Genomic DNA, 55968 nt, shown 5'->3' with positions numbered 1-55968 from the left:
CCAAGTCTTGCATCCGCGCCGGGCTGAACACCTACGGCGTCGATCTTAACCCGCAGGCGCTGAAGACGCTGCAACAAGCCGGGGCTAAACAGGCCGCCACCAGCGCCGACGCGTTTGCCGCCGAGCTGGATGCCGTGCTGCTATTGGTGGTGAATGCCGCACAGGTAAAACAAATCCTGTTCGGCGAAAACGGACTGGCGCCCCGCCTGAAGCCCGCCACGGCAGTCATGGTGTCGTCCACCATTTCCGCCGCCGATGCCAAAGATATTGAGCGCCAACTGCAAGCGCTGGGGCTGAACATGCTGGACGCCCCGGTTTCGGGCGGTGCGGCCAAAGCCGCCGAAGGCCAGATGACGGTGATGGCGGCCGGCGCGGAAGCCACCTTCGCGCAATTGCAGCCGGTGCTGGATGCGGTGGCCGGCAAGGTTTACCGCATTGGCGCGGAAATCGGCCTGGGCGCCACGGTGAAAATCATCCACCAGTTGCTGGCCGGGGTGCATATCGCCGCCGGGGCGGAAGCGATGGCGCTGGCGGCACGCGCCGGCATTCCGCTGGACGTGATGTATGACGTCGTCACCAACGCCGCCGGCAACTCCTGGATGTTTGAAAACCGCATGCGCCACGTGGTGGAAGGCGATTACGCGCCCAAATCCGCCGTCGATATCTTCGTTAAGGATCTGGGGCTGGTGGCGGACACCGCCAAAACGCTGCACTTCCCGCTGCCGCTGGCTTCCACGGCGTTCAATATGTTTACTGCGGCCAGCAACGCCGGCTACGGTAAAGAGGATGACAGCGCAGTGATCAAAATTTTCGCCGGCATCGAACTGCCGTCTAACCAGGAGAATAGCTAATGTTGCTTGGCGTTATCGCGGACGATTTTACCGGTGCCACCGACATCGCCAGCTTCCTGGTGAACAATGGCCTGCCGACGGTGCAGCTCAACGGCGTGCCGCAAGGCAGCGCGCCGGCCGGCGCCCAGGCGGTGGTTATCAGCCTGAAAACCCGCTCCTGCCCGGCGCCGCAGGCCGTTGAGCAGTCACTTCAGGCGCTGGCCTGGCTACAGCGCCAGGGTTGTCGCCAGTTTTACTTCAAATACTGCTCCACCTTCGACAGCACCGCCCAGGGCAATATCGGCCCGGTGACCGATGCGCTGCTCGAGGCATTGGGCGAAAACCTGACGGTAATATCCCCGGCGCTGCCGGTTAACGGCCGCACCGTTTATCAGGGGTATCTGTTCGTGATGGAGCAGTTGCTGTCGGAATCCGGCATGCGCCACCACCCGGTAACGCCGATGACCAACAGCAACCTGCTGCAATTAATGGAAGCGCAAGCCAGCAGCCGCTGCGGGCTGGTGAACGCGGCGGTGATGGATCGCGGTGCGGCGGCGGTGCAGGAAAAGCTGCAGCTTTTAGCAGGCGAAGGGGTGCGCTATGCGGTGCTGGATACCCTGAATGAACAGCACCTGCTGGCCCAGGGGGAAGCGCTGAAAGGGATGAAGCTGGTCACCGGCGGTTCCGGCCTGGCTATCGGCCTGGCGCGGCAATGGGCCGATGCCGGGCAGGATCAACGCCTGGCGCAGGCCGCCGGCGCGCCACAAGGGAAAAAGGCCGTGGTGCTCTCCGGCTCCTGCTCTACCATGACCAACAAACAGGTGGCGCATTACCGCCAACAGGCCGCGGCGCAAGCCATCGACGTGGCGCGCTGCATCAACGCCGCCGAGCGCCATGATTATTCACGCCAGCTCGGCGATTGGCTGCAACAGCATGCGGCGGATACGCTGGCGCCGATGCTCTATGCCACCGCCGAACCAGAAACGCTGCGCCAGATCCAACAACAATACGGGGCCGATGCCGCCAGCCACGCCGTGGAAGCACTGTTTGCCGAAACCGTGCAACTGCTGCAGCAGGCCGGTTTCAACCGCTTTATCGTCGCCGGGGGCGAAACCGCCGGCGTGGTCACCCAGGCGCTCGGGATCGGCGGTTTCCATATCGGCCCGAGCATCTCACCCGGCGTGCCGTGGGTGCGCGCGATCGAACAGCCTGTCTCACTGGCCCTGAAATCGGGCAATTTTGGCGATGAAAACTTTTTCGCCAGGGCGCAAACGGAGTTCCCGGTATGACATTTTCGCAAAAATCCGCGCCATCCGATGAGCAGTTGGCGCGTGAAGAGATGGTGCGCCTTGGCGCTTCTTTCTTTGCACGCGGCTATGCCACCGGTTCCGCGGGCAACCTTTCGCTGCTGCTGCCCGACGGCACGCTATTGGCGACGCCAACCGGCTCCTGCCTGGGGGAATTACAGGCCGGGCGCTTATCAAAAGTCAGCCTGGACGGCGAGTGGATCTCCGGCGACAAACCGTCGAAAGAGATCAGCTTCCACCGGGCGCTGTACCTGAACAACCCGCAGTGCAAAGCCGTGGTGCACTTACACTGCACCTACCTGACGGCCCTTTCCTGCCTTCAGGGGATAGATCCACAAAACGTGATCAAGCCTTTTACCCCCTACGTGGTGATGCGGGTGGGCGAGATACCGCTGGTGCCTTATTACCGCCCCGGCGATGAACGCCTGGCGCGCGATCTGGCCGCACTGGCGCCCCGGTATCGCGCATTTCTGTTGGCCAACCACGGGCCGGTGGTCACCGGATCAAGCCTGCGGGCGGCGGCCGACAATACTGAAGAGATGGAAGACGCGGCAAAACTGATTTTCACTCTCGGTGACCGCCCAATCCGTTATTTAACCGACGATGAAATTGCCGAGTTACGGAGCTGATTATGCCTAAATTTGCTGCCAACTTATCGATGATGTTCAATGAACTGCCGTTTCTGGATCGCTTTGCCGCAGCGGCGGCGGCCGGCTTCACAGCGGTGGAGTTCCTGTTCCCCTATGACTACCCGCCGGCGCTGCTGGCGCAAAAGCTGCAGGAAAACGGCCTGCAACAAGTGCTGTTTAATACCGCGCCCGGCGATATCCACGCCGGCGAATGGGGGCTGGCGGCGCTGCCCGGCCGTGAACGGGATGCGCAAGCCGATATCGATCAGGCGCTGGAATATGCCATCGCCCTGCAATGCCCGAATGTGCACGTGATGGCCGGAGTGGTGCCGCCAGGTGAAGAGTGGGCGCGCTACCGCGATAGTTTTATCAGCAATATCCGCTATGCCGCCGATCGCTTTGCCGGCCACGGCATCAAGGTGCTGATTGAAGCCCTGAGCCCGCAAGTAAAACCCAACTATCTGTTCAGCAGCCAGCACCAGGCCGCCCAATTGCAGCAAGACATCGATCGCCCGAACGTGTTTATTCAGTTCGATTTCTTTCACGCCCAGTTGGTGGACGGCAATATCAGCGGGCTAATTGAAACCCTGGCCGGGCGCTATGCCCACATCCAGATTGCTTCAGTACCGGCGCGCAATGAACCTGACGACGGCGAGTTGAACTATCCCTGGTTGTTTGAGCTGCTGGATCGCAGCGGCTACCCGGGGTGGATCGGCTGTGAGTACAAACCGCGCGGCGCAACCACCGCCGGCCTGGGCTGGGTTCAACCTTATCTGTAACCGCCCCGAATAATCTAATTAGACACTAAACATTTTTCCGTATCGCCCTTAACGGGCGATCGCGGTACCGAACTCTTACCCGATTAAAGGCAATGCTATGTCTACCTCAATGCTACTGTTAATCGCCATCGCTGGTGTAGCACTGCTACTGCTGATGGTCATCAAAGCCCGAATACAGCCGTTTGTCGCGCTGCTGTTGGTCAGCCTGCTGGTGGCGTTGGCCAGCGGTATCCCCACCGGCGAGGTAATGAAAGTCATGACCGCCGGCATGGGCGGCGTGCTCGGCTCCGTGACGATCATCATCGGCCTGGGCGCCATGCTGGGCCGGATGATCGAGCAATCCGGCGGCGCAGAATCACTGGCGCAGCGTTTCAGCCAAATCATGGGGCCGAAACATACCGTTGCCGCACTGACCATCGCTGCGTTTATCCTCGGCATCCCGGTGTTCTTTGACGTCGGCTTTATCATTCTGGCGCCGATCATCTATGGCTTTGCCAAAGTCGCGAAAGTGTCGCCGGTAAAATTCGGCCTACCGATGGCCGGTGTGATGCTGGCGGTGCACGTGGCGCTGCCGCCGCACCCCGGCCCGGTCGCCGCGGCCGGGATCCTGAATGCGGACGTTGGCTGGCTGACCATCATCGGCACGGCGGTTTGTATACCGGTTGGCGTGATTGGCTACTACGTTGCCAAATACATGAACCGCACCCAGTACCCGTTATCCGTCGAGGTGCTGGAACAGCTGCAGTTGGCGGCGCCGGAACCGACGCCGCAGGGTGCGCCGCCCATCAGCGATCGCATCAACCCGCCGGGTGCCGGCCTGGTCTCTGCGCTGATCGTCATCCCTATCGCCATTATCATGCTGGGCACCCTGTCGTCCACGCTGCTGGCGGCCGGCTCCCCGCTGCGTGATACGTTGTCCCTGCTCGGCTCCCCTGCCGTTGCGCTGCTGATCGCCCTGGCGCTGGCGTTTTACTTCCTGGCAATCCGCCGCGGCTGGAGCCTGCAACATACCAGCGACGTGATGGGCGCCGCGCTACCGGCGGCGGCCGTAGTGATTCTGGTGACCGGCGCCGGCGGGGTTTTCGGCAAGGTGCTGGTGGAATCCGGGGTGGGGAAAGCGCTGGCTGATGTGCTGAGCACGCTCGGCCTGCCGTTGATCCCGGCGGCGTTTATTATTTCGCTGGCGCTGCGGGCGTCGCAAGGCTCGGCCACGGTGGCGATCCTCACCACCGGCGGGCTGCTGTCTGAAGCCGTGATTGGGCTGAACCCGATTCAGCTGGTGTTGATTACGCTGTCTATTTGTTTTGGCGGGCTGGGGCTTTCACACGTCAACGATTCAGGCTTTTGGATTGTGACCAAATATCTGGGGCTTTCGGTGGCGGATGGGTTGAAGACCTGGACGGTGCTGACCACGGTGCTTGGGCTGTGTGGGTTTGTCTTTACCTGGTTGCTGTGGCTGGTGGTGTAGCAAAACGCCCCCATCCGGCCGTTATAACGAAAAAATGCCAGTCAGCGTAACTGACTGGCATTAATATTCTCTGGAATCCCGTGGCCCAACGCCAGGGAACCGGAACTTAGAAGCGGTAACCTACGCCTACGTTCCAGGTGCCTACGTCAACGCTACGGATACGGCTTTGTTCATAGCCAACATCCAGCGCCACGTCCTGAATTGGGTTGAATTGCATACCAGCGCCATAGCTGAAGCCATAGTCGCTGTTGCCAGCACGGTCAGAACCATCCTGCGCGTTGTTTACGTTTTTGCCGTAACCAACACCGATCACACCATAGATACTCGCCCAGTCGTTGAAGCGGTAAGCCGGGCCGGCAGTGATCGAATCATATTGTGATTTTTTGTATTGGCCGAATTCGGAACGGTCTTTTTCCAGGTGGGTGAAGGAACCAATCACGCCAACCGGGCTGTTGTCGAATTCATAACGGTATTTCAGGTTGAAGCCGTTAGCTTTGTTGGCTACGCCCTGAAAATCGCCTTGCGCATAACCGGCAGATACGGTGCTTTCGCCAGCAAAGGCACTGCCTGCGCTCATTGCTAATACACATGCTGCTACTGCGGAAAGACATGCAATTTTTTTCATAACCACCTCAAACTCGTTTTTTTATTTAATACAACCTTGTAACTTCAGTTGAAAATATAACAAAAAACAGAGCGAAACTCCGCCAATAATTAAGTGTCTAACACTTAATATCGTGTAACAGGAGGTTTCAAGAATAGTGTATCTCTCTATTTTTGCTTGATTTCCATGCGGATTGTAGAAGCTTTCATGACGAAAATCACGGTTTTAATATCCAGATAAATCCGAATAAGCTGTGCTTTTTTTATGCTAAATGGCGGAAACCCCCGTCAGTTCTGCTTCTTCACGGACTTTTCACAGCGATATATCTCCGAACATTTACACTGGCATACACTTATTTACGAATTGCTTTCCTGAAGCCGGGATGATACGAAAGACGCTAAATAAGGATAAAAGGGATGCCATCCTCCGTGAGTACCAACACCCCCGCCACAATGTTACCCATATGCGGTTTACTGATTGCCATTGTATCCACCCAGGTGGGCGCCTCACTGGCGAAAAGCCTGTTTCCGCTGGTCGGCGCTGAAGGGATCACTACCCTGCGCCTGAGTATCGGCACGCTGATCATGTTTATCATCTTCCGCCCCTGGCGCATGCGGCTAAGCGTGGGCAACCGCCTGCCACTGCTGATTTATGGCCTGTCGTTGGGGGCGATGAACTATCTGTTTTACCTTTCGCTACGCACGGTGCCGCTGGGGATCGCCGTCGCGCTGGAATTCACCGGCCCGCTGACGCTGGCCATGTGCTCATCCCGCCGCCCGGTCGATTTTATCTGGGTAATACTGGCCGTTACCGGGTTGGGGTTTCTGCTGCCGCTGGGCCATAACGTGGGCGCTATCGATCCGTTAGGCGCCGCCTGCGCCCTGGGTGCCGGCACCTGTTGGGCGATATACATTATTTCCGGCCAAAAGGCCGGCGGGAACCATGGGCCGGGAACGGCAGCCATCGGCTCGCTGATCGCCGCCGCCGTATTTTGCCCTATTGGGGCCTGGCATGCCGGCGGTGCGCTGCTGAACGTGGATATTCTTCCGCTGGCGATTGCGGTCGCCGTGCTGTCCACGGCATTGCCCTATTCATTGGAAATCATCGCCTTGCCCAAAATCCCGGCGCGCACATTCGGCACCCTGATGAGCCTGGAACCGGCGCTGGCGGCGTTGTCCGGCATGGTGTTCCTGAACGAACACCTGACGCCGGTGCAATGGGCCGCGCTGGCGGCGATTATCATCGCCTCCATTGGCGCCACCCTGACGCTCAAAACGCAAACGCGGATTGAGCCGCTTTCCTAGTAAAAGAAATGCCGGCAAAAGCCGGCATTGCCATCACATCACGCGGCGAAGCGCAGGGTTATTCAACGGCGATCGGCGTTTCCACCAGTTTCACGTCTTGATCGCCCTGCAGCGCTTTTACTTTTTGCTGATACTGTTTCACCTGTTCAGCATCTTTCAGCAGGGTGTAGGTCAGCTCAAAATCGGTGCTTTGCCCCGGCTGCAGTTGTTTAATACGCCCCTGCTCACGTTCGATTTTCACCGGATAGGCGTAGCTGGTGCCGGGTTCAATCCCAGTGACGTAGCCCTGGCGTTCAGTATCGGTGTTTTTCCACTGCGTCAGCACTGGCAGTTGATGGGTATCAAAGCCAATCGCCACGCCGCGATCGCCTTGCTTGTTATTCAGCATCGCCAGCGTTTTCCCCTGTGCATCGGCCAACGGCACGATATTGAACACCATCTCATCAAAGTCTTTGGTCGGCCCCTGATAGGTATGCCAGCCTTTCAGCCCGGCTTTGGCATAGTCGTTGAAAGGCGAGATCTGCTTAATCGGCGCGCTGAAGGTCGCCCCCTCGCCGAGGATCGGCGTGCCAAAGTTGCTGTGGTAGATAATCTGGTAATCGCGCGGGTAGTCAGCGCGGTTGGTCAGGCGATCATGAAGGGTGAATGACTGCGCGCCCGGCACGTACCGCAGCTCAGTCCAGGTTTCCAGATTGCTTTTCTTGAAGGTGTTCTCTTTCAGCAAACCGCGGATACGGACTTCATACGGCGCCTTTTCCGAAATTTCCACCACCACCTTCGATGCCGGCGTATTGCCGGCCCGGCCGTGCAACGTATACAGCGTCCCGTTTTCTACGCCGGGGTGACCGGTCCATTCGTATCCGCAACGTACCACCATTTCATTGAAACCATCCAGCCAGCCCAGGCCGCCGCGGCTTTCCAGGTTGATGTAGGCCGGGTTGACCACATCCGTCACCGGTGAATCCCAACCCAAACGCACACCAGAGCCGTTAACGTGCAGCAGATCCATACCGCGTGTCGGGCTAAGCGCAATGGTCAGCCCCGGACTGGTCAGCGTGATCACTTTCGAGCCTTCCTGCTTGCCGCCGTGCAGCACCTTCTGTTCAATGCTGAAGCGGGCGCCGGGGATGTTCAGCTTTTGGCTATCAATCTGCCAATTGCCCTGTTCAATACCATTTTCGTTATCTGTCAATACGATAGTTTCAGCACTGGCATAACCGGAAACCAGCGAGAGCGCGATTGAGACTGCAAGAAACGTTTTCATTGATGATTCCTTATCTGTTTAAGCTGAATGGTTTTAGCTTTGTCCTCGATAAAGGTAGGTTTTCGCGCTAAATGAAAATGCGAGGCGGGTCACTTTTCTGCGACATCGATTAACGGAAAAATATTTACGTGATACGGATCATACTTATCGATGCAAATTTGCCGAGGCAAGCATGAAAATAGACGTCCGATCGCCATTAATTGAATTGCTGAAATAGCTGAAGCTGCTTCAGCAAAACGATGCCGTCAGCAAAAACGATGCCGTCATATTTGCGTAACGGATATTTAAGGCAGCGTCCGCAGCCAGGCAGCCGTCTGGCGCGGGGAACGCAAATGGATAAAGCGGATGTGGCTGTAGCGCGCATCCTGCATATCGGCCAGGTATTTGGCACGGTTTTTACGGTAGGTTTTTAACGTCCAGAGGATGATGGAATCACGGCTGAAAAAAGACCGGCGAAAGTTTTCCCGGTTGCCGGTGTGCGGCCACAGTTCGGTATGGCGCCATGACCTCTGCAGCGCACGGCGTATCGCCTGCCAGAGGGTGCGGCAGAAACCGTAATCCACCCATACCACCCATTGCACCTCGCGCCATTTGATCGGCTTCGTCCGGGTGTAGTTACCATCCAACACCCAGCCCATCGGCGCCGCAGCGAGCGTTTGCTCAACCTTGAGCAGAAATTCCTCGTCCGGCGTGCCCTGCCATGCCGGGCGCCAAAACAGCAGATCCATCTCGATATAGGGCACGGCAAACTTCTGCGCCAACTGGCGCGCCACGGTGCTTTTACCGCTGCCGCTGGTTCCGACGACGTTGATTTTCATTTTTCAGCCAGGCCATTCACAGGAGGGAGCACATTTTATAAGGGCAAAGATGCGCTATCAATATGAATTATCTGCGAATAAACCAGAAAATAATGTAATGAATAAAAATGGCTGTACGCGGCGGCATTTTCAGGCGAATATCATTAGCCGAAATGATATTAAGAATAATTACCAACCTCAAACAGGCAAATAGATAGCTCTTTAATAATCAGCAAGGTTTACAATTTCGAGAAAAATTACCCCTGGCAATAAAAATAATCAACCTGTTCCTGCCTATTTATCCGATAGCCACACTCCGCCGGCAAAAAAAATTATCGCTGCTATACTTAAATCCGTAGCGAAATATGACAACAATTAATCAAGAGGATATCAGATATGAGTACCGCTAAACTGGTGAAAACGAAATCTTCTGATCTACTGTTCACGCGCAATGATGTGGATGAGAAAACCAAACAGGCCACCATTAAAGCTCTGAATGAACAGGTTATCCAGTTCATCGATCTGTCGTTGATCACCAAACAGGCGCACTGGAACATGCGTGGCGCAAACTTCATCGGTGTCCATGAAATGCTGGATGGTTTCAGAACCGCCATTACCAATCATCAGGACATCTTCGCAGAACGCGTTGTGCAACTGGGTGGCGTCGCGCTGGGTACCGTACAGGTTGTTAATGATAAAACGCCGCTGAAAAGCTACCCAACCAACATCCATACGGTTCAGGAGCACCTGAAGGCGCTGGCCGATCGCTACGGTGCCGTGGCCAACGACATCCGTAAAGCCATTACCGAAGTGGAAGATGAAGATACCGCAGACATGTTTACCGCCGCTTCGCGCGATCTGGACAAATTCCTGTGGTTCATTGAGTCTAATATTGAATAAAAGTGCGCGGCCTTAAAACAGGCAGCCCACGGGCAACAGTGAGCATGTTGTGTGTAAACAGGCCGGGGGTGTAACCTCGGCCTGTTTTTTTGCGTCAATGACTATTGAATTGTACAAAAAAAAACCCATAGTAATCCGTGTCACAGCAACAAAGAGAGGTCACTATGGCAAGCGGATGGGCAGCTGACGGTGCGGTGCAAGATCAAATAGATTCCACCGTAGAAGATGCGGTTGAGCGCGCGCGCCATGCCCTTGGGCAGGGTGAAAGCGAGCATTATTGCCAGGAATGTGGGGAAGAAATTCCACTCGCGCGGCGCCAGGCGCTAAAAGGCGTGCGCTTTTGCCTGGCCTGTCAAAGTGAGAAAGACAAAAAGCAGGCGGCGGCCAGCCTGTACAACCGCCGCGGCAGCAAAGACAGCCAATTGCGCTAACCCCGCATTCACTCCCCGCCAAGCGCCGCCAACGCTTGGCGTTTCTTTTTTCCTGGCCGCGCATACGGCTGCACTTGCACCAAATGCAACATTTTTTCGCCAGAAAAGTTAGCGTTAGTTGTCTGTATTACGGCAACATGGTTAATTATCGGTTGTTTTCCCGCCATTATTCAGTTAATCATAATTATTATGCACCACCATGGATTGTTGCACTATTTTGGTGATTACAAACAGTGCAATCGCGGAAAAATTCACGGTTATTGCACCATGCCGTATTCCAACCCATTGTTTTAATAAAACATTAAAACATGGCACGAATCTTTCATGGCAATGGCTGCAATATAAAAAATGGGTCACCCACAACCTGTACAGGAAATACCGCTCATGAAGTCAATTTTTAAAGTTACTCTCGCCACACTTTCCCTGGCTTTCGCCATAAACCTCCACGCAGCAGAAAAACTGGTTGTCGCAACCGACACCGCCTTCGTTCCCTTTGAATTCAAGCAGGGCGACAAATACGTCGGCTTTGATATTGACCTGTGGGCCGCTATCGCCAAAGAGCTGAAGCTGGATTACACCCTCAAACCCATGGATTTCAGCGGTATCATCCCAGCGCTGCAAACCAAGAACGTTGACCTGGCGCTGGCCGGCATCACCATCACCGACGAGCGCAAAAAGGCCATCGACTTCTCCGATGGTTATTACAAAAGCGGTCTGCTGATCATGGTGAACGCCAGCAATGACAGCATTAAAAGCATTGACGATCTGAACGGCAAAGTGGTTGCGGTGAAAAGCGGCACGGGCTCCGTGGATTACGCCAAACAACACATTAAGACCAAGGACCTGCGCCAGTTCCCGAATATCGATAACGCCTACATGGAACTGGGCACCCGCCGTGCGGATGCCGTGCTGCACGATACGCCGAACATCCTGTATTTCATCAAGACCGCCGGCGCCGGCAAATTCAAACCGGTTGGCGAATCGCTGGAAGCGCAACAGTACGGCATCGCTTTCCCGAAAGGCAGCGATGCATTGCGCGACAAGGTGAATGCCGCGCTGAAAACCCTGCGTGAAAACGGCACCTACAACGAAATCTACAAAAAATGGTTTGGCGTTGAGCCGAAATAACGGCTAACGCGCGCTTGCACGCATAAGCGTGCATCCGTAGATTTTGCAAACAGTCACACCAACGCCATCCGGCAGGTGCCCCCAGGGGCCCCTTCGGGTGGCAAATCTGTTGGGCGCGGCGGCAAACACGGCCGCCCCGGCAGCGTGAAGGTGCCATATACGGCCTGTTGTTACGCGTACAGCTCTGTTCGCGGCCAACTGATTTAACCACGACACGTTTTGTCGTACCTGATTCCCTTTGGGAACACTGGGAGAAAACACCATGCAGTTCGACTGGAGCGCCATTTGGCCTGCCATCCCCATCCTGTTAGAAGGCGCCAAAATGACCCTGTGGATTTCTGTCCTCGGTCTGGTTGGCGGCCTTATCATCGGCCTTATCGCCGGCTTTGCACGCACCTACGGCGGCTGGATCAGCAACCATATCGCGTTGGTCTTCATTGAAGTTATCCGCGGCACGCCGATTGTGGTGCAGGTGATGTTTATCTACTTCGCCCTGCCGATGGCGTTTACGGATTTGCGTATCGATCCTTTCAGCGCGGCGGTGGTCACCATCATGATCAACTCCGGCGCCTATATTGCCGAAATCACCCGCGGTGCCGTGCTGTCTATCCATAAAGGCTTTCGCGAAGCCGGGCTGGCGCTCGGCCTGTCGCGCCGCGAAACCATTCGCTATGTGATTATGCCGCTGGCGCTGCGCCGCATGTTGCCGCCGCTGGGTAACCAGTGGATCATCAGCATTAAAGACACCTCGCTGTTTATCGTGATCGGCGTGGCTGAACTGACCCGCCAGGGGCAGGAGATTATTGCCGGTAACTTCCGCGCTCTGGAAATCTGGAGCGCCGTGGCGGTTATCTATCTGATTATTACCCTGGTGCTGAGCTTTATTCTGCGCCGCCTGGAAAGAAGGATGAAAATCCTGTGATCGAATTTAAAAACGTCTCTAAACATTTTGGTCAAACCAAAGTGCTGCATGATATCGACCTGAAAATCAACCAGGGCGAAGTCGTCGTCATCATCGGGCCTTCGGGTTCGGGAAAATCCACCCTGCTGCGCTGCATCAACAAGCTCGAAGAGATCACCAGCGGCGATCTGATCGTCGATGGGCTGAAAGTGAACGATCCGAAAGTGGATGAGCGCCTGATCCGCCAGGAAGCCGGGATGGTGTTCCAGCAGTTTTACCTGTTCCCGCACCTGACCGCGCTGGAAAACGTCGCCTTTGGCCCTATCCGCGTGCGCGGCATCAAAAAGGCCGAAGCGGAGAAGCAGGCGCGCGAGCTGCTGGCAAAAGTCGGGCTGGAGGAACGGGCTCACCACTACCCTGGCGAGCTTTCCGGCGGCCAGCAACAGCGCGTGGCCATCGCCCGCGCGCTGGCGGTAAAACCGAAGATGATGCTGTTCGATGAGCCCACCTCCGCCCTCGATCCGGAACTGCGCCATGAGGTGCTGAAGGTGATGCAGGATCTGGCGGAAGAAGGCATGACCATGGTGATCGTCACCCATGAAGTCGGTTTTGCCGAAAAGGTGGCTTCGCGCCTGATCTTTATTGATAAGGGCCGCATTGCACAAGACGGGGAACCGCATGCCCTGATCAACAATCCGCCCAGCCCGCGCCTGCGCGAATTCCTGCAGCACGTTTCCTGATCGCTTCTGCTCTGGCGGGCGCCCTGCGCCCGCTATCTTGATTCCCACGTACCGCTTGGTCAATTCCCTACTATAATGGGTGTTTTTTGCTTTACCCCGTTTCCCGGGCACGACAAAGAGAGGAACAATGCCGCCAAACGCATACGCCCGATTAGCCACCTGTTTGCGCCAATGCCGCTTCCTGTTATTACTGCCGCTGTTGTTTTGGTTCACCCCTCCTACCTTCGCCGCCGCTGCGGCAGACCAGCAGAAAGCGTCTTATGCCACGTTGGCCCACCTGCTGGAAGACGATCAGGCGCGGGCCAACCTGATTGCCCAGCTAAAGCAAGCGGCGGGTGAAGCCCCCGCGCAACAACAAACCGCCCCGCCGCCGCAGGCAGCCTTGAGTGATGGCCTTGGCGATCTGGTGCAAAGCGCGTTTGATAGCGTTAACCACAAACTGGCAACGCTGCAAAAAACCATTGATTCCGGCCCGAAGCGCGCGTTCCACCGCGACAATTTTCTGCGCGCGCTGGGCTATTTCCTGCTCACCGCGGCGGTGACGTTTGCCTTTTTCCATCTGATCCGGCGCCTGGTCAGCCCGCTGTACCGGCGGATGGGCGACTGGGGCCACCATGTTAAGCACCGCCAGCAGGGGCCGTGGTACAAGCTCCCGGCGGCGATTATCGGCGCGTTTGTGATTGACCTGCTGATTCTGCTGATGGCGCTGGCCGCAGGCAATCTGTTCGCCCAGCATGTGAATGCCGGCAGCGCCGTGATCACCCGTCAACAAACGCTGTTTCTTAACGCCTTCGCGGTGATTGAGTTCTTCAAAGCCATGCTGCGGCTGATTTTTTCTCCGCGTTTCAGCTACCTGCGCCCATTCCCGTTCAGCGATGAGACGGCAGGTTACTGGAACACGCGGCTGGCCTGGCTAAGCGGCCTGATCGGCTATGGGCTGATGGTGGTGGTGCCGATTATCGCCACCCAGATAAGCTACGCGGCGGCAGCGCTCACCAACCTGGCCATCATGCTCACGCTAACGCTGTATGCGTTTGGCCTGATCCTGCATAACCGCAAGCCTATACAGCACCAAATCAACCTGCTGGCGGAACGTTCGATGACCTTCTTCAGCGTGTTTCTGCGTGGGCTGGGGCACGTCTGGCATTTGCTGGCCATGGCCTATTTCCTGGTGCTGTTCGTGCTGTCGCAGTTTGATCTTGGCAACAGCCTGCGCTTTATGATGACCGCCACGGTGAAAAGCCTGCTGGTGATCGGCGCGGGGGCGCTGCTTTCCGGTATGCTGACCCGTTGGATTTTCCGCCGCATCGCGTTGCCCGATGATGTTAACCGCCGTTACCCGATGCTGGAACGGCGCATCAATGCCTATATTCCCAATGGGTTGAAAATTTTGCGGGTAATGGTGGTGGCCGCAGTGACGCTGTTTTTGCTTGATGCCTGGCATATTCTCAATCTGTACCAGTGGGCCGGCAGCGACATCGGCGGGCGCATGATTGGCGGGCTGCTGCATATCTTACTGATCGTAGCCATCGCCGTTGTCAGTTGGACCCTGATGGCCAGCGTTATCGAGCACCGTCTGGCGCTGGAGGTGAGCAACAGCGTGCACCCAAGCGCGCGCGAACGTACTTTGCTGACGCTGTTTCGCAATGTCCTGGCCATCGTAATCAGCACCATCACCATCATGATCGTGTTGTCGCAGGTGGGCATCAACATCGCGCCATTGCTCGCCGGGGCCGGGGCGCTTGGCCTGGCCATCAGTTTCGGCGCGCAAACGCTGGTGAAAGATGTGATCACCGGCGTGTTTATTCAGTTTGAGAACGGCATGAACAGCGGTGAGTACGTGACCGTCAGCGGGATCACCGGCACGGTGGAGCGCATGACCATCCGTTCCATTGGGCTGCGTGATGACTATGGCGTGTACCATATCGTGCCCTACTCTTCGATCACCACGCTGGCAAACTACGCGCGCGAGTTCGGCATTTACCGCGCCGAATACACAGTAAGCCGCGATGAAGATATTGACCACGTTACCGCAGTGCTGCAGCAGGCGGTTACGGCGCTGCAACACGACGACGGCGTGCGGGCCTTCCTGATCGGCGAACCGGCCTTCAGCGGCGTGGTAGCCTTGGCTGACCGTTCATTTACCATTCGGATCACCGTACGTACCCAGGCGCTGAAGCAATGGGCAGTGCAATATGCACTGGACAGGCTGGTGAAGATTCATTTTGAACAAGCCGGCATTGCCATGCCGCAGCAGGCAGTGCAGCTTTCCTACGCTTCGCAGAAAGATGCCGCGGCGGGAGAGCGGCCGGAAGAGGATGATAAGCAAGAACCACAAAAGAGATAGGGTGTAGGCGCCGGCAGCCGGTGTTTAACGCCATTGCGTTCACGCTGCCGCCGCCGTATTAAAGCACGCTTATGCCGCCGCCCAACGCGCAGCGGCCCACTCGGCCTGCTGTTGGGGCGACAGGAAGGTCCAGGCCACAAAACGGCTGATCTTCTGCCCCTGCGCCATTTCAACGGTGCGCACCTCAACCGCCCCGGCCTGCTGCAACGCTTGATAAATCAGCGGCAACGTGGTGCTTTTTGAAACCAGCGAAGTAAACCACAGACAGTTGCCCGCTCTGGCCACGCTTTCCGCCACCATCTGGCAAACGAAAGCCGCTTCACCGCCTTCACACCACAGCTCATTATTTTTGCCGCCGAAATTCTGCACCGGTGTTTCGCCCACTTCGCCTTTGCCCAACTTATGCAGTTTGCGGCGGGTGCTGGCCGTGGCCTCCTGCGCCGAGCTGTGGAACGGCGGGTTGCACAGCGTGGCATCAAAGCGCTCCGCCACGCCGATAATGCCCTGGAAGATCGCCGCCGGCTGTTTCTGCTGGCGCAGGCGCACGCTGTTACGCAAGGTCGGGTTCATGGTAACGATCATTTTGGCCGCGTTTAATGATACCGGGTCGATCTCCGAACCGGTAAAACGCCAGCCATAATCGTGCTGGCCGATGATCGGGTAAATACAGTTGGCCCCCACGCCAATGTCCAGGATCGCCACGTTTTTGCCACGCGGGATCGCACCACCGTTAGCGCTGGCCAACAGATCAGCCAAATGGTGCAGGTAATCCGCGCGGCCAGGGATCGGCGGGCACAGGTAGCCTGCCGGGATATCCCAATGCGCAATGTCGTAAAAATGCTGCAGCAACGCCCGGTTAAGCATTTTCACCGCCGCCGGATCGGCAAAATCCACCGATTCATCTCCCCAGACGTTGGGCGCGACAAACGGCGCCAACGCCGGGCAACTGGCAATCAGGGCAGGAAAATCATAGCGGGAGCGATGGCGGTTGCGCGGATGCAGGCCGCTTTTTTGCTGTGGGAAGGTCTTTTTCTTTTGCACCGTGGCGGGCTCTCTGATAACCATTTCTGCGGCGTAAGATAACATAAAGCACGCGGCAACTTGCACAATGCGGCGCATCAGCCAGAATTATAGCCTGGTTTCCCCCGTTATCAGGCCGCTTATGAACAGTGAATCCCGTTACTATTATGAACCCGCGCAGGGCCACGGCCTGCCGCACGATCCGCTGAACGCCATTATCGGCCCACGCCCGATCGGCTGGATATCGTCCGTCAGCGCCGCCGGCCAGCGCAACCTGGCCCCTTACAGTTTCTTTAACTGTTTCAACTATCACCCGCCTATCATCGGTTTTGCCAGCTGCGGCTGGAAAGACAGCGTGGCCAATATTCATGAAACCGGCGAGTTTATCTGGAACCTGGCAACGCGCCCGCTGGCCGAAGCGATGAACAACAGTTCCGCCAGCCTGCCGCGCGATCGCGACGAGTTCACCTTTGCTGGCCTGACACCATTGCCGGGGCGCAAAGTGCGGGTAGACCGCGTAGCGGAAAGCCCGGTCAATTTCGAATGCCGGCTGACGCAGTGCATCCAGTTGCAAACGGCGACGGGCGAGAACGTGGACACCTGGCTGGTGTTGGGAGAAGTGGTTGCCGTGCATATCGCCGGCAACCTGCTGGATGAACAGGGTATTTACCAGACGGCGGCGGCGCAGCCGATTCTGCGCGCCGGCGGCCCAACGGCCTATTACGGCATTTCCGAGCAACAACGCTTCGATCTGGTGCGCCCGGACGCGCGCGGATAATACGCCCTGGTGGGGCTTGGGCTTGGCCGTGCCCCGCCACAGGCCGCCTGCATTTACAGGCGGGCTTCAATCGCCGCGGCGAAATCACGGCACATCTGCTCGTCGCCGTTAGCGTTATCGGCCAAAACTGCATCGCCATCCACAACGCGAATATGCGCCGCCAGATCAAAGTCGGCCGGCGGTTGCGGCCGCTGAGCCGCAGCGGCAATCGCCTGCTGCGCATCGTGCCAGGCCTGCTCTACCGTTTGGTTACAGGCTTCGGCCAGGTAATCCGGATTAAAGCCTTCGCCGGTCAGGCTGCGCAACGTATCGTCATGGCTGACGCTGTTGCCTGGCAGCCAGTAATGCCGGGCCAGATCGGGGCCAATCGCCGGGTTATCGGTCAGGTAACCGTCACGTTGAAGGAAGAACTGCCGGGTTTGCTCTACCGCCATCAGCGCCAACAGATACCCCTGATAGGAACAGGCGGATTCCAGCGACAACAGGTGCGGGATCGCCAGCGTCGGGCGCGGGCTGCCGCTGATGCCCAAAATCTTCTGCTCGATATCGCGCGCCAGTTGGCTAATCGCCGCCGACGTGCGCTGCTCATCGTCCCACTGGTAAAGCGCCCATTCAAAATACGGCACCAGCAGGATATGGCGTTCGTTAAACGCGCGCATCGGTTGGCGGGCGGCAATGCTGGCCTTGATCAACGCATCCGGCACCGGTTCACCGGCGGCGTTTTTCGCATAGCGCTTCAGCCAGTCGGCATCATCCAGCAGACTATCGCAGAACATCGACTGGGTTTCGGCATAGGCCATGGAGGTCGGCGGGAACTCCTGGGAGAAACACGGCGCATTCTGGCAAATGTTGGCAAAGTGCGCCGCGTGCCCGCCCTCATGGAACAAGGTGTTCAAGCCGTTGGCGCCGCTGCCCACCTGCCCCGGCTGCGCCAGGCTAGTGAAATTGATCTGCGCCGGCTGCCATTTGCCCTGCTGGATAAACGCCGGCACCGGGCTGTGCATAAAGCCATTTTCATATTTGCCTTTGCGCACCAACAGATCGAGGTTCAACTGCGCGCCGCGAAAGCCAATATGCAGCCTTTTGAAGCTGTTCACCCAGCGCGCCAGCGACTGTGCGAACGGGAAGTAGGGATCGAGCTGGCGCGTCACGTCGCCGGCGCTGGCAAAGCGCAGGTTCCATGGTGCCAGCGCCTGCTCACCCTTACTGGCGGCCAGTTGCTGCAGGCTGCGCGCATTGGCAGCGCGCGTTTGCTGTTCGAACCGGTCCAAAATAGCGAACAGTTGCTCCGGCGACATCCGTTCGGTTTTGTTCACCTTGTAATCAAAATAGTTGCGGTAACCCAGTTGGCGGGCAAAACGGTTACGCAAACCGATCAGTTCCGGCAGGCCGTTATGCAGCAGCCATTGCTCCAGATCGCGCAGCGCGGTTTGCGAACTGCGCCGATATTCTTCATTTTCGTTGGTGGCCTGATTGGTGAGCAGCTCACCGAGGGAAGCCGGCACCCGCTCCCCCTTGGCGTTCAGGTGCTCCACCGGGTAGTCTTTACGGCGGTTATACAGATCGGCTTCGGCGGCGATGATTTGGTCCAGCAGCGCCTGCGCCTGTGGATCTTCAATCGCGTTACAGTCAAAAAAGCGCAGCCAACCGTTCAGGCCGTGCAACAGCGCCTCTTTTTCCGGGCTGTTGGGCTGGGCTTCGAGCCCGGCCAGCATTTGGCGAATCTCCGGCAGGCGGCGCGGCTCGGCGATAAAACGTTTATAGGCGCTTTCCGCCGCGGCAAAGCGTGCCGACACATCCTTACCGCCGGTGCCCATATAGTTTTGCCAGAATAATTCTTCTTTGTTGCGGTGAACGTTGAGGTAATCCTGGTTCAATTGATTGAAATACTCGAGAGCCTGTTGCATAACCATCCTCTAAGAAAATACGCCGGTTTTTTCAGTATACATACCCAAAATAATTCGAGTTGCAGGACAAAAACGCGAAAGCGTTTTTGAACAGCGCTAGCGCTGGCCCCGTAGGGGTGAGGCCGAATGGCTGAATTACGCGGCAACGCAGCTGCCCCATCGGGGCGAGGCCCAGGGATGGGCCGAGTAATAAAGCCAACACACCTGCAGCTTGAAGTATGAAGGGTATACCCAATAAATTCCGCGTTGCACAATGAATTAACACATCGCAAATTCAGGGTTATGGCAGGCAGACGTCACACAAACGCGCCAGCCCATCTTCCAGCGTCGTCGCCACACCGACCGCGACCAGGCAACAGGCGATTTGGCGCTGGATCGCCGGCGGGATGGGCACATCCCCGGCCAGGCAGCGCTCCGTCCAGCGCGCCGTGCTGAGCGCATCCTTCTCCGCTGGCAGTTGCGCACTTTCATCTTGCGATGGCCGTTCCATCAGCACCTGCTGCTCGCCGCCCACGATGTAATGGATCTGCGGGCAACGCTGCGGGTTAGCGTAGGCTTCGCCTTCCGTACCGTGCATCAGTAACCCGCGCCCGCCAATCTGGCGGAAGAACGAACCGACGCGCTCCACATATTCCGGGTGAGAAACGCTGGCGATGCGCAGCACATCGGCGGCGCCAAACGGCGTGGCCAATTTTGCCAGCGTATGCGCACTGTTGCGCACCCCCATACGCCAACGCAGGCCAAGTTGGCGCTCCAAAGGCGCAGACAGTGCGCTCACCGGAATAAACACCGGTTCGCCCGCATCCAGCCGCTGCTGGGCATGGGCCGCGTCTTCCGACCAGGGCATGCCCAGCGCCTGGAAAATTTCCGCACTGGTCACCCGGGTGCGATCGTCTATCACCCCGTGCACCACCACCGGCAGGCCGACTTTGGCCAACAGCAATGCCAGCAGCGGCGTAAGGTTCGCCTGCCTGCGCGCGCCGTTGTAGCTCGGCAATACCACCGGCATCGGTTTGCCCTGCGGCAAAGAAAGCTGCATCACCTGCTGCTGCATGGCGTGATAAAAGCCGAGCATCTCGGCTTCCGCTTCGCCTTTGATACGCAGCGCGATCAACACGCCGCCCAGTTCCAGCGGCGGCACATCGCCGGCCAGGATCGCCTGATAAAGCTGGAAAGCGGTTTCCTGATCCAAATCGCGCGCATGATTCTTGCCACGGCCGATTTCTTTGATAATTTTGGTGTAATCCATGGCGGGGTTCCCCTGGTATGCCTGCGGCAAGCAGGCCTTATTCATGTATTTGCGCACAATTATGAGTTACCCGCTGCACAGTTGTACATGGCAATCATCAGCGCCGCCGCCGCCGAGCAAAAGGGCTGCCGGGCTTTTTCTCTTTTTTCGCCGCCGCCGCTGCAGATTTCAGCGCCGCCAGGTGCGCTTTGTCGGCCTCTGGCACCGCGCGCTGTTCGATCGGGAACACCGGCAATGCGGCAAGCAGGCGGGCGCCGTAATTTTTGGTCAACAGGCGGCGATCATAAATCACGATCTCGCCGCGGCACTGCAAACTGCGGATAAGGCGCCCCACCTGCTGGATCAGATTAAAAGACGCACTGGGCAAGCTTTGCACCTCGAACGGATAGCGCTTAAGCGATTTCAGCCACTCCCCTTCGGTGAGGATCACCGGGCTGTCGATCGGCGGGAAAGCAATCTTGTGAATATGTACCTGGGTCAGTAATTCGCCTTTCAAATCCAGCCCTTCGGCAAAAGACTGCAGGCCAACCAGTACGCTGGCGCTGCCGCTCGCCACCCGTTTGCAGTGCTCCTCCACCAGCCGGTAACGCGGCTGATCCCCCTGCACCAGCAGCATCAGGCGCAAATCGGCGACATAGCTGAGAAAGGTTTGCATCGCGCGGTTACTGCTAAACAGCACCAGCATACCTTTATGCTGCCCACCAGCCACCTCGGCGCGAAAACAACGGGCCATCTCTTCCAGGTGCTCCGCCTCATGAGCTAACACCGGTTCAACACGCATTTGCGGGATAACGATTTTCCCCTGCTCAATGTGATTGAACGGCGAAGCCAGGACTTCGAAGCGATCGCCGGCCTTTTCATTCAACCCGCTCATTTCCTGCAGGCGGGCAAAACTGTTCAGGGAACGCAGCGTGGCCGACGTGACCACGACATGCGGCACATTGCGCCACAGCAGTTTTTCCAGTTGATCGCTCACGCGGATGCCGACGCAGTGCAGATACAGGTGGGTGACGTTATCGCGCTGTTCGCGCGTTACCCATTTGGTGATCGGCGCGTTAGAGGATTTTTCCAGCGCCGCCAGGCGCCACAGTTTGGTCATCGCGTCCAGATAGCCAGAGGTGCGGTTCATCTGCAAAATGGCCCGGTGCAGGCGCATGATGTCATGCTTGCCGCTTTGTTCGGTCAGATCGTTGAGGATGAATTCCGCCAGGCCGCGCAGCGCATCGGTCAGTTTGAATAAACGGCTGCAGATCTCGATCATCTCCGGCGGCAACTGGCCCATTTCAAAGCGATGCTCGGCGGCAACGCTGTCGCCTGGCAGGTAAGCGCTCACCTGGCGCTCAAAGGTCTGCACCAGTTCACGCATCTCTTCGCAATGGTTTTTCAACCGCTCGGGGTTGGATAATCCCGGCGGGTTCTTTGGCCGGTACTGCGTGATGCATTGCTCCACTTGGCGCACGATCAGATCAAGCTGCAAATTGGTGGCCAGCGCGGTGATTTCACCTTCGATTTCCAACGCATCGCGCGCCACTTCCGGCAAGTGGTGGCCTTCATCCAGCACCAGCAGCAACTCTTTCGGGTTCGGCAACACCGATTCGCTTTCCAGCGCCGCCATCACCAGCGCATGGTTGGCGACCACCACATCGGCGCTCTCTATTTCCTTGCGCGCAATATAAAACGGGCACTCGCGAATATAGTGGCAGTTGCGCCCCAGGCAGTTGGCCCTATCCGTGCTCAATTTGCCCCACAGCGCATCGTTAATGCTTTGGGCATAATGATCGCGCAGCCCGTCCCACTCGTGGCGGCTGAGGGCCTTGGCCAGCTTTTGACATTGCGCCTGTTCTTCACCGCTGGACGGCGCCAACTCATCCTCATCCAGATACAGCATCAGATCGCCCTGCTCCGCCGCGTCGGTGCTCATTGCCGCCAGGTTACGCGGGCAAACATAGCGCCCGCGGCCAAACGCGCCGGTGAATTTCAGATCGGGGATGATTTTTTTCAACAGCGGCAGATCTTTACTGTAGATCTGGTCTTGCAGCGCCACATTGGCGGTGCTGACCACCAGCGGTTTGCCTTCGTCCCGCCCGACGGCGATGCCCGGGATCAGGTATGACAGCGTTTTGCCGACGCCGGTCGGCGCTTCGATCGCCAAATGGCGTGGATAGTCGCCAGCCAGGGTTTTCGCCACTTCAGCGATCATCTGGCGCTGCGGTGCGCGGGAAATAAAATCCGGTATTTGCTGCTGCAGGGCTTTGTACCACTGGCCTATTTGATTTTTTACTGAGGTGGTGAGCGCCATTCAACTCTTATCTAAACGAAATGATGGCGCTATTGTCCCACAGACCACCCGCGGCGTCAGCCCGAGTTACGGCTGGCCCGGCAACATTGCGATGCGCCCCGCGCTAAAGGACCATGCATCGGCCTCCGTGCAGGCAATGATCACCATCACATCTTCTGGCCGCAATTGCAGGTTCTGCGCCAGCAACGCAGTAAGGCGCTGATAAAAACGCTGTTTGGTGGTCGTGCTGCGCGGGCGGCCGCTGGTAATATAAAACAATATATACTCTGTAGAACGCGGCCCGCCGAGATAATCACGATCGTATATCAGTTCGCCCGGTGAGTACTGATCGATCGCCTGGAATTTATCCGCCGCGGGCACGTCAAACGCATCTACCAGCGCCTGGTGCAACGTCTCGGACAGGGTATGCAGATAGTCGCTCGATTTGCCCCGTTGCAGGGCGATACGGGTGAAAGGCATGGTTTACTCCCCCAGATCGCGCAGGCGCGCGATTGCCGAGGCCGCTGCCGGCCAACCAGCATAAAACGCCAGGTGAGTGATCGCCTCTGCCAGTTGCACCACATTCACGCCATTGCGCTGCGCCAGTTGCAGGTGGAAAGGCAATTGCTCCACGCCGTTCAGAGCCACCAGTGCGGCAACGGTGATTAAGCTGCGTTCGCGGCGGGTCAGTTCTGGCCTTTGCCAGACATCGTCAAATAAAACGCGATCGCTCAGCTCGGCCAGCTTCGGGGCGATATCACCGAAAGCCTGTTGCCCGGCGGTGTGTTTGCTATGCATGATAATCCTCCTGTTGTGTGCAATAGCAATTACCCTACCCGCCGGGTACAGTGGTGAATATCGGGATTTTTTGCATTGATGGTTTATAAAAACAGGATTATAAACCTACCGCCTGCTCAGCCCCGGCCGGCTGCGGCCGCTTTATCAATTAGCGCAGGTTTTCCCCGCCGGCGTAATCAAAAAACTGCCTTTTAACGTGGCATTACTTTGGCTAAAGGTTGTGCCCTTCGCCAGGTAAACGCCTTGCAGCGTCAGCGCAATCGGGTTAGCGCTGCTGATGCCGCGCAGTAGCACCGCCCCCGAGGTTACGCTGGTCACATTGGCCAACGTGATATCCCGGAAGGTTGGCACCCGGTTGCCCGCGGTATTGTTCTCATACTGGGTATCCATGACGATCGGGTTTTTCACGTTTTGCATGCATACCTGGTTGTATTTCACGCCGGAAACCACGCCGCCACGGGTGCGATCGCTTTTGATCCGCAGCCCGCTGGTGGTGCCGTTTAACGTCAGGTTGCTCACATCAACGCCGCTGACGCCGCCGTTGGTTTCACTGCCGATCGACATGCCGTGCCCTACGCCAAACTTATTGTTCACAATAGAGATATTGCGCGTTGGGCCGTTATTGCCGGCTTTTATCGCCACGTTGTCATCCCCGGTGCTGATGCTGCTGTTGATGAGCGTCACGTTCTGCGAGGAGATCGGATCAAACCCATCGGTATTTCGGGCGGTTCCCGGCGTATTGATGGTGATCCCCCAGGCGGTTAAGCCGTCCACCCGATCGCTAACCACGTGAAAGTTAGGTGAGTTTTTCAGCGTGATCTGGTAGAGCTTAATATCCCTGGAACTGTTGATTTGGATAAGACGCGGCGCATTCTGGCTCAGCTTCTTGGTTTTGGCCTCCGTCGCCAGCTGCCACCAGCTTTGATTTTTCCCTTCCATAACCACGCCGCCCTGGCCGTCGATGATGCCTTTGCCATAAATCCCACTGCCGGTGGCACCGCTGACGGTGATAAACGCCCAGCAGCCCTTGCCGGATTTATCCAGCGTGCCGCATGTCTTACCGACGTTATCAAACGCCGTTGGAGAAGCCTTGGCCAGCAGCGTGACGCCCTGATCAACCCAGAGCCCCACCCCGGAAGGCAGTTGCAAGGGGCCGGCATAGAATTTGTTCGCGCTGCCTTTGGCGACCAGGCGCACGCTCTTGCCTTTGGCGCAGGCATTCAGCGCTTTTTGAATACTCGCCGTCGCATCGCCGTTGGTGGCGCTAAGCACGCTGCAACTGGCCGGGATCACCGGGGTTTTTACGCTGCGGCTGTCGGCTGCGAAGGCCGCCGGCAAATGGCTGCCGATACACAACGCCAAGGCGCTTAATGCTATTTTTTTGTGTGAATATTTCATGTCTATCAATTTCCTTATCAGGTTAAACAGTGCCTCTGCTGGCACGACGATCCTAGTTTGCTGAAACGTTTCCGCTAATTCACGTCCTGTGGGTTGTGTAATTACCCACACAAAATAAATGTCTTACCCACCAGGTTGGTGGTACAAAAAAACACCGTTTTTAGCCCGTATTTAGATATCCACATAGAAATAAATCTTTTGTCATAAATACATCACAATAAATTGGTAAAAATTCTGCGCTGCGATAATTTCGACAGCATCAACTGATGATGAGAAGCGTCTTTCAATCGTATAAAGCAGGAAAAACCATGAAACGTAATCTTCTGGCCGTTATTATTCCGGCACTTTTAATTGCGCAAGCAACCCAGGCAGCAGAAATCTACAATAAAGATGGCAATAAACTTGATTTTTACGGCCGAGCAAAGGCACTGCATTATTTTTCTGATGACACCAGCAATGATGGCGATAAAACCTATGTCCGCATCGGTTTTAAAGGCGCGACGCAAATTACCGATGCACTGACCGGCTACGGCCAGTGGGAATATCAGATTGCCGCCAACCACACTGAATCTGAAGGCACCACCGATACGAAAACCCGTCTTGGCTTCGCCGGCTTGAAATACAAAGATTTTGGTTCATTCGACTACGGCCGCAACTACGGTATTATTTATGACGTTGCCGCCTGGACCGATATGCTGCCAGAGTTCGGTGACGATGCTTACATCAAAACCGACAACTTCATGACTGGCCGTACTAATGGCGTGGCGACTTACCGTAATAACAACTTCTTCGGCCTGGTTGACGGCCTGAAATTCGCCGTGCAGTACCAGGGCAAAAATGAAAACGACGGCCGTTCCGCCAGCAAGGCAAACGGCGACGGCTGGGGGATTTCTTCCAGCTACGAAATTGTTGACGGGATTAGCGTAGGTGCCGCATACGCCTCCTCCAACCGCACCACCACGCAAAAACTCGGTACCTACGGCAAAGGTGACAAAGCAGATATTTGGGCAACCGGCCTGAAATATGACAACAACAACCTGTACCTGGCAGCGACATATTCCGAAAGCCATAATCTGGCGCCAATTTCCGGCACTGCGCAAATTAACAACACCTCAACCAGCGTTAGCGGATTCGCCAATAAAGCACAGGGTTTTGAAGTGGTCGCGCAATACCAGTTTGATTTCGGCCTGCGCCCATCATTGGCGTATGTTCAATCAAAAGGTAAAGACATCGAAAACGTCGGCGATGCCGATTTGGTGAAATATATTGATGTCGGCGCCGTTTATTATTTCAACAAAAACATGTCTACCTATGTTGATTATAAAATCAACCGTCTTGACGACAATAATAAACTTGGCTTGAAAAACGACGACGTAGTCGCCGTCGCGCTGACCTATCAGTTCTAAACCACTGCGTTTGCTTCATCTTATACTCGTTTTTATTTCGCCGGGGCGCTGCACCCGGCTTTTTTCTTTTTTCCTGATGGCTCCGCCAAATACCAAACTTGCCTGATAAAACAAACGGGTATAGGCTAATTCCGGCTTATGCATCGCGCCGCACTCATCATGATGATACTACAGCCCTGCGCCGGCATCCCCTGCCCGGCCACCATAACAACCAACAGAGAGTTATCCTTGATATGGCAAAAATACGTTTCAAGCAGATCGCCCTTGGTGCCGCCACCGGTATCGCCTTACTCTCCCTGGCAGGCTGTGCTCAACAACCCGCGCAGCAGCGGCTGGCGGATCAATCGGTTCTGGCCGTGAACTGGTTCCAGCAGTCCGGGGAATATCAGGCGCTTGCGCACCAGGCCTTCAACAGCGCGCAACGCGCGTTCGATCAGGCCAAACCGGCGGCCGGCAAGAAAAAAGCGGTCGTGGTCGATCTGGATGAAACCATGCTGGATAACAGCGCCTATTCCGGCTGGCAGGCACATCAGGGCAAACCCTTTGCCGCCGCAAGCTGGGCCGCATGGTCGCAAGCCGGGCAGGCGCTGGCGGTGCCAGGCGCCGTGCAGTTCGCCAACTACGTCAACACCCATGGCGGCACCATGTTCTACGTGTCCAACCGTAAACAATCGGAATATGCGACCACCGTCGCCAATATGCAGAAGCTCGGTTTCACCGGTATGTCGGAACACACAGTATTGCTTAGCCAGGATAGCTCAAACAAGCAGGCGCGCTTTGATCGCATCAAAAACGCGGGTTACGACATCGTGGTTTACGCCGGGGATAACCTAAACGACTTTGGCGCCGCCACCTACCACAAAGATAACGCGCAGCGCCGGGCATTCGTCAGCGCCAATCAGGACAAGTTCGGTACCGAGTTCATCGTGCTACCCAACCCGCTGTATGGCGACTGGGAAAGCGGGATGGCGCCGGGCTACAACACGCTAACGCCGGAGCAAAAGCTGCAGGTGCGCCAACAGGCGATCCGCGCCTGGAGCGGGCAATAAACCGCCACCTTTCCCTCTCCCACCGGAGAGGGAAGCGCCCCCGCTCAACCGGCGTTACATTACGCCGCACAGCGCGATAAAAATCAGCATGCTGAGCGCCACCGCCGCCAGCATATTGCGCAGGAAAAACGCCAGGATAACGGCAAACACAGCGCCCCACAGGTAAGGGTTGTCCGGCAGGGCGCGCCACTGATCGCCGTCGAATGCCACAATCGGCCCGCAGATCGCCGTCAGCACCGCCGGCGCCGAAAATCCCAGCAACGCCTTGATGCGTGGCGGCAGCCGCAACGGTATGTTCGGCGCCAGGAAGCAATAACGGTTAAAAAACACCACCAGCCCCATCAGGGCAATCGTCAGCCAAATCACGCCTGCCCCCTGCTGCATAACAGCCCAACCAGCATTGCCGCTACGGTTGCAAGCACCAACGCCCCCGGTACCTGATAAGCGTGCAGCGCAATGGATAGGCCCAGCGCGGTCAGCACACAGGCCAATATCGGCAGGTTGCATACCCTCGGCACCACAATGGCGATAAAGGTGGCGACAATGGAAAAATCCAGGCCATAGCGGCCCACATCGCCCACGCGATCGGCGGCGAATACGCCTAACCCGGTCGATAAAAACCAGCACAGATAAAACATCAGGCCCGCGCCCAAAGCATACCAGCGGTTAAAACGCGCGGGGTGCCGATCGCCGGTCAGCGCGAACAGTTCGTCGGTAAGCAAAAAGCCCAGCAGCAGGCGCCAGCGCAGCGGCAAGGGGGAAATGCGGTCACGCAGCCGCAGCGCATACAGAAAATGCTGCGCGGTAACGAAGAACGTGGAGACGACGATCGCCAACACGCCGGCCCCGCTTTTCATCATGCCCATGGCAACCAACTGCGATGCCCCGGCAAAAACGATCGCCGACATGCCCAGCCCCTGTACCGCCGTCAGGCCGCTTTCCACCGCCATCGAACCGGCCAGTATGCCCCAGGGCAAAACCGCCAGGCACAGCGGCAGCATCGCCACGGCCCCTTGCAACGCAGGGCGCCAGCGGGGTAATGCGCTGGGGAGCCGTGCCGACATGCCGCCGGGAGAGGAAAGTTTATGCATGGTGTTCTCCTTTGATTATTCGGAGAACAGCGTAATGCGGCCAGGTGCAGGAGATCTTGCACCCAATTGCACATTATTTCAGAGACTTCACATAGTCACCGGGGGTCACGCCCATCGATTGACGAAAATGGCGGTGGAAATGGCTTTGATCGTGAAAACCGCAGGCCAGCGCACTATCAAGCACGCTATAGCCGGCTTTCAGCATGCCGCGAGCCTTACGCAGACGCGCCTGAATCTGGTAGGCATGCGGCGGAAGGCCGGTCACCTGTTGGAACTGGCGCAGCAGGTAGTAGGGGCTGAGCGCCACGCGCTCCGCCAGTTCCAGCAGGGAAACATCGGCTTCCGGGTAGTCGTCCAAAAACGTCTTGATACGCGCCACCTGGGCCTGCGCCCGGCTTTGCGCGGCGGGTTCACCGCGGCTTTTGGCGTGGCGCAACATCAACCAGGTGAGCGCTGAAAACACCATGGTTTCTTTCAACAGGCGGTTTTCATTGCTGTGCAGCAGCGTGAAGGCCAGGCGCAACTGCCCCGCCAGGCCGGCGTCATACACCACCGGGTTGGGAAAGTAAGGGGTAGCCCCGGCGCTGGTTTTGAGATCGCGCGATAAAAATGCCAGCATCTCCGGCGTTGGGTACATCGCCTGATAGGCCCAACCGCCTTCCGTCGCCGCGCTGCCTGTATGGATCTCATCGGCATTGACCAGAATAATGCTGCCCAGCGGGGCGACGTGCTCCCCGCCGGTGCGGTAGAAGCGCTGGGCGCCTTCATCAATCACCCCCACGCAGAACCCCTCGTGGCTATGGCGTGCAAAGGTCTGGCGCTGGTAGCTGGCTTGTAAAACTTCCAACCCGCCCAGATCGTCCACGTGCATAAAATTCGTCTGCTCCCGGCGGCCGCGCCGGAGCTTGCTTTGCATAACCCTCTCTCCACTGCATAACACGGATTGCCGCCGTGCGGGGCAGCATTTCCTGCACGATCGATAATGGTACACAGCCTATCATTCACTGGTATGCGCCGTTTTGTACAAAATTGCCCGGCGGCAGCTGCCGGGCAATGCGGTTTCAGAGTAATGACATTGAGTTAACCCTGATAGTGCGCTAGCGTTATCATGAATTAATCATGAAGAATCAAGGTGCTGCGGAAAATATGGCAAAAAACACGTTAGGACATGGTGACCCTTCCGCACATTCCGTCAGTGAGCGGTTACTGACATTATTAAAAACCCAAGGCCCGCAACGGGCCGCCGAAGCCGGAAAAATGCTGGGAACGACCGGCGAGGCGGCACGCCAGCAGTTTGTCAAACTGGCCAAAGAAGGCCTGGTCGAAGCCGTCGCCCAAACGCGCGGCGTGGGCCGGCCGCTGCAGATCTGGCACTTGACGCCGGCCGGCAACGCCCGTTTTCCAGACACACATTCGGAATTGACCGTCCAGCTATTGCGAAACGTCCGTGATAAGCTCGGCGAACAGGCGCTTGAACTGTTGATTGAAGCCCGCGAGCAGGATACCCGCATCAACTACAAACAGGCGATGGTCGGGGCTGCCAGGCTGCAGGAGCGCGTCGCGCGGCTGGCGGCGATCCGCTGCCGCGAAGGTTACATGGCCGAATGGCATGAACAGGAAGACGGCACGTTTTTGCTGATCGAAAACCACTGCCCGATCTGCGCGGCGGCCAGCATTTGCCAGGGCTTTTGCCGTGCGGAGCTGAGCGTCTTCGCCGAGGTTCTGCAGGCGCAGGTGGAGCGCAGCGAACACATTTTGTCCGGCGCGCGCCGCTGTGCCTACCGTATTTCACGGCGCTAGCGGTTCATTGCTCAATACGCCCAGGCAACCGGCCCCTGCGGGGCAGGATGTTTAGGCGACACGTTTTGCCTCATACCAGTCACAAACACGGTGGATATGATGAAGCTGCGCGCAGGCTTTTGGCTTGTTACCCTGGGGTTCTGCGTTTACTGGGCGCTGGCAGTACTAGGCCGCGAACGCGCCGAAGTTTTACTGATCGGCGGCGCGCTGCTGGCGCCGCTGCTGCCCTATGGCCGGCAACGGCGCTGGCTGCTGTTGGCCGCGCCGTTGGGGATGGCGATGGATGCTGCCTGGCACTACGCCGGCGTGGTGGCCTACGTCAGCCAACCGGCGCTGCCGCTGTGGGCGGGGGCGCTTTGGCTGACCTTCAGTTGCTGGTGGTACTGGCTGCTGCCGCAGTTGCAAAGCACCCTGATGGCACTGGCGGTCGCCGGCGCCATCGGCGGCCCTCTCACCGGCCTGGCCGGTTGGCAATTGCAGGCCATCGCCCCCGGGATCGCGCCGCAACTGATGCTATTGGTGCTGTCCGCCAGTTGGGCGGTTTACCTGCCGTTAATCAGTTATCCCTTGTTAAAACGCTGATGATAACGCCGGGGAAAGCGGCCCGGGCGGCTAAACCACCACAAAAAATGGTGTTTGTTTCAACAGGGGAAAAGCCTATAATCGCCCCTTATCTGAGCAACCAGCGATCGACTCCCATGCTGAAAAAAGCGTTTATCATCATCATCGCCCTGTGCGCCTTCGGTTCGCTTGGAGGTGTCTTCCTGGCCGGGCTGAATATCTACACCCGCTCCACCACGCCGCAGGAAACCAACAGCCAGGCGCCTTCCTTGCTGCCCATGCCGAGCCAACAGGATCAGCAGTAACCTCTTTAGCCGTTAAAGCGTACGGACCCCTAACGCCGCCGCTTGCTGCTCCTGATCGGCGATCGCCTGATACGCTGAACGCGGTATCAGGCTGAAATCCCCGATCAGCAGGCTCTCGCTGGCCGGATCGTTAACCATCGCGCTGGCCGCCGCCCGCAAAATAGCCAGCTGTTCCGCCGTTGTGGCGGCGGCGGTAATCAGCGGCATGCCAGGCACCGACGCCGTGCGGCCAATGATTTTCACCCCGGCCAGCGCTTGCGGCTGCGCGCGCTTTAACAATTCCAGGCTCACGCAATCAACGGCGGCAATATCCGCCAGCCCAAGCTGAATCGCCCGCACGGAATTTTCATGGCTGCCGGTAACCACCGCGCGGCTGAAAAAACGCCCATTCTCCGCCAGCGGCGCCACCAGCGCCCGCAGGCTGTTATAGCCAGACTGGGAATCGGCGTGGTTATAGGCCACCACCCGGCCGCGGAAATCCGCCAGCCGCTCACCGGGGGCATCTGCCCGCACAACCAGCCAGCTGCTGTAGTTTGCGCCGTTACAGCCCTCGACCCGATAATGGTAGGTGCCGACCAGTTTGACGTGCGGCAAATATTTCACCAGCGTATAACCACAGGTTTGGCTTAGCAGCAGGTCTGGCTGCTGCCAGTGCAGCAAGAGATCCTGCGGCCAGCTCAACGCGGCCGGCGCGTCCGGCAAGCCGAGCTCCAACAGCCTGGCGCGCAGCGCATGCCAGAACAATGCGACCTGCTGGCGGCCGACGCCATACATCGGCAAAGATACCTGCATAAGACCCCCTTAGCGCAGAAATGCGTAGTGCCCACGCCGGCTGATGCCCGACGGCCAGACAGCGCCCCTGACGTTTCAACCACCCAGTGATAATCATAGCCAACAGAACGCACACGCAATCGGCCAACTGTCGCAAACCCGGCAGGAAATCAGCATCCGCCGCGTGAGCTTTCGCCGCCAATAGCGAAGAGCAAAACTATACTGAAGAGAACAAGCCCATATCTATCAGGCAGAGACTGAAAAATGAATGCGCATCAACGCCAGGCGGCGGTAACCGCTGCCCACGGGCAAGCATTAGTTTTCCGCCCTTTGCGCTTGCGCCCGCCGCGGGTTAATGAAGTGCGGGTCCGTCTGGTCGCCTGCGGCATTTGCCATACCGATCTCAGTTGCTGCGCCGGTGCTATGGCGGGCGCGATACTCGGCCATGAAGGCGCCGGCATCGTTGAGCGGGTGGGCAAACAGGTGCGCAGCGTGCAGCCTGGCGATGCGGTGGTGCTCTCTTATCAATCCTGCGGCCAGTGCGCCGCTTGCCGGCAGCAACGCCCGGCTCACTGCGAAAACTTCTGGCAGTTGAACTTCGATTTTCAGCGCCTGGACGGCAGCAGTGGTTATTATCCGCCGCTGCACGGCCACTTTTTCGGGCAATCCGCCTTCGCCACCCATGCGCTGGTCACCGAACGTAATCTGGTGAAGGTTGCGCCGGATTTGCCGCTGGCGGTGATTGCGCCGCTCGGCTGTGGGTTGCAGACCGGAGCGGGCACCATTATCAATTCGCTGAATCTGCAGGCCGGCGAGAATGTACTGATCCTGGGCGCCGGTACGGTCGGCCTGGCGGCGATTATGGCGGCGGCTATCCGCCAAGCGGGCAATATCGCCGCCGTCGATCTGCTGCCCCAACGGTTACAATTGGCGGCAGAACTGGGCGCCACCGCCACGCTAGCTGGTGACGACCCCGCGCTGCCGGCGGCGCTTACCGCCCTTGGCGTAGCCTGGGACTACGTGGTGGATACCACCGGCAACAGCATGCTGGACAAACTGGGTCAGCAGGTGCTGCGCCCCGGCGGCACTCTGGTGCGGTTGACTGGCGGCGGCGGAATGCGGCTTCCCGAAGGGCGGCGGATTATCAGCGTCATTCAAGGGGATGCCATCCCGCAACGCTTTATCCCCTACCTGATCGCCCAGTGGCAAAAGGGCCGCTTCCCTTTCGATCGCTTGATCCGGCATTACCCTTTCCACGCCATCAACCAGGCGCTGGCGGCAGCGAAATCCGGCGAAGCGATAAAAGCCGTACTGCGTTTTACCTAACCGCGATTAGCGGCCAATAGATTAATTTTCAACGTCTTTTGGTTGTATCGTTATAACAAAAAAGAATTGGTTATGACGTATTCCCCGCCGTTATGCTTCTTTTTTTTATTTAACAAGCAGAATTATTATGTCGACAACCATTGTGGCGCCCGCCGCCACATCTTCTACAGGGATAACCGGGGCGGCCGTCCCCATCCGCAACGCCGCCGATGTGGCCAATTTGGTCAACGGCGGCGCCGCCAAGCGTAACGACGCGCGTATCGTGGTCGCCATCGCGCTGGGCGGCGTATTTTTGGACGCTTACGATCTGGGTGCGCTGGCGTTCGGTATTAAAGACGTGGCGCGTGAGTTCAACCTCTCGCCAACCGGCACTGGGCTGGTTGCCTCTGCCATTACCTTCGGCGCCATCATCGGTGCGTTTATCGGCGGCTACCTGACCGATAAAATCGGCCGTTATCGCGTGTTTATGGCGGATATGTTTTTCTTCGTCTTCGCTGCGTTGGCCTGCGCCTTCGCGCCCAATGAATGGGTGCTGGGCGGCGCGCGTTTCGTGATGGGGCTGGGGGTGGGGATCGATCTGCCGGTAGCGATGGCGTTTTTGGCCGAGTTCTCGCGCCTTTCCGGCCGCGGCAACAAAGCGGCGCGCATCGCCATGTGGTGCCCCACCTGGTATGCGGCAATCAGTATTTCCTACCTACTGGTGCTGTTGCTGTATGGCGTGCTGCCGGAAAGCCATACCGACTGGCTGTGGCGGCTGATCCTTGGCTTTGGCGCCGTGCCGGCGCTGCTGATTATCGCCATCCGTAGCCGCTATATGAGTGAATCACCGGTGTGGGCCGCCAACCAGGGCGATCTGCAAGGCGCGGCCGCGATCCTGCGGCGCTCGTACAATATCAATGCTGAAGTTACTGCTGATGCCGAACAGGGCCGGCCGGTGCAGGCGCGCCGCGCCTCATGGCGCAACTACGGCACCCTGCTGCAAGGCGTTTACCTGCGGCGCACGGTGCTGGCGACGGTTATCGCCATTGCCTCTTCTTTTGCCTATAACGCCGTCGCCTTTGGCCTGCCGGTGATCCTTTCCAGTTTCCTGGCGCAGTCGATGCTAAGCACCATTCTGTTCTCGCTGGCGCTCAACCTGCTGTTTGCCTTTGTCGGCGGCTTGATTGCCGTGCGGTTGGTGCCCGCGGTGGGAGCCTGGAAACTGACGGTGCTGGGCTATATGTGCCAATTGGCGGCGCTGATTGGGCTGGCGGTGGTCGGCCACCCAGCCAACGGCAGCGAAGCGGCGTTTTCCATCGGCATGCTGGCGCTGTTCCTGCTTGGCCAGGGCTTTGGCCCCGGCTCGCACAGCATGACGTTTGCCTCGCTAAGTTACCCGACCTCGCTGCGTGGCGTTGGCGTCGGCTTTAACCAAACGCTGATGCGATCCAGCTCAACGCTGTCGCTGTTCCTGTTCCCGGTACTCTCGGCAACGCTGGCCACCGACGTGTTCTGGGTAATCGCTCTCGCGCCGCTGATCGGCCTGGTTGCGCTGCTGGCGATCCGCTGGGAGCCTTCGGGCTACGATGTGGACGCCGAAGACTTCCAACGTTCATAACCCCCCGCCCGTGTTCCCCTTCCCGCAAGGGGAACACGTTTACCGCCGAGCTTCCCTGCCAAATAGCCGCATTAACTTAACAACCCAATAAGATACTAGCTTAATAAGTTGCCATGCTAACAAGCTAATAGCTTATTAGCCTGCCAGGCTGATAACTTCATATGGCCGCAAGCTGCAGGTAGTGCGCCAACCGTTGACGCAGGTGGGCAATGCCTTGCGGATGCTGGATAAACACCACCGCCGGCATCATCTGCCAACGCTGCCCTTCATCACCAAAGCGGATAGCGGCGATCTGCGCCGGCGTTAACGCGCCAGCCATAAACCAGGTTGGCAGGATGCCGCCGCGCGGGTTGGCGTAGGAGCGCTGCCAAAGCACCTGGCTCGCGCTAATCGCCAGCCCAAATTCTTCCTGCACCTCACGCTGCACGCAGGCCAGCGGCGTTTCCTGCCCTTCGCGCCCGCCGCCGGGCAGATCCCAACAGCCAGGCCATGGGATGCCGGGTTTATCGTCGCGCTGGTAAACCAGCACCCGCCCGGCCTGCAACAGCGCGATTTTTGCGCCGTCAAAGTTTTGCTGCACCTGATGCCCCCTGCGCGTTACGCCAGATTCCTGCGGCCATCATATCTCATCCGCCGGCCCCCTGGTGTATAGTAAAAAACCCGCTATCACTACAGGCGAACCAATACCATGAAATCACCTTTTCTGGTCACCCCGCAATGGCTGGCCCAGCACATCAACGATGAAGATCTGGCCATTGTCGATGTGAGAATGTCCCCACCCGGCCTGCAGCCCAAAAGAGACATTCAGGCCGAGTTTGAGCACGGGCACCTACCTGGCGCCGTGTACTTCGATATTGACGACGTCGCGGATAAAAATACGGATCTGCCGCACATGCTGCCTTCGGCCGACGCCTTTAGCCAGGCCGCCGGTGCGCTGGGCATCAGCGATAAACACACCATCGTGGTCTATGACGAGGGCAACCAGTTCTCTGCCCCGCGCGGCTGGTGGACGTTCCGTAACTTCGGCGCGAAAAACGTTTACGTACTGGACGAAGGGCTGAACGGCTGGCTGGCGTTGGGCCAGGCGCTTGAAACCGGCAAAGCCAGCCGCCCGGCGGCCACCTTTACCGCCCGCTTCAATGCCAATGCGGTCGCCAGTATGCGGCAGGTCGAGCTGGCGCTGGAGGGGCAGGCGCAAATACTCGACGCGCGCGCTGCGCCGCGTTTCAATGCCGAAGCGCCAGAGCCGCGCCCCGGCCTGCACCGTGGGCATATCCCCGGCAGCATCAATATCCCGTTCGGCGAACTGCTGGAAAATGGCCAATTCAAAACGCTGCCCGCGCTGGAAAAAACCTTCACGGATAAAGGGGTTGACCTTAACGGGCCGATCATCACCAGCTGCGGCTCCGGCGTAACCGCCGCGGTGTTGGCGTTCGGCCTGTTGTCGTTAGGCGCTACGCAGGTAAAACTGTATGACGGCTCATGGGCGCAGTGGGGCGCGCTCGACGGCCACCAACCGATCGAACCGCAACCGGCCTAACCGTTTAACCGCTCCGCGATAATATCGGCCAGCCGCAAGATAGCGCCTGCCGGTTTTTCATCCGCGCGATGCAACACCATGCCGATGTCGCCGAGCGGCGGCAACACGCCGGGCGGCAGGCAAACCAGGCTGGCCGGCACCCCGGCGCCGGTGCGCAGCGTAATGCCAAGCCCGGCGCTGACTGCCGCCCAAACGCCGCTCAGGCTGCGGCTGGTAAAGGCAATCCGCCATGGAATACCGGCCCGATCCAGCGCCTCCGTCGCCGCGCTGCGCATCAGGCATGGGGCATCAAACACTACCAGCGGCAGCGGCTCCCCGGTGGCCAGCCACTGTGCGATATCCACCTGTTGCCCGGCGATCCAGCGCAATGCCCGTTGCCCCAAATGATGCTGATACGGCGAAGCCTGGCCGCCGTCCCAGGCCAGTGCCAAATCCAATTGCCCTTTCAGCAAGCTATCGAGCAGCTCGGCATTGCGGGCGATGCGCGCCTCGATGCGCACCTGTGGGTGAGCGCGCGCAAACCGGCCCAGCACAGCCGGCAAAAAGGTTTCACCGAAATCCTCCTGTAACCCCAAGCGTACCGAGCCTTGTAAATCCAGCCCGCGCACGGCGGTAATCGCCTCATCATTCAGTTCCAGCAGCCGGCGGGCATAGCCCAACAGGGTTTCACCGGCTTCCGTCATCACCATACCGCGCCCGGATTTGCGCAGAATCGGCACCCCAACCTGCTGCTCAAGTTTTTTCAGGTGGGCGCTGACGGCGGAGGTAGAACGCCCCAGACGGTCGGCCGCTTTGGCAAAGCTGCCCAACTCAATGCCGGTAACGTAACTGCGCAAGTCGTCAAGATCGAACGTAATTCTGGCCATACCAACCATCCTGATTTTCAAAACCATTCATCAAAATAATACCGATTTTATTCATTACGATGGCGTGCCACTCTGTTCCGGTCAACGTTTTTTGAGGAGAACCACCATGCTTGCCATGCAATACCGATTCACCCTGCCCGCCGATTACGATATGGCGATCGTCCGTCGGCGCATCGCCAATTTCGGTCATTTACTGGATAACTACCCGCAGTTGATCGTGAAAGCCTATCTGTACGCCGAGGCGGGATCGCACAGCGCGGAAAACCGCTATGCGCCGTTTTATCTGTGGAACAGCAGCATCGGCATGTGTGATTTTCTGGCCAGCCCAGGATTTGTAAAGTTAGCCCAGGATTTCGGCTGGCCGCAGGTTAGCCACTGGCTGCCCTGGGAGACGCGGGTTGATCGCTCAGCGCTGGCCGAAGCGCACTTTGCCACTCAGGAATACCGGCCAATCGCCCCCTACAGCGATTTGGCCGCGCTGCGCCAGCAACATCGGTTGGATGAGCAGGCCGTGGGCGGAGTAATCGCATTCGATCCGGCCGGTTGGCAATGGCTGCGCCTGCAGCTATGGCGGGAATTGCCGGCTCATGCCGCCCCCGGCAGCCAATGTTACGCCATCGGGCACATCAGCGCCCCGTTCGACCAATCACAGCCATCGATTGACAACCCCGCGCGGTATTGATAATCATTATCAAATAATCAGCACAATGATGTGCCGGATGCGATCGCCAGGATATGCCGCTATGCCTAACACAGCCATCACGCCTTTCACCACCCGTTGCTGCATTGTCGGCGGCGGCCCCGCGGGCCTGATGCTCGGCTATCTGCTGGCGCGCGCCGGGGTTAACGTCACGGTGGTGGAAAAACACGCCGATTTTCTGCGTGATTTCCGCGGCGACACCATTCACCCTTCCACGCTGGAAATCATGCACCAGTTGGGGCTGCTCGACGAGTTGCTGGCCCTGCCGCACCAAAAGGCGGAAAAGCTGCATGCCGAGATCGCCGGGCGCGACATCACGCTGGCCGACTTTACCCACCTGCCGACGCGCTGCAAATTCATCGCCTTTATGCCGCAGTGGGAGTTCCTGAATTTTCTGGCGGCCAAGGCGGCGGCCTTCCCGCAGTTCACGCTGATCAAATCCGCGCAGGTGGATCAACTGTTGTACAGCGGCGAACGGGTATGCGGGGTGTTGGCGCAAACTCCGCAGGGGCCGATCCAGATCAATGCGCCATTGGTGATCGGCACCGACGGGCGCAATTCGGTGGTGCGGGCGCAGGCAACGCTCAGCAGCCGTTCCTTCGGTTCGCCGCGCGACGTGCTGTGGATGAAGCTAAGCAAGCAGCCGGGCGATCCCGCATGGTCGATGGGCCATACCGGGCCGAAGCAAAATTTCATCATGATCGATCGCGGCGAATACTGGCAGTGCGGCTACTCGATCGAAAAAGGCAGCTTTGAGGAGATCAAAGCCGACGGGCTGGAGAAATTCCTGCTGCACATTGCCGGCATTGCCCCGTTCCAGGACGATCGGCTGCAAGAGATCCGCAGTTGGGATCAGGTAAAATTGTTAAGCATCCGTATCGATCGGCTGGATCACTGGGCGAAACCGGGGGTGTTGTGCATTGGCGATGCGGCGCACGCCATGTCGCCGATCGGCGGCGTGGGAGTTAACCTGGCGATTCAGGACGCCGTCGCCACCGCCAACAGCATCATTACCCCGTTGTTGGAAGGTAACCTGCAGCTCAGGCACCTGCAACGCGTGCAGCGGCGACGCAACTTCCCCACCAAGGCCACGCAGTTTCTGCAAATAAAAATGAGCCAACGCCGGCCAGGGAAGCAACCCAGCCGCAGCAACGGCGGGCTAATGAAGCGGGTGGGCAACAGCCGCTGGCTGCCACGCCTGTTCGGCCGGATCATCGGGCTTGGCTTCCGGCGCGAAACGCCCAAACACGCCGGCGCTGAACGGGTATAATCGCGATACCGTGTTCTGACAGAAGGCCTACAGATGAAGCCGTCAAACAACGGCAGGCTGCGCTGTGGCTGGAAGTGCTGAAGCTCAATCCATCGGCGATCCGCTTTTATCAAAGAAACGGGCTGACGATTCAGGGCGAAACCCAAATCGCCAGTGCTCAGGGCGCGAGCGAACTGTGGTATATGGCCAAAACGCTGTGATGGCAGGGCGTCAGGCACCCCACGCTCATTGCGCCAATCAGATAGCCACCAGCCCACGCACGCCGTCTTGCTCCATCTCGCTGCCGCTGCCGCGCTGGATGATGCTGCCGCGCGACATCACCAGATAACGATCCGCCAGCTCGGCGGCGAAGTCATAAAACTGCTCCACCAGCAGGATTGCCATATCGCTGCGCGCGGCAAGCTGCTTGATCACCGCACCGATCTCTTTAATCACCGAGGGTTGGATCCCTTCCGTCGGTTCGTCGAGGATCAACAGGCTTGGTCGGCAGGCCAGCGCGCGGCCGATCGCCAACTGCTGCTGCTGGCCGCCGGAAAGATCGCCGCCGCGCCGATGTTTCATCTCTGCCAGCACCGGGAACAACTCATAGATATGCGCCGGCACGCTTTTCGTTTCACTGCCGGAAAAGCGCGATAGCCCCAGCAGGATGTTCTCTTCCACCGTCAGGCGCGGAAAGATTTCCCGCCCCTGCGGCACGTAGGCGATGCCCGCCTGCACCCGTTGATGCGGCTTGCGGTTATTTATGGTGTTCCCCTGCCAGCTGATGGTGCCGCTTTTGGCAGGGATCAGCCCCATCAGGCATTTCAGCAATGTGGTTTTACCCACGCCGTTACGCCCCAGCAGGCAGGTCACTTCGCCGATTTGCGCATCGAATGACAGGCCGCGCAGGATATGGCTACCACCGTAGTATTGGTTCAATTCGTTAACTTGTAACATTTTTCATCCTTAGCTTATGGTCTGGCCCTCACCCTGCCCCTCTCCCGCCGGGAGAGGGAACCGACGGAGCTATAGGGAGCACGGAATGCCCCCTCTCCCGGCGGGAGAGGGTTGGGGTGAGGGCGAAGGCGAAGGCGAAGCATCAACGCCCCAGATACACTTCAATCACCTGCTCATCCGCCTGCACCTGCGCCAATGAACCCTCCGCCAACACTTGGCCCTGATGCAAAACAGTCACGTGGTCGGCGATGCTTTCAACAAAGCCCATATCGTGCTCAACCACCATCAGCGAGTGCTTGCCGGCCAGCGATTTGAACAGCTCCGCGGTGTATTCGGTTTCCGCGTCGGTCATGCCGGCCGCCGGTTCATCAAGCAGCAGCAGGTGCGGCTCCTGTACCAGCAGCATGCCGATTTCCAAAAACTGCTTCTGCCCGTGCGACAACAGCCCGGCCGGCCGGTGGCGCTCATGCCCCAGCCGCAGCGTTTTCAGCATCTCGTCGATACGATCGCGCTGCTCGCTGTTCATCTTGGCGCGCAGGCAGGCCCACACCGATTTTTGCGTTTTTTGCGCAATCTCCAGATTTTCAAACACCGTCAACGCCTCAAATACCGTCGGTTTCTGGAACTTTCGGCCGATGCCAGCGCGGGCGATTTGCATCGGATCCTTTGCCGTCAGATCAATCGTTTGATCGTAAACCACCCGGCCGCTATCCGGCCGCGTTTTCCCGGTGATCACATCCATCAGCGTGGTTTTCCCCGCGCCGTTGGGGCCGATCACACAGCGCAGTTCCCCCACGCCAATCTGCAGCGACAGATCGCGCAGCGCGTGGAAACCATCAAAGCTGACGTTGATCTGATCCAACGCCAGCACTGGATCGGTTTGTTGGCGGTTTTTATCAGCCGGCAACGGCTGGGTATAGAGCGCTTCGTTCATCTGTGGCTGGCTCATTGTGATTTCCTTCTGCGCAGCAGGCCGATAACCCCTTTTGGCAGGAACAGCGTGACGACGATAAACATCAGGCCGAGGAAGAACTGCCAATATTCCGGGATCGCCATGGTGAACCAGCTTTTGGCGCCGTTGACGATGCCGGCGCCCAACAGCGGCCCCACCAGCGTGCCGCGCCCGCCGAGCGCCACCCAAATCGCAGCTTCGATCGAGTTGGTCGGCGACATTTCGCTCGGGTTGATAATGCCCACCTGCGGCACATACAGAGCGCCGGCCAGCCCGCACAGCACCGCAGACAGCGTCCAGACGAACAGCTTGAAGCCCTTTGGATCGTAACCGCAGAACATCAGGCGGTTTTCCGCATCGCGCACCGCCGTCAACACCCGGCCAAACTTGCTGCGCGCCAACGCAAAGCCCATCGCCAGGCTGGCAAACAGCAGCACCACCGTCGCCAGGAACAGCGCCACGCGCGTGCCGGTGGCGGTAATCGGGAACCCAAGCAGGGTGGTAAAGCCGGTAAAGCCGTTGTTGCCGCCAAAACCGGTTTCATTGCGAAAGAACAACAGCATGCCGGCATAGGTCAGCGCCTGGGTCATGATCGAGAAATACACGCCTTTGATTTTCGAGCGAAACGCAAAGTAGCCGAAGACAAACGCCAGCAGGCCGGGCACCAGAATAATCAGGCACAGCGCCCAGCCAAAATACTGGGTGCCGCTCCAAAACCACGGCAGCTCGCTCCATGACAGGAACGACATAAACGCCGGCAGGCCATCGCCCGCCGCCTGGCGCATCAGGTACATACCCATGGCGTAGCCGCCGAGGGCGAAGAACAGGCCGTGCCCAAGCGACAGCAGCCCGGCGTAGCCCCAGACCAGATCCAGCGCCACCGCCACGATGGCGTAACACAGGATCTTGCCGACCAGCGTTAAGGTGTAGGTCGAGATCGCCAGCGGATTATCCGCCGGCAACAGTGCAAGAAACGGCATGATCAGCAGCGCCAGCAACAGCACCGCGCCGATGCCCAGCGCTAGGCGGGGGGCTTTCTGCACGCCGGTTATGGTTAATGGTTGGCTCATCAGTCAATCACCCTGCCCTTAAAGGCGAACAGCCCCTGCGGGCGCTTCTGAATAAACAGGACAATCAGCGCCAGGATCAGGATTTTCCCCAGTACGGCGCCAATCTGCGGTTCAAGGATTTTGTTTACGATGCCAAGCCCCATGGCCGCGACCACCGTGCCGGCCAATTGGCCAACCCCGCCGAGCACCACCACCAGGAATGAATCGATGATATAACCCTGCCCCAGTTCCGGCCCCACGTTCCCCAACTGCGACAGCGCCACGCCGCCCAGGCCGGCAATCCCGGAGCCCAGGCCGAACGCCAGCATATCGACGCGCCCGGTCGGCACCCCGCAGCAGTCCGCCATCGCGCGGTTTTGCGTGACCGCACGCACATTCAGGCCAAGGCGGGTTTTATTCAACAGCAGCCAGGTCAGCACCAAAACCAGTACAACAAACACTATCACCGCAATACGGTTCCACGGCAGCACCAGGTTCGGCAGCAGTTGGATGCCCCCCGACAGCCACGCCGGGTTGGCCACTTCCACGTTTTGCGTGCCGAACAGCACCCGCACCAGTTGGATCAGCATCAGGCTAATCCCCCAGGTCGCCAGCAGGGTTTCCAGCGGGCGGCCGTACAAATGGCGGATCACCACGCGCTCCAGCGCCATGCCGATACAGGCGGTAACGGCAAACGCCACCGGCAAAGCCACCAGCGGATAAATCGCCAGCCACTGCGGCGCCAGTTGTTGAAATAGGCTCTGCACCATGTAGGCCGAATAGGCGCCCAGCATCAGCATTTCACCGTGCGCCATGTTGATCACCCCCAGCAAGCCATAGGTGATCGCCAGCCCCAGCGCTGCCAGCAGCAGGATCGATCCCAGCGACAGGCCGGTAAACGCCTGGCCGAGAATATCCCCGAGCATCAACCGGTGTTTGACACTGCTCAGGCTTTTTTCCGCTTCGGCACGCACTGCCGCATCCGGCTCATTGGCGCTATTGGTCAGCGCCTGCAGGCGTGTCTGGGTTTCCGGATCGCCCGAGTTGCCCAGCAGGCGCACCGCATTGAGGCGCACCTGCGGGTTGGTATCGGTCAGTTGCAGGTTGGCCAACGCAACGGCAAGCGCGTCGTGCACCTTGGCGTCTTTTTCTTCCGCCAGGCGTTGGCTCAACAGCGGCAACTGATCGCTTTGCGCTTCGCGCTGTAAGGCCAGGGCCGCCTGCAAGCGCTGCGCCGGGTCATCACTCACCAGCATATGCGCGGATAAGGCGTTGGCGATCAGGTTGCGCAACCGGTTATTCAGCCACACCTTTTTCGGCGTGCCCACCGGGGCGGCATCACCCGAGAGTGGCAGGAACTGATCGCCCTGCTGAATGAACGCGCGCTTGGCGCCGTCAATCACCACGTTTTCCTGTTTCAGCCCCTGCAGCAACGGCAGGCGTGAAGCGTCAGGCGCGGTAGACCACGCCTGCAATAATTGCGCCTGCTGCGTACGGCTGGCCGCAGCAAAATCGTCGGCTGGCCCGGCCTGCGCGAACATCGGCAGGCAGCACAGCAGAAACCACAGATGCCTAAGATGGCTTAGGGATAACAATTTCATCGTTTATCTCGTCGCAATGGGCGGCGGCACCACACCGGATCGCCGCCCTTCTTCGTTGAGAGGATGAAGGGAAACGCATTCCCCCCCCTTCCCTGGCCCTCTCCAAGAGAGGGAATTCCCCTGCTGTCCGTTACTTACCGCCTTTCACCGGGTAGTCCGGCTTTTTGTCGTTGCCGGCGATGTACGGGCTCCACGGCTGGGCGCGGACAGGTTCTTCAGTTTGCCACACGACGTTGAACTGGCCGTTACTTTCGATCTCGCCAATCATCACCGGTTTGTGCAGGTGGTGGTTGGTTTTATCCATGGTCAGCGTAAAGCCGGAAGGTGCGGCGAAGGTCTGGCCGGCCATGGCCTCGCGCACTTTATCGACGTCGGTGGTACCGGCTTTCTCAACGGCCTGCGCCCACATCTTGATACCGACATAGGTGGCTTCCATCGGATCGTTGGTGACCGCGGTGGCGTTATTCGGCAGATTTTTCGCCTTGGCGTAAGCTTTCCAATCGGCAACGAATTTCTGGTTGGTTGGGTTATCTACCGACTGGAAGTAGTTCCATGCGGCCAGGTTGCCCACCAGCGGTTTGGTGTCAATGCCGCGCAGCTCCTCTTCACCCACCGAGAAGGCAACCACTGGCACATCGGTCGCTTTGATGCCCTGGTTGGCCAGCTCTTTATAGAACGGTACGTTGGAATCGCCGTTGATGGTGGAGACCACCGCCGTTTTACCGCCGGCGGAGAATTTCTTGATGTTGGCGACGATGGTTTGGTAATCGCTGTAGCCGAACGGAGTGTAAACCTCTTCGATGTCTTTATCCTGCACGCCTTTGGAATGCAGGAAAGCGCGCAGGATCTTGTTGGTGGTGCGCGGGTAGACGTAGTCGGTACCGAGCAGGAAGAAGCGTTTTGCCGAGCCGCCGTCTTCACTCATCAGGTATTCCACCGCCGGGATCGCCTGTTGGTTTGGCGCCGCGCCGGTGTAGAACACGTTCGGCGACATCTCTTCCCCTTCGTACTGCACCGGGTAGAACAGCAGGCCATTGAGTTCTTCAAACACCGGCAGCACCGATTTGCGCGAGACGGAAGTCCAGCAGCCGAATACCACCGCCACTTTGTCCTGCGTCAACAGCTGGCGGGCCTTCTCGGCGAACAGCGGCCAGTTGGAGGCCGGATCGACCACCACCGGCTCCAGCTTTTTGCCCAGCACGCCGCCTTTGGCGTTAATCTCGTCGATGGTCATTAACGCCATGTCTTTCAGCGGCGTTTCCGAGATGGCCATGGTGCCGGAAAGCGAGCTTAAAATACCCACTTTGATGGTATCGGCCGCCTGTGCGTTAAAGGCTAACCCCATCCCGATGAAGGTGGCGGACAACGCAAAAGCTTTAATAAAGTGACGACGTTGCATAGTAAAACTCCTGATGTGTGTATGAATCTGTTTTATTCAGCAATTCAACCGCCTGGCGCCAACTCCCGTCCGGCAGGTGGCAAACGGATCGTTAAACAGCGCGGCCTTCCTGTTCCAACCGTGCCTGATGCAGCATATGCAAGGTTATTTTTCGTACTTCAGCTTTACTGACGGCTATGTGTTGGCTTAACAGCCTGAGCGCCTCCTCGCTATGACATTGTAAAATCGCCCGTAAAATAGCCGCGTGTTCGTTGTAGGTGGCATCGACCCGCGCCGTTTTGGTGAAATCCAGGCGGCGGATGATGCAGATTTTCTCTGTCACGTCGCGGTGGATACGGGCGATTTCGCCGTTGCCCGCCGCAACCACCAGCGCCATATGGAACTGCTCGTCCTCTAACGCCACCGCCTTGCCGTCTTCCAGCCTGGGCGCGGCGATCCAGAAACTTTCCAGCTCCGCCAATATGGCAGGCACCTTCCCCGGCGGGCGGGCGCACAGCCGCTTGACAGCTTCACGCTCCAGCACCACGCGCAGGTCGTATAATTCTTCGAAGTAATTGAAGTCGAAGGGCCGCACCTGCCAACCGCTGCGAAAATGCACTTCGACGTAACCTTCACGCTCCAGCCAGAACAGCGCCTGGCGCACCGGGGTACGGCTAACGTCCATACGCTGCGCGATTTCGTTTTCACTAAAGCGATCGCCCGGCAGCAAATGAAAATTGAAGATGTCATCCTTGAGCTGCAGGTAGATACGCTCTGCCAGCCCCTCCGGCCGCGCTTTGGTTCGGTTATTGGTCATTTGCATAGCGCTTTCCCCTTGCCCTCACCCTGGCCCTCTCCCAAGGGAGAGGGGATCGATAGCGCCCTCACCCTGACCCTCTCCCACAGGTAGAGGGGATCGATAGTGCCCTCACCCTGACCCTCTCCCAGAGGGAGAGGGGATCGATGGTGCCCTCACTCTGGCACTTTCCCACAGGGGGGAGGGGCTTCCCTCACCGCGTGAGATAATTGCGCCAACCGCCAAATTCCGTAATGTCCGTGGCGTCCTGCAGCGCCCACGGCTCGCAGATAAACCCTTTCACCCGGCGGCCATCTGCCAGAACCAATGTACCGATACCGAGCGGCGCGGGGATTTCAGCCACAAATTCGCCGAAGCGCGCCAACGGGATATCCCATAGCTCAACGCTGATTGCCGCACCGCCGTCTTCCCGTACCAACCCCGGTTTCGGCGGCTGGGTGTCGGCCAGCGCGTATAACTGGTAACACGGAGCGGTGGTGGTCTGCTCCACGTACACTGCCTGGCGTTCGGTCAGTTGATGATTAAGCGGCATGCCGGAAAGGTGAGCGCCCACTACCGCCACACGTGCGTAATTATCAGCTAATGGCAGTGGCTGCTGCGGTGGCAAGGGGCGCCCGGTGGCGCCAAGCGGCAACCCGAGAACCTGCTGCCAGCGCTGGCCAAACGCCGCCAGCGCCCGGTCATGCCAGGCCGGTGCAATCAGCGTGATGCCGGCCGGCAAACCGTCGGCACGCATTGGCGCCGGTAGCGCCAGCGCGCTGAGATCGGCCAGGTTGGTGAAGTTGGTGTAAATGCCAAACTGTGAGTTGAATAACACCGGCTCCTGGGCCATTTCCGCCAGCGTGCGGATCGTCGGCGAAGTGGGAACCACCAGCGCATCAAACTGCGCCAGTTGCAGGTGAATGCGGCGCGCCAGCTCGGCGCGCAGGTATTCGGCCTTGTAGGCATCGCAGGCGCTGTACTGCAGGCCGCTGCTGACGATGCCGCGCACCACCGGGTTGATGGCCTCTGGATCGCTTTGCAGCAGTTCCTCCACCGCCACGGTGCGTTCCGCCACCCAGGGGCCGTAATAGAGCTGCTCGGCCAGTTCGCGGAACGCCGTGAAATCAATGGGTTCCAGTTGGGCACCGATGGCCTGCAACTGTGCCAATGCCTGTTGAAATGCCTGTTCCGCCAGCCGATCGCCAAAGAACTCCGGCACGACCGGGACGGCAAAGCACGGCGCCGCCGGCAGATCCGCCGGGGCAGTGTTGGGGTTATGGCGTGAATAAGCATCAGCGGCGTCAAAGCCGCCGGCCAGTTCGGCCACCAGCGCCGCATCCGCGACTGTCAGGGCGAACACGGAAAGGGTGTCGTTCAACCGGCAGGCCGGCACCAACCCGCCGCTTGACAGCCAGCCTTTGGTGGGCTTCAGCCCGACGATATTGTTGAACCCGGCCGGCACGCGGCCAGAGCCGGCGGTATCGGTTCCCAATGAGAACGGCACCAGGCCGCGCGCCACCACCGAAGCCGAGCCGGAGCTGGAGCCGCCGCTAACGTAGCGGCTGTCGAAGCTGTTGACCACCGCGCCGTGCGGTGAGCGAGTGCCCACCAACCCAGTGGCAAACTGATCGAGGTTAGTTTTGCCCACCACAATGGCGCCGGCGGCGCGTAGCCTGGCCACCACGGCGGCATCGGCATCGGCCTGATAGCTGAACGCCGGGCAGGCGGCGGTGGTCGGCCAACCGCCGACGTCGATGTTGTCTTTTACCGCAAAGGGCACGCCGAACAGGGGTAAACGGCTGTGATCGCCCTCCACCGCTGCCAGGCGCTGCGCCAACTGTTGGTATTGGGCTTCACACTGGGCCGCGGTGGCGTGATACAGCCAGGCGTTGTCGCCGCCGCCAAGGCTGGCAAGCAGGGCATTGATAGCCGTGCGCACGCTATCAATGCGTGCGCCAACCGGCTGGGTTTGATAGAAACGTTGCCATTCGGCGAGCGTAAAACCGAATTGCTTTACAGACTGGGCCATCCGTTGAATTCCAACTAGTACACAAGATGGAATCATCAGAGCAAGGGGCGTGCCAGCTTTATATCGTTATGATTTTCGCCGTGAAACGGCTTTAATAGGGTGCGTTAAACCCAGCGGCGCACCACTGGCGAGCGGCGCTGAGCGAAAACGGTGCATAAACTCACCCTGGGTATTTTCCGCTTAGGCCGCGCCGCGCACGCGCTGCGCCAGTCCTTTAAGGAAATAACGCAGCATCTGATCGCCGCATGGCCGGTAGTTCTTGGTGCCCTCTTTCCGAAACAGCGCATTCAGCTCCGGCTTGGAAATGCGAAAATCCACCGCGCTGAAAATGGCGTGCATATCGGTGTCTTTCAGTTCAAACGCCACACGCAGCTTTTTTAGCACCTGATTGTTGGTGACCGGCAATTCCACCGCTGGCGCCGGGTATTTGTCATCTTTACCGCGTTTGAAGAACACCAGACCGTTGAGAAAATGCGCCATCACGGGATCGGGGCATTTTTCAAAGCCGGGCTCGCCTTCTTTAATCACATAACGGCCCATCGCAGCGGCATCGACGTTAAAACCGTCCAGCGAGACGATTTCCGCCATTTTTGCATCGTTAATACTTAGCATGTAGCGCACGCTGCGCAGCACATCGTTGTTAATCATGGTATAGCCTTTTATTACGGGCACGACAGGCGGCCGCACGCCGGGAAGATGTGCGGCAGTATAGGCAGACGGCAAGGGTTTCTCAATCGCTTTGGCCATTGGGCGCCAGGCAACGGCGCTTTTACCCCTCGATGCCCTGGCACCGCTTTCGGGCCAAGCATCAGCAAACAACGCAGAACGTACAGGAGACAACATCATGAACATTGGTTTCGCCGGGCTGGGCGGTATGGGGCACCCCATGGCCAACAACCTGCTGAACGCAGGGTATTCGCTGACGGTATGGAACCGTTCGCCGCAGGCCGCACAGGGGTTGGTCAATGCCGGCGCCGCCCTGGCGCAACGGCCAAGCGATCTGGCCGCCGTTGACGTATTGATCACCATGCTGGCCAACGATGCCGCAACGGAACAGGTGGTGGTCGCAAGCGGGCTGCTGCAGCAATTGCGGCCGGGGGCAATCCACATCAATATGGCGACGGTTTCCGTTGCCCTGGCGCAGCGGCTGACGGCGCTGCATGCCGAACATCACGTGGGGTATATTGCCGCACCGGTGCTGGGGCGTGTCGATGTCGCCGCCGCCGGCAAATTGAACATTTTGGCCGCCGGCGATGCGCAGCATATCGCCCGCGTACAACCGCTGTTTGATGTGTTGGGCCAGCACACCTGGCGCTTCGGCGATAAACCGGAACAGGCCAATATCGTCAAGATCGCCGCCAACTTTACCCTGGCAAGCGCCATTGAAGCGATGGCGGAGGGCAGCGCGCTGGTGCGCAACCATGGCGTTTCCGGGGCGGATTATCTGCACATGCTGACCAACACGTTGTTCGCGGCGCCGGCTTATAAAGGCTATGGCGCGTTAATCGCCGAAGAAAAATACGCGCCGGCCGGCTTTAAGCTGACGCTGGGGATGAAGGATGTGGGGCTGGCGCTAGAGGCCGGCGGCAACAGCCATACGCCGATGCCTTTCGCCAGCGTGCTGAAAGACAATTTTCTGGATGCCGTGGCCCAGGGGGATGGCGAACTGGACTGGGCCGCGCTGGCCAAGGTGGCGACGCGGCGCTCAGGGCTAAAATAGCCCGCTCGCCGCGCCAAATTCGCGCCCGGCTCAGGCCAGCGGCTGGCGCGGGCGGAAGATGTGGTCAACGCCCTGCGCGCGCAGCCGGTTAACCAGATCGAGCCCGCCGTTTGGCGTGGCGTGCGCCAACAGCCGTTCATTTTCAAACACCGGGCTGGCCCAGAAGATATTAACCGGATCGCCGTACTGATCCGGCAGCTTCAGGTGCTCCTGGTAAGGGTAAAAGGCGGAAGAAAGCACATAGCCTTCATACCCTTGCGGCGCCACTTCCGATTCCAGCGTGTGGCCTTCACCAAGCCAGGTGAGCCGCGCCCAGGGCACATGGGCAAAGCCAGCCAGCGCGCTGGCCATCTGCACCGCGTTCTCCTCGGTCATATACTGCCCATCAATGGCAATCCCCATTTCCATGCGGCGATAGCGGGCGGCATCGTCGTTGAACAGGATATCCACCCACGGCATCGGCCGGATGCTGACCCCCATGGTGAGGAAGTAATAGATCCCGTCGCGCTCGTGCTGGGTGATCGCCATCGGCGGCCATTTGCCCTGGTCGATGGCGTAATATTTTACTGACGGGCCGAAATGCTGCTCGTAGCAGGCGCTGTAATCGCGCTGCATCCCCGGCCACGGGTTACCTTCCTCACGCTGCCAGCTGCGCCAGAACTGGCGCGTATTTTCCGCCTGTGCGTACTGCGCGTTGGTGGAGGCAGAGCCCAACGGATAGGCCAGCGGGCTTTCTTTAATACAGCTGGCGGAATAGCACACCGAATGGTCGATATACAGGCTCCAGCCCGGGATCACCGCCAGCAGTTGGCCGTAATACCACAGCGCGGCACCGTCGTCGCTCTCCGCCCAGACCACCAACAGCCCTTCCGGATTGAGCGGAGCTTCGCCTTCCAGATTGCGGCAAAACTCGGCGGCCAGCATTGGCGGCTGCCCCATTTCCATCGCGGCGCGGTCTTCCTGTTGCGGCGCTGCGGCCAGGTTACGCAGCCAGCAGGCCCGCACCTGAAAACGTTCACTGTACGCTTCCGTGGGGTAAATATAAAAATAGGCGGCGCGATGATCTTGCTGCACCACGGCCACCAGCGTTTGGTTCTCGTTACTGACTTCGACAAGTACAGTAGACTCGTTCATATCGCCTCAATAGGTCACCACGCGGCAATTACCGCCGCGCGCCAGATAAATGGGTTTTCACCAGTGTAAAACGCAAAGCCAGGCGGGATCACGCGTAAAAGTCCGAAAAACCCAGACTTACGCCTGCCTGTGCCCGTCTGCTGCCGCATTATTGATGCGCCGCAGCGCACGATGATAAGAGCCGTTGCGCACTGATGCGCGCAGCACTTTCGCCGTGCCGGCCACGCCGGCACGCACCAGCCGGCGCTGTATCGCCCCCTGGCGAAGCCCCAGTTGCTGCTGCGCCCAATCCGGCAGCAGATCGATACCGGCCCGCATCACCAGGGCGCCAAACGGCCGCGCCAGCAGGCTGGGCGCCGGTACGGCAAGCAGGATACGCGCCACTTCACGCGTGCGCGCATCGCAAACCAACTGCCTGCGCATCTGCTGCAGATAATCGGCCACCTCCGCGCAACTGGCCGGGATATCGCGCGCGCCCAACGCTTCGGCCACGCGCGCGGCTTCCTGGTAGTAGCGATCCTGCTGCGCCGGCGGCAAGGCCGGGTTACGGTAGCGCAGGTGCGCCGCCAGAAAACTGCGGCTTTCCGCCACGTGCACCCAGGTCAACAGTTGCGGATCGCTGGCGGCATAAGGCGTGCCGTCGGCGGCGTAGCCATTAACGTTCAGATGAATCGCCTTAACGCGGGCAATCATCCGCTGGGCGTCGGCGCTGGCCGCAAAGGTGGTGGCGGAAATAAACTGGCCGGTGCGGCGCAGGCGGCCAAGCATATCGCTGCGGAAATTGGAGTGATCCCATACCCCAGCCAGCGCCAACGGGTGCAGCATTTGCAACAGCAGTGCGCAGACGCCGCCGCACAGCATCGAGGTGAAATCGCCGTGCACCTGCCAGATCGTGGTCTGCGGCCCAAACAGCCCCGGATCCCCCGGTGGGTTTTCAAAGTCGATCCCGCCCAGCGTTAGCCCGCTCAGGCTATGCACCTGCTTTTCGATCGCTGCGCGTACTGTTTCCATACCGGCCCTCTTTGCTGTTGCGGCCAGTCTATCATGGGAATGCAGCGGCGTTTAACCTTGCCGCCGCCGTTCACCGGGCACGCCTGCCGGCCAAGCGCTCAATCACGCCGCGGGCTTTTTGCTTAGTTTTCAATCATTAGTATGCTTTATAACTCATTATAAAAAAGAAGCATAAGTAATAGTTATTACATTCTTCCTGCCGGTATCAAGCCCCGGTAGGATTGGTAGCAATTTTTACCTGGCAGCATGATTTTTACGTCTTCCTCTCAAGCCGGCCCTGACGGTATGATGCGCGGCCACCGGAATACGTAGACTTTTTATTTAAGGATTATTGTCACAATGATCGTTCTTTCGAACGTTTGTAAAACCTTTGACAGCGCTCAGGGCCGTGTAATCGCCGTGGACGACGTCAATCTTAACGTTGAGACCGGGCAAATCTACGGCATCATTGGCTACAGTGGTGCAGGGAAAAGCACGCTCATCCGCTTACTCAACGGCCTGGAAACCCCCACCAGCGGCAGTATCCGCATCAATGGTTTTGATATTGCCAAGGCCAGCCATGATGAATTGCGCCGGGCGCGCCTGAAAATCAGCATGGTGTTCCAACACTTCAACCTGCTGTGGTCGCGCACCGTAAGCGAGAATATCGCCTTTTCCTTACAGATTGCCGGCGCCGCCAAAGCACGCATCAAGCAGCGGGTGGCGGAGTTGATTGCGCTGGTCGGCCTGCAAGGGCGCGAAAACGCCTACCCTTCACAACTGAGCGGCGGCCAGAAACAGCGCGTCGGCATCGCCCGCGCTCTGGCCAACAACCCGGACGTGCTGCTGTGCGACGAGGCCACCTCGGCGCTCGATCCGCAAACCACCGACGCCATCCTCGATTTGCTGCTGGATATCAACCGCAAGCTGAACCTGACCATCGTGTTGATCACCCATGAAATGCACGTGGTGCGGAAAATCTGCCACCGCGTTGCGGTGATGGAAAATGGCCGCATTGTGGAAGAAGGCCCGGTGATTGATGTCTTCACCCGGCCGCAACAGCCGATCACCCAGCAGTTTGTGAAGCAGGTTTCGCAATATCAAGAGACAGAGGAGAGCTTTAACCCGCAGTTGACCGAACACCTGCAGGGCACGATTTTCAAGCTGACGTTTGTCGGCATGCAGACCCATCAGGCGGTGATTTCCGACGTTATCCAACGTTACGGCCTGAGCATCAATATTCTGCACGGCAAAATCAGCCACACGCTGAACGGCACATTTGGCGAACTGTATATTCATACCGTGGGCAGCGAACAGCAAATCGCCGGGATGCGGGAATTATTGCAAGAACGGGATATTGCCGTTGAGGTTGTTAAACATGATTGAGTCGCTGTTCCCTCACCTGCGTATTGACCAACTGTTAGACGCCACGCTGGAAACGCTATACATGACCGGCGTCGCCGGGCTGGCCACCCTGATCCTGGGCATCGTGCTCGGCGTGATCCTGTTTTTAACCTCTAAGGGCCAACTGCTGCAAAACCGCCCGATCTACCTGCTGATCTCGGCCATCGTGAACATCTTCCGCTCCATCCCGTTCATTATCCTGATCGTGTTGCTGATCCCCTTCACCAAAACCCTGATCGGCACCATTTTGGGCGCGGACGCCGCGCTGCCGGCGCTGATCGTCGGCGCAGCGCCGTTCTACGCGCGCCTGGTGGAGATCGGCCTGCGTGAAGTGGATAAAGGGGTGATTGAAGCAGCGCGCTCCATGGGGGCGAAAACCCGCACCATCATCTTCCGCGTGCTGTTGCCGGAATCATCGCCGGCGTTGGTTTCCGGTATTACCGTTACGCTGATTGCGCTGGTGAGTTACACCGCAATGGCTGGTGTGATCGGCGCGGGCGGGCTGGGCAACCTGGCGTATCTGGAAGGCTTTCAACGCAACCATAGTGATGTAACGCTGGTGGCGACACTGATGATTTTATTTATCGTGTTCGTCATCCAGTTTATTGGCGACACAGTAACCACACTGCTCGATAAACGTTAATAATAGGAATAATGACGATGAAAAAACAACTCATGATGTTAGCCTTCGCTTCGCTGACGGCGTTGGCGTCTTTCACCGCCGCAGCGCAAACCAAACTGGTGGTCGGCGCTTCCAACGTGCCGCACGCCGAAATCCTTGAACAGGCAAAACCGATCCTCGCCAAAGAAGGTATCGATCTGGAAATCAAACGCTTCCAGGACTACATCCTGCCGAACACCGCACTGGCCAGCCACGATATCGACGCCAACTACTTCCAGCACGTGCCGTATCTGAACTCGGTGCTGAAAGACCACGCCGACGACAAGAGCTATGACTTCGTCAGCGCCGGCGCTATTCACATCGAACCTATCGGTATCTACTCGAAAAAGTACAAGAGCCTGAAAGATCTGCCGGAAAACGGCAAAATCATCATGCGCGATGCGGTGGCTGAAGAAGGCCGTATTCTGTCCATCTTTGAACGTGAAGGAGTGATCAAGCTGAAACCGGGCGTGAGCAAGGTGGATGCGCGGATTTCCGACGTGGTGGAAAACCCGAAACATCTGAAGTTCCTGGCTAACGTGGAAGGCGCACTGCTGCCGCAGATGTACAACAACGATGAAGGCGATGCGGTGGTGATTAACGCCAACTACGCGATCGACGCCGGCCTGAACCCCATCAAAGACCCTATCGCGGTTGAAAGCGGCGTAGATAACCCTTACGCCAACATCATTACCGTGCACAAGGCCGACGTTAACAAGCCGGAGATCGTCGCGTTGGTGAAAGTGCTGCACTCCAAGCCGATTCAGGACTTTATCCGCGAAAAATATCAGGGCGCGGTTATCCCGGTTGACCAATAAGCCACCGCGTTTCGCCCTATCGCGTTAATCCCCTCGCCGCTGCGGCGAGGGTTTTTTTATGTTTTACGCAACGCTTCCGCCTGGCACAGCTGCGGCCACACGGCCATCAGAGCCGCCAACAGCTGCAGCAGATCTCCGCGGCTTGCGCCTTCACGCGCCTGAACCGACATCCCTTCAATGGTGCAGATGATGAACTTCGCCAGCAGCATGGTATCGGTGTGCGGCGCCACTTCGCCCTGCTGCACTTTGCGATCAAAACACGCCTTCAGACTGGCCTCTTGCTCCTGGTGTTTTTTCTGCAGCATCACCGCAATGGCGCCCGCTGAAGACGATAACGCCGAAGAAGTACACACCATAAAACACCCCGACGGCGTATCAGGATCGGTAAACACCTTCACGTAGGCGTGAATGTAGGCTTCGATGATGGCGGCAACCGGCTCATCCCGTTCCAGTATCCGGTTGGTACAGGCGGTGTACTTTTCCAGATAGCACTCTACGGCCGCAAGGAACAACCCCTCTTTGTTGCCAAACTCGGCATACAGCGTCGGCGCTTTGGCGCCGGTCACCGCGACCAGATCGGCCAGCGAGGTGGATTCATAGCCGTCGCGCCAGAACAGCCTCAATGCCTGGTCGAGCGCCCGATCGCGATCGAACTGTTTCGGTCTGCCGCGTGTTTTTTTCTCACACATCTTTTTTTCGTTAGTCGTCATGGCATTTCCCCTGGTTCATTAATAGCGCACTATTAACTTAACAGTCATTATAAAAAAATATTGCATCGCCGTCGAGAAGAGACTAGCATTTAGTTATCGATCGTTAATTAATTTAGCGAACACGAAAACCAACACTGAAAAAACGACACAAACAGGAAATAACATTATGAAAAACATTAAAATGGCACTTGCAGCTATCGCACTGACCACGGTTTCTTTTGGTTCATTCGCCGCTCAACTGGTTACCGAACAACCGGCAAATGCGCAAAAAATCGGCGTGGTTACCGCCACCGGCGCCACCGATCTGACCAGCCTGGAAAACCAGCTTTCCGCCCAGGCGGATAAAGCCGGTGCCAAAGCCTTCCAGGTTATCGACACCACCGGTAACAACAAACTGCATGGCACGGCGATCATCTACAACTAATGCCGCACGCCTGTAGATAAACAGCAAGCATTAGCGCCCCTGGCCCTCTTTTTACATCGAGGAGCCAGGTGCTTCTTCTCCAAGCCCCCCTGATTTCGTTAGGGATCCCCACAAATAACGCCTGTTTCGTAATTTTTCTGCCAGCTATCAAAGGCGCGGTTAAGGTTTGTTTCCGTGATGAAATCAGGCTCGTGGCGCAACACATTTCGTGCTAATGTCTGAAA

56 protein-coding genes (1 of these 56 only partly in view) are annotated in these 55968 nt (G+C 58.2%); 29 read left to right on the top strand and 27 right to left on the bottom strand.

The window, feature by feature from the left end; all coding sequences use genetic code 11:
* From ltnD to AC559G_RS12430, 5 genes are all read left to right on the top strand, one after another.
* Nucleotides 1-851 carry the 3' portion of an NAD(P)-dependent oxidoreductase gene (gene ltnD, locus AC559G_RS12450; protein WP_498912741.1) on the top strand. The gene continues 64 nt to the left of window position 1, outside the view, so 851 of the gene's 915 nt are visible here — the last part of the coding sequence; the start codon falls outside the window, past its left edge; its stop codon occupies nucleotides 849-851.
* Nucleotides 851-2119 carry a four-carbon acid sugar kinase family protein gene (gene otnK, locus AC559G_RS12445; RefSeq protein WP_498912740.1) on the top strand — a complete coding sequence of 423 codons (1269 nt, stop codon included), beginning with the start codon at nucleotides 851-853 and terminating at the stop codon, nucleotides 2117-2119. The genes ltnD and otnK overlap by 1 nt, the downstream gene beginning before the upstream one ends.
* Nucleotides 2116-2766 carry a 3-oxo-tetronate 4-phosphate decarboxylase gene (gene otnC, locus AC559G_RS12440; protein WP_416261965.1) on the top strand — a complete coding sequence of 217 codons (651 nt, stop codon included), beginning with the start codon at nucleotides 2116-2118 and terminating at the stop codon, nucleotides 2764-2766. Before otnK ends, otnC begins: the two co-directional genes overlap by 4 nt.
* A 2-nt stretch (nucleotides 2767-2768) precedes the next feature.
* Nucleotides 2769-3545 (top strand): HPr family phosphocarrier protein, encoded by a 777-nt coding sequence (locus AC559G_RS12435; protein ID WP_498912739.1) that lies wholly within the window; start codon nucleotides 2769-2771, stop codon nucleotides 3543-3545.
* A 97-nt stretch (nucleotides 3546-3642) separates the two neighbouring features.
* On the top strand, nucleotides 3643-5013 hold the full coding sequence (locus AC559G_RS12430; protein ID WP_095845288.1) for a GntP family transporter: 1371 nt from the start codon (nucleotides 3643-3645) through the stop codon (nucleotides 5011-5013).
* Between the two features lie 106 nt (nucleotides 5014-5119).
* Here AC559G_RS12430 and ompX read toward each other — a convergent pair whose 3' ends face one another.
* Nucleotides 5120-5638 (bottom strand): outer membrane protein OmpX, encoded by a 519-nt coding sequence (gene ompX / locus AC559G_RS12425; RefSeq protein WP_095845289.1) that lies wholly within the window; start codon nucleotides 5636-5638, stop codon nucleotides 5120-5122.
* A gap of 395 nt (nucleotides 5639-6033) precedes the next feature.
* Here ompX and rhtA point away from each other — a divergent pair, with 395 nt between their 5' ends.
* Nucleotides 6034-6921 (top strand): threonine/homoserine exporter RhtA, encoded by an 888-nt coding sequence (gene rhtA, locus AC559G_RS12420; RefSeq protein ID WP_438597301.1) that lies wholly within the window; start codon nucleotides 6034-6036, stop codon nucleotides 6919-6921.
* A gap of 58 nt (nucleotides 6922-6979) precedes the next feature.
* Here rhtA and AC559G_RS12415 read toward each other — a convergent pair whose 3' ends face one another.
* Nucleotides 6980-8185 carry an aldose 1-epimerase family protein gene (locus tag AC559G_RS12415; RefSeq protein WP_498912738.1) on the bottom strand — a complete coding sequence of 402 codons (1206 nt, stop codon included), beginning with the start codon at nucleotides 8183-8185 and terminating at the stop codon, nucleotides 6980-6982.
* A 284-nt stretch (nucleotides 8186-8469) separates the two neighbouring features.
* Nucleotides 8470-9003, bottom strand: coding sequence for a P-loop NTPase family protein (locus tag AC559G_RS12410; protein ID WP_498912737.1), 534 nt, complete (start codon nucleotides 9001-9003; stop codon nucleotides 8470-8472).
* Between the two features lie 375 nt (nucleotides 9004-9378).
* Here AC559G_RS12410 and dps point away from each other — a divergent pair, with 375 nt between their 5' ends.
* From dps to ybiO, 6 genes are all read left to right on the top strand, one after another.
* Nucleotides 9379-9882, top strand: coding sequence for a DNA starvation/stationary phase protection protein Dps (gene dps, locus AC559G_RS12405; protein ID WP_121552914.1), 504 nt, complete (start codon nucleotides 9379-9381; stop codon nucleotides 9880-9882).
* 164 nt (nucleotides 9883-10046) lie between these two features.
* Nucleotides 10047-10313, top strand: coding sequence for a DksA/TraR family C4-type zinc finger protein (locus tag AC559G_RS12400; RefSeq protein ID WP_095845294.1), 267 nt, complete (start codon nucleotides 10047-10049; stop codon nucleotides 10311-10313).
* A 384-nt stretch (nucleotides 10314-10697) separates the two neighbouring features.
* Nucleotides 10698-11441, top strand: a complete 744-nt coding sequence (glnH, locus tag AC559G_RS12395; RefSeq protein ID WP_498912736.1) for a glutamine ABC transporter substrate-binding protein — start codon at nucleotides 10698-10700, stop codon at nucleotides 11439-11441.
* Nucleotides 11442-11703: 262 nt separating this feature from the next.
* Nucleotides 11704-12363, top strand: a complete 660-nt coding sequence (gene glnP / locus AC559G_RS12390; protein ID WP_095845296.1) for a glutamine ABC transporter permease GlnP — start codon at nucleotides 11704-11706, stop codon at nucleotides 12361-12363.
* On the top strand, nucleotides 12360-13082 hold the full coding sequence (gene glnQ / locus AC559G_RS12385) for a glutamine ABC transporter ATP-binding protein GlnQ (RefSeq protein ID WP_498912735.1): 723 nt from the start codon (nucleotides 12360-12362) through the stop codon (nucleotides 13080-13082). Before glnP ends, glnQ begins: the two co-directional genes overlap by 4 nt.
* A gap of 127 nt (nucleotides 13083-13209) precedes the next feature.
* Nucleotides 13210-15429 (top strand): mechanosensitive channel protein, encoded by a 2220-nt coding sequence (gene ybiO / locus AC559G_RS12380; RefSeq protein WP_498912734.1) that lies wholly within the window; start codon nucleotides 13210-13212, stop codon nucleotides 15427-15429.
* A 69-nt stretch (nucleotides 15430-15498) separates the two neighbouring features.
* Here ybiO and rlmF read toward each other — a convergent pair whose 3' ends face one another.
* Nucleotides 15499-16470 carry a 23S rRNA (adenine(1618)-N(6))-methyltransferase RlmF gene (gene rlmF / locus AC559G_RS12375; RefSeq protein WP_498912733.1) on the bottom strand — a complete coding sequence of 324 codons (972 nt, stop codon included), beginning with the start codon at nucleotides 16468-16470 and terminating at the stop codon, nucleotides 15499-15501.
* Between the two features lie 121 nt (nucleotides 16471-16591).
* On the opposite strand from rlmF, the gene AC559G_RS12370 reads away from it, so the two are divergent.
* The gene (locus AC559G_RS12370) at nucleotides 16592-17227 is read left to right on the top strand and encodes a flavin reductase family protein (protein WP_498912732.1); all 636 of its coding nucleotides are present in this window, start codon (nucleotides 16592-16594) and stop codon (nucleotides 17225-17227) included.
* A gap of 53 nt (nucleotides 17228-17280) precedes the next feature.
* Here the strand turns inward: AC559G_RS12370 and AC559G_RS12365 are convergent, their stop codons facing one another.
* The 6 genes from AC559G_RS12365 to AC559G_RS12340 form a co-directional block, all read right to left on the bottom strand.
* On the bottom strand, nucleotides 17281-19134 hold the full coding sequence (locus tag AC559G_RS12365) for a gluzincin family metallopeptidase (RefSeq protein ID WP_498912731.1): 1854 nt from the start codon (nucleotides 19132-19134) through the stop codon (nucleotides 17281-17283).
* Nucleotides 19135-19414: 280 nt separating this feature from the next.
* A complete protein-coding gene (gene ybiB, locus AC559G_RS12360; protein ID WP_498912730.1) occupies nucleotides 19415-20383 on the bottom strand; it encodes a DNA-binding protein YbiB in 969 nt (322 codons plus the stop codon).
* Between the two features lie 97 nt (nucleotides 20384-20480).
* Nucleotides 20481-22682: an ATP-dependent DNA helicase DinG gene (gene dinG, locus AC559G_RS12355; protein WP_498912729.1), complete on the bottom strand. Its 2202-nt coding sequence runs from the start codon at nucleotides 22680-22682 to the stop codon at nucleotides 20481-20483.
* Nucleotides 22683-22748: 66 nt separating this feature from the next.
* Nucleotides 22749-23141 (bottom strand): tautomerase family protein, encoded by a 393-nt coding sequence (locus AC559G_RS12350; protein WP_498912728.1) that lies wholly within the window; start codon nucleotides 23139-23141, stop codon nucleotides 22749-22751.
* A gap of 3 nt (nucleotides 23142-23144) precedes the next feature.
* A complete protein-coding gene (locus AC559G_RS12345) occupies nucleotides 23145-23459 on the bottom strand; it encodes a carboxymuconolactone decarboxylase family protein (protein WP_498912727.1) in 315 nt (104 codons plus the stop codon).
* 144 nt (nucleotides 23460-23603) lie between these two features.
* Nucleotides 23604-24857, bottom strand: a complete 1254-nt coding sequence (locus AC559G_RS12340; RefSeq protein ID WP_498912726.1) for a glycoside hydrolase family 28 protein — start codon at nucleotides 24855-24857, stop codon at nucleotides 23604-23606.
* 308 nt (nucleotides 24858-25165) lie between these two features.
* Between AC559G_RS12340 and ompC the strand changes: the two genes are divergently transcribed.
* Together ompC and AC559G_RS12330 are read left to right on the top strand one after the other, a co-directional pair.
* A complete protein-coding gene (gene ompC / locus AC559G_RS12335) occupies nucleotides 25166-26263 on the top strand; it encodes a porin OmpC (protein WP_438599105.1) in 1098 nt (365 codons plus the stop codon).
* 233 nt (nucleotides 26264-26496) lie between these two features.
* On the top strand, nucleotides 26497-27312 hold the full coding sequence (locus AC559G_RS12330) for an HAD family acid phosphatase (RefSeq protein ID WP_498912725.1): 816 nt from the start codon (nucleotides 26497-26499) through the stop codon (nucleotides 27310-27312).
* Between the two features lie 54 nt (nucleotides 27313-27366).
* Here the strand turns inward: AC559G_RS12330 and AC559G_RS12325 are convergent, their stop codons facing one another.
* The 3 genes from AC559G_RS12325 to AC559G_RS12315 form a co-directional block, all read right to left on the bottom strand.
* Nucleotides 27367-27678, bottom strand: coding sequence for an AzlD domain-containing protein (locus AC559G_RS12325; RefSeq protein WP_095848917.1), 312 nt, complete (start codon nucleotides 27676-27678; stop codon nucleotides 27367-27369).
* Complete coding sequence (locus tag AC559G_RS12320; RefSeq protein ID WP_498912724.1) at nucleotides 27675-28403, bottom strand: AzlC family ABC transporter permease; 729 nt, start codon at nucleotides 28401-28403, stop codon at nucleotides 27675-27677. Before AC559G_RS12320 ends, AC559G_RS12325 begins: the two co-directional genes overlap by 4 nt.
* A gap of 73 nt (nucleotides 28404-28476) precedes the next feature.
* Nucleotides 28477-29319, bottom strand: coding sequence for an AraC family transcriptional regulator (locus AC559G_RS12315; RefSeq protein ID WP_279027724.1), 843 nt, complete (start codon nucleotides 29317-29319; stop codon nucleotides 28477-28479).
* Nucleotides 29320-29549: 230 nt separating this feature from the next.
* Between AC559G_RS12315 and AC559G_RS12310 the strand changes: the two genes are divergently transcribed.
* From AC559G_RS12310 to AC559G_RS12300, 3 genes are all read left to right on the top strand, one after another.
* Nucleotides 29550-30203, top strand: a complete 654-nt coding sequence (locus AC559G_RS12310) for a helix-turn-helix transcriptional regulator (RefSeq protein ID WP_498912786.1) — start codon at nucleotides 29550-29552, stop codon at nucleotides 30201-30203.
* Between the two features lie 96 nt (nucleotides 30204-30299).
* Nucleotides 30300-30785: a DUF2878 domain-containing protein gene (locus tag AC559G_RS12305; RefSeq protein ID WP_230469393.1), complete on the top strand. Its 486-nt coding sequence runs from the start codon at nucleotides 30300-30302 to the stop codon at nucleotides 30783-30785.
* 116 nt (nucleotides 30786-30901) lie between these two features.
* Nucleotides 30902-31069 (top strand): YohO family small membrane protein, encoded by a 168-nt coding sequence (locus tag AC559G_RS12300; protein ID WP_183096478.1) that lies wholly within the window; start codon nucleotides 30902-30904, stop codon nucleotides 31067-31069.
* A 12-nt stretch (nucleotides 31070-31081) separates the two neighbouring features.
* Here AC559G_RS12300 and AC559G_RS12295 read toward each other — a convergent pair whose 3' ends face one another.
* Nucleotides 31082-31861 (bottom strand): phosphate/phosphite/phosphonate ABC transporter substrate-binding protein, encoded by a 780-nt coding sequence (locus tag AC559G_RS12295; protein ID WP_121552928.1) that lies wholly within the window; start codon nucleotides 31859-31861, stop codon nucleotides 31082-31084.
* Nucleotides 31862-32104: 243 nt separating this feature from the next.
* Between AC559G_RS12295 and AC559G_RS12290 the strand changes: the two genes are divergently transcribed.
* A complete protein-coding gene (locus tag AC559G_RS12290) occupies nucleotides 32105-33166 on the top strand; it encodes an NAD(P)-dependent alcohol dehydrogenase (RefSeq protein WP_498912723.1) in 1062 nt (353 codons plus the stop codon).
* A 127-nt stretch (nucleotides 33167-33293) separates the two neighbouring features.
* Nucleotides 33294-34763, top strand: a complete 1470-nt coding sequence (locus AC559G_RS12285) for an MFS transporter (RefSeq protein WP_121552930.1) — start codon at nucleotides 33294-33296, stop codon at nucleotides 34761-34763.
* Between the two features lie 157 nt (nucleotides 34764-34920).
* Here the strand turns inward: AC559G_RS12285 and AC559G_RS12280 are convergent, their stop codons facing one another.
* The gene (locus AC559G_RS12280; protein ID WP_498912722.1) at nucleotides 34921-35343 is read right to left on the bottom strand and encodes an NUDIX hydrolase; all 423 of its coding nucleotides are present in this window, start codon (nucleotides 35341-35343) and stop codon (nucleotides 34921-34923) included.
* Nucleotides 35344-35451: 108 nt separating this feature from the next.
* On the opposite strand from AC559G_RS12280, the gene sseA reads away from it, so the two are divergent.
* The gene (sseA, locus tag AC559G_RS12275) at nucleotides 35452-36303 is read left to right on the top strand and encodes a 3-mercaptopyruvate sulfurtransferase (RefSeq protein ID WP_498912721.1); all 852 of its coding nucleotides are present in this window, start codon (nucleotides 35452-35454) and stop codon (nucleotides 36301-36303) included.
* Here the strand turns inward: sseA and AC559G_RS12270 are convergent.
* Entirely contained in the window at nucleotides 36300-37169 is an 870-nt protein-coding gene (locus AC559G_RS12270) for a LysR family transcription regulator (RefSeq protein WP_498912720.1), read from the bottom strand. The genes sseA and AC559G_RS12270 overlap by 4 nt on opposite strands.
* 106 nt (nucleotides 37170-37275) lie before the next feature.
* Here AC559G_RS12270 and AC559G_RS12265 point away from each other — a divergent pair, with 106 nt between their 5' ends.
* From AC559G_RS12265 to AC559G_RS12255, 3 genes are all read left to right on the top strand, one after another.
* Nucleotides 37276-37851 carry a DUF4865 family protein gene (locus AC559G_RS12265; protein ID WP_498912719.1) on the top strand — a complete coding sequence of 192 codons (576 nt, stop codon included), beginning with the start codon at nucleotides 37276-37278 and terminating at the stop codon, nucleotides 37849-37851.
* 61 nt (nucleotides 37852-37912) lie between these two features.
* Complete coding sequence (locus AC559G_RS12260; protein ID WP_498912718.1) at nucleotides 37913-39139, top strand: FAD-dependent oxidoreductase; 1227 nt, start codon at nucleotides 37913-37915, stop codon at nucleotides 39137-39139.
* A gap of 74 nt (nucleotides 39140-39213) precedes the next feature.
* Nucleotides 39214-39339 carry an N-acetyltransferase gene (locus AC559G_RS12255; RefSeq protein ID WP_498912717.1) on the top strand — a complete coding sequence of 42 codons (126 nt, stop codon included), beginning with the start codon at nucleotides 39214-39216 and terminating at the stop codon, nucleotides 39337-39339.
* Between the two features lie 37 nt (nucleotides 39340-39376).
* Here AC559G_RS12255 and urtE read toward each other — a convergent pair whose 3' ends face one another.
* The 8 genes from urtE to AC559G_RS12215 all read right to left on the bottom strand — a co-directional run bounded on the left by urtE (nucleotide 39377) and on the right by AC559G_RS12215 (nucleotide 48531).
* On the bottom strand, nucleotides 39377-40075 hold the full coding sequence (gene urtE / locus AC559G_RS12250) for an ABC transporter ATP-binding protein (RefSeq protein ID WP_498912716.1): 699 nt from the start codon (nucleotides 40073-40075) through the stop codon (nucleotides 39377-39379).
* A gap of 142 nt (nucleotides 40076-40217) precedes the next feature.
* Nucleotides 40218-41009, bottom strand: coding sequence for an urea ABC transporter ATP-binding protein UrtD (gene urtD / locus AC559G_RS12245; RefSeq protein WP_498912785.1), 792 nt, complete (start codon nucleotides 41007-41009; stop codon nucleotides 40218-40220).
* Nucleotides 41010-41020: 11 nt separating this feature from the next.
* The gene (gene urtC / locus AC559G_RS12240; RefSeq protein ID WP_498912715.1) at nucleotides 41021-42097 is read right to left on the bottom strand and encodes an urea ABC transporter permease subunit UrtC; all 1077 of its coding nucleotides are present in this window, start codon (nucleotides 42095-42097) and stop codon (nucleotides 41021-41023) included.
* Nucleotides 42097-43677: an urea ABC transporter permease subunit UrtB gene (gene urtB / locus AC559G_RS12235; protein ID WP_498912714.1), complete on the bottom strand. Its 1581-nt coding sequence runs from the start codon at nucleotides 43675-43677 to the stop codon at nucleotides 42097-42099. The genes urtC and urtB overlap by 1 nt, the downstream gene beginning before the upstream one ends.
* Nucleotides 43678-43807: 130 nt before the next feature.
* A complete protein-coding gene (urtA, locus tag AC559G_RS12230) occupies nucleotides 43808-45076 on the bottom strand; it encodes an urea ABC transporter substrate-binding protein (protein ID WP_498912713.1) in 1269 nt (422 codons plus the stop codon).
* A gap of 91 nt (nucleotides 45077-45167) precedes the next feature.
* Nucleotides 45168-45878, bottom strand: a complete 711-nt coding sequence (locus AC559G_RS12225) for a GntR family transcriptional regulator (protein ID WP_498912712.1) — start codon at nucleotides 45876-45878, stop codon at nucleotides 45168-45170.
* A gap of 187 nt (nucleotides 45879-46065) precedes the next feature.
* Nucleotides 46066-47883, bottom strand: coding sequence for an allophanate hydrolase (atzF, locus tag AC559G_RS12220; protein WP_498912711.1), 1818 nt, complete (start codon nucleotides 47881-47883; stop codon nucleotides 46066-46068).
* A gap of 180 nt (nucleotides 47884-48063) precedes the next feature.
* Nucleotides 48064-48531 carry a YehS family protein gene (locus tag AC559G_RS12215; protein ID WP_438596549.1) on the bottom strand — a complete coding sequence of 156 codons (468 nt, stop codon included), beginning with the start codon at nucleotides 48529-48531 and terminating at the stop codon, nucleotides 48064-48066.
* Between the two features lie 196 nt (nucleotides 48532-48727).
* On the opposite strand from AC559G_RS12215, the gene AC559G_RS12210 reads away from it, so the two are divergent.
* Nucleotides 48728-49603: an NAD(P)-dependent oxidoreductase gene (locus AC559G_RS12210; RefSeq protein ID WP_498912710.1), complete on the top strand. Its 876-nt coding sequence runs from the start codon at nucleotides 48728-48730 to the stop codon at nucleotides 49601-49603.
* 30 nt (nucleotides 49604-49633) lie between these two features.
* On the opposite strand, the gene AC559G_RS12205 is transcribed toward AC559G_RS12210, so the two are convergent.
* Complete coding sequence (locus AC559G_RS12205; RefSeq protein WP_438596551.1) at nucleotides 49634-50737, bottom strand: suppressor of fused domain protein; 1104 nt, start codon at nucleotides 50735-50737, stop codon at nucleotides 49634-49636.
* Nucleotides 50738-50854: 117 nt separating this feature from the next.
* A complete protein-coding gene (locus AC559G_RS12200) occupies nucleotides 50855-51748 on the bottom strand; it encodes an oxygenase MpaB family protein (RefSeq protein WP_498912709.1) in 894 nt (297 codons plus the stop codon).
* 339 nt (nucleotides 51749-52087) lie between these two features.
* On the opposite strand from AC559G_RS12200, the gene AC559G_RS12195 reads away from it, so the two are divergent.
* The 3 genes from AC559G_RS12195 to AC559G_RS12185 are packed head-to-tail and all read left to right on the top strand — an operon-like array spanning nucleotide 52088 to nucleotide 54610.
* Nucleotides 52088-53113: a methionine ABC transporter ATP-binding protein gene (locus AC559G_RS12195; RefSeq protein ID WP_498912708.1), complete on the top strand. Its 1026-nt coding sequence runs from the start codon at nucleotides 52088-52090 to the stop codon at nucleotides 53111-53113.
* Nucleotides 53106-53774: a methionine ABC transporter permease gene (locus tag AC559G_RS12190; RefSeq protein ID WP_498912707.1), complete on the top strand. Its 669-nt coding sequence runs from the start codon at nucleotides 53106-53108 to the stop codon at nucleotides 53772-53774. The genes AC559G_RS12195 and AC559G_RS12190 overlap by 8 nt, the downstream gene beginning before the upstream one ends.
* A 17-nt stretch (nucleotides 53775-53791) precedes the next feature.
* Entirely contained in the window at nucleotides 53792-54610 is an 819-nt protein-coding gene (locus AC559G_RS12185) for a MetQ/NlpA family ABC transporter substrate-binding protein (protein ID WP_095845329.1), read from the top strand.
* A 56-nt stretch (nucleotides 54611-54666) separates the two neighbouring features.
* On the opposite strand, the gene AC559G_RS12180 is transcribed toward AC559G_RS12185, so the two are convergent.
* On the bottom strand, nucleotides 54667-55320 hold the full coding sequence (locus AC559G_RS12180; protein ID WP_498912706.1) for a TetR/AcrR family transcriptional regulator: 654 nt from the start codon (nucleotides 55318-55320) through the stop codon (nucleotides 54667-54669).
* A 166-nt stretch (nucleotides 55321-55486) separates the two neighbouring features.
* On the opposite strand from AC559G_RS12180, the gene bhsA reads away from it, so the two are divergent.
* Nucleotides 55487-55744 carry a YdgH/BhsA/McbA family protein gene (gene bhsA, locus AC559G_RS12175; RefSeq protein ID WP_498912705.1) on the top strand — a complete coding sequence of 86 codons (258 nt, stop codon included), beginning with the start codon at nucleotides 55487-55489 and terminating at the stop codon, nucleotides 55742-55744.
* Nucleotides 55745-55968 lie beyond the last annotated feature (224 nt).

This window comes from Gibbsiella greigii, from assembly GCF_039540155.1.
Classification (GTDB): Bacteria; Pseudomonadota; Gammaproteobacteria; order Enterobacterales; family Enterobacteriaceae; genus Gibbsiella; species Gibbsiella quercinecans.
This window is presented reverse-complemented; position numbering and strand designations above follow the sequence as displayed.

Bases quoted from the DNA above. Each gene is read 5' to 3' on its own strand.
- AC559G_RS12285 (WP_121552930.1), top strand. From the start codon at position 33,294: ATGTCGACAACCATTGTGGCGCCCGCCGCCACATCTTCTACAGGGATA.
- dinG (WP_498912729.1), bottom strand. From the start codon at position 22,682: ATGGCGCTCACCACCTCAGTAAAAAATCAAATAGGCCAGTGGTACAAA.
- AC559G_RS12370 (WP_498912732.1), top strand. From the start codon at position 16,592: ATGAACAGTGAATCCCGTTACTATTATGAACCCGCGCAGGGCCACGGC.
- AC559G_RS12400 (WP_095845294.1), top strand. From the start codon at position 10,047: ATGGCAAGCGGATGGGCAGCTGACGGTGCGGTGCAAGATCAAATAGAT.
- atzF (WP_498912711.1), bottom strand. From the start codon at position 47,883: ATGGCCCAGTCTGTAAAGCAATTCGGTTTTACGCTCGCCGAATGGCAA.
- glnP (WP_095845296.1), top strand. From the start codon at position 11,704: ATGCAGTTCGACTGGAGCGCCATTTGGCCTGCCATCCCCATCCTGTTA.
- otnK (WP_498912740.1), top strand. From the start codon at position 851: ATGTTGCTTGGCGTTATCGCGGACGATTTTACCGGTGCCACCGACATC.
- AC559G_RS12195 (WP_498912708.1), top strand. From the start codon at position 52,088: ATGATCGTTCTTTCGAACGTTTGTAAAACCTTTGACAGCGCTCAGGGC.
- AC559G_RS12415 (WP_498912738.1), bottom strand. From the start codon at position 8,185: ATGAAAACGTTTCTTGCAGTCTCAATCGCGCTCTCGCTGGTTTCCGGT.
- urtB (WP_498912714.1), bottom strand. From the start codon at position 43,677: ATGAAATTGTTATCCCTAAGCCATCTTAGGCATCTGTGGTTTCTGCTG.
- AC559G_RS12305 (WP_230469393.1), top strand. From the start codon at position 30,300: ATGATGAAGCTGCGCGCAGGCTTTTGGCTTGTTACCCTGGGGTTCTGC.
- AC559G_RS12210 (WP_498912710.1), top strand. From the start codon at position 48,728: ATGAACATTGGTTTCGCCGGGCTGGGCGGTATGGGGCACCCCATGGCC.
- sseA (WP_498912721.1), top strand. From the start codon at position 35,452: ATGAAATCACCTTTTCTGGTCACCCCGCAATGGCTGGCCCAGCACATC.
- urtC (WP_498912715.1), bottom strand. From the start codon at position 42,097: ATGAGCCAACCATTAACCATAACCGGCGTGCAGAAAGCCCCCCGCCTA.
- AC559G_RS12295 (WP_121552928.1), bottom strand. From the start codon at position 31,861: ATGCAGGTATCTTTGCCGATGTATGGCGTCGGCCGCCAGCAGGTCGCA.
- urtE (WP_498912716.1), bottom strand. From the start codon at position 40,075: ATGTTACAAGTTAACGAATTGAACCAATACTACGGTGGTAGCCATATC.
- AC559G_RS12200 (WP_498912709.1), bottom strand. From the start codon at position 51,748: ATGGAAACAGTACGCGCAGCGATCGAAAAGCAGGTGCATAGCCTGAGC.
- dps (WP_121552914.1), top strand. From the start codon at position 9,379: ATGAGTACCGCTAAACTGGTGAAAACGAAATCTTCTGATCTACTGTTC.
- AC559G_RS12345 (WP_498912727.1), bottom strand. From the start codon at position 23,459: ATGCATAGCAAACACACCGCCGGGCAACAGGCTTTCGGTGATATCGCC.
- ybiO (WP_498912734.1), top strand. From the start codon at position 13,210: ATGCCGCCAAACGCATACGCCCGATTAGCCACCTGTTTGCGCCAATGC.
- ompX (WP_095845289.1), bottom strand. From the start codon at position 5,638: ATGAAAAAAATTGCATGTCTTTCCGCAGTAGCAGCATGTGTATTAGCA.
- AC559G_RS12340 (WP_498912726.1), bottom strand. From the start codon at position 24,857: ATGAAATATTCACACAAAAAAATAGCATTAAGCGCCTTGGCGTTGTGT.
- AC559G_RS12300 (WP_183096478.1), top strand. From the start codon at position 30,902: ATGCTGAAAAAAGCGTTTATCATCATCATCGCCCTGTGCGCCTTCGGT.
- AC559G_RS12290 (WP_498912723.1), top strand. From the start codon at position 32,105: ATGAATGCGCATCAACGCCAGGCGGCGGTAACCGCTGCCCACGGGCAA.
- urtA (WP_498912713.1), bottom strand. From the start codon at position 45,076: ATGCAACGTCGTCACTTTATTAAAGCTTTTGCGTTGTCCGCCACCTTC.
- AC559G_RS12215 (WP_438596549.1), bottom strand. From the start codon at position 48,531: ATGATTAACAACGATGTGCTGCGCAGCGTGCGCTACATGCTAAGTATT.
- AC559G_RS12410 (WP_498912737.1), bottom strand. From the start codon at position 9,003: ATGAAAATCAACGTCGTCGGAACCAGCGGCAGCGGTAAAAGCACCGTG.
- ompC (WP_438599105.1), top strand. From the start codon at position 25,166: ATGAAACGTAATCTTCTGGCCGTTATTATTCCGGCACTTTTAATTGCG.
- otnC (WP_416261965.1), top strand. From the start codon at position 2,116: ATGACATTTTCGCAAAAATCCGCGCCATCCGATGAGCAGTTGGCGCGT.
- AC559G_RS12320 (WP_498912724.1), bottom strand. From the start codon at position 28,403: ATGCATAAACTTTCCTCTCCCGGCGGCATGTCGGCACGGCTCCCCAGC.
- AC559G_RS12190 (WP_498912707.1), top strand. From the start codon at position 53,106: ATGATTGAGTCGCTGTTCCCTCACCTGCGTATTGACCAACTGTTAGAC.
- AC559G_RS12350 (WP_498912728.1), bottom strand. From the start codon at position 23,141: ATGCCTTTCACCCGTATCGCCCTGCAACGGGGCAAATCGAGCGACTAT.
- AC559G_RS12225 (WP_498912712.1), bottom strand. From the start codon at position 45,878: ATGCAAATGACCAATAACCGAACCAAAGCGCGGCCGGAGGGGCTGGCA.
- AC559G_RS12365 (WP_498912731.1), bottom strand. From the start codon at position 19,134: ATGCAACAGGCTCTCGAGTATTTCAATCAATTGAACCAGGATTACCTC.
- AC559G_RS12270 (WP_498912720.1), bottom strand. From the start codon at position 37,169: ATGGCCAGAATTACGTTCGATCTTGACGACTTGCGCAGTTACGTTACC.
- AC559G_RS12265 (WP_498912719.1), top strand. From the start codon at position 37,276: ATGCTTGCCATGCAATACCGATTCACCCTGCCCGCCGATTACGATATG.
- AC559G_RS12310 (WP_498912786.1), top strand. From the start codon at position 29,550: ATGGCAAAAAACACGTTAGGACATGGTGACCCTTCCGCACATTCCGTC.
- AC559G_RS12330 (WP_498912725.1), top strand. From the start codon at position 26,497: ATGGCAAAAATACGTTTCAAGCAGATCGCCCTTGGTGCCGCCACCGGT.
- urtD (WP_498912785.1), bottom strand. From the start codon at position 41,009: ATGAACGAAGCGCTCTATACCCAGCCGTTGCCGGCTGATAAAAACCGC.
- AC559G_RS12435 (WP_498912739.1), top strand. From the start codon at position 2,769: ATGCCTAAATTTGCTGCCAACTTATCGATGATGTTCAATGAACTGCCG.
- AC559G_RS12180 (WP_498912706.1), bottom strand. From the start codon at position 55,320: ATGACGACTAACGAAAAAAAGATGTGTGAGAAAAAAACACGCGGCAGA.
- AC559G_RS12260 (WP_498912718.1), top strand. From the start codon at position 37,913: ATGCCTAACACAGCCATCACGCCTTTCACCACCCGTTGCTGCATTGTC.
- glnH (WP_498912736.1), top strand. From the start codon at position 10,698: ATGAAGTCAATTTTTAAAGTTACTCTCGCCACACTTTCCCTGGCTTTC.
- ybiB (WP_498912730.1), bottom strand. From the start codon at position 20,383: ATGGATTACACCAAAATTATCAAAGAAATCGGCCGTGGCAAGAATCAT.
- rhtA (WP_438597301.1), top strand. From the start codon at position 6,034: ATGCCATCCTCCGTGAGTACCAACACCCCCGCCACAATGTTACCCATA.
- AC559G_RS12315 (WP_279027724.1), bottom strand. From the start codon at position 29,319: ATGCAAAGCAAGCTCCGGCGCGGCCGCCGGGAGCAGACGAATTTTATG.
- AC559G_RS12205 (WP_438596551.1), bottom strand. From the start codon at position 50,737: ATGAACGAGTCTACTGTACTTGTCGAAGTCAGTAACGAGAACCAAACG.
- AC559G_RS12185 (WP_095845329.1), top strand. From the start codon at position 53,792: ATGAAAAAACAACTCATGATGTTAGCCTTCGCTTCGCTGACGGCGTTG.
- AC559G_RS12430 (WP_095845288.1), top strand. From the start codon at position 3,643: ATGTCTACCTCAATGCTACTGTTAATCGCCATCGCTGGTGTAGCACTG.
- bhsA (WP_498912705.1), top strand. From the start codon at position 55,487: ATGAAAAACATTAAAATGGCACTTGCAGCTATCGCACTGACCACGGTT.